The organism is Salipaludibacillus keqinensis (genome assembly GCF_003226325.1).
GTDB classification, from domain to species: Bacteria; Bacillota; Bacilli; order Bacillales; family Salisediminibacteriaceae; genus Salipaludibacillus; species Salipaludibacillus keqinensis.
Genome location: NZ_PDOD01000001.1, coordinates 922,743 through 980,413, shown reverse-complemented (window position 1 = coordinate 980,413; position 57,671 = coordinate 922,743). Strand labels below are relative to the sequence as shown.

52 protein-coding genes (1 of these 52 only partly in view) are annotated in these 57,671 nt (G+C 39.6%); 16 read left to right on the top strand and 36 right to left on the bottom strand.

Annotated elements, in window-relative coordinates:
- Nucleotides 1-1,087, bottom strand: the 5' portion of a protein-coding gene (locus tag CR194_RS05000) for a GIY-YIG nuclease family protein (protein WP_110608515.1). The gene continues 317 nt to the left of window position 1, outside the view; only the first 1,087 of its 1,404 coding nucleotides appear in the window; it begins with the start codon at nucleotides 1,085-1,087; its stop codon lies beyond the left edge, outside the window.
- Nucleotides 1,088-1,422: 335 nt separating this feature from the next.
- Between CR194_RS05000 and CR194_RS04995 the strand changes: the two genes are divergently transcribed.
- A complete protein-coding gene (locus tag CR194_RS04995) occupies nucleotides 1,423-2,943 on the top strand; it encodes an SAP domain-containing protein (protein WP_110608514.1) in 1,521 nt (506 codons plus the stop codon).
- A gap of 200 nt (nucleotides 2,944-3,143) precedes the next feature.
- Here the strand turns inward: CR194_RS04995 and CR194_RS04990 are convergent, their stop codons facing one another.
- Complete coding sequence (locus CR194_RS04990) at nucleotides 3,144-3,542, bottom strand: endonuclease NucS domain-containing protein (RefSeq protein ID WP_110608513.1); 399 nt, start codon at nucleotides 3,540-3,542, stop codon at nucleotides 3,144-3,146.
- A 219-nt stretch (nucleotides 3,543-3,761) separates the two neighbouring features.
- Between CR194_RS04990 and CR194_RS04985 the strand changes: the two genes are divergently transcribed.
- The gene (locus CR194_RS04985) at nucleotides 3,762-4,115 is read left to right on the top strand and encodes a hypothetical protein (RefSeq protein ID WP_199228120.1); all 354 of its coding nucleotides are present in this window, start codon (nucleotides 3,762-3,764) and stop codon (nucleotides 4,113-4,115) included.
- Nucleotides 4,116-4,315: 200 nt separating this feature from the next.
- Here CR194_RS04985 and CR194_RS04980 read toward each other — a convergent pair whose 3' ends face one another.
- From CR194_RS04980 to CR194_RS04970, 3 genes are all read right to left on the bottom strand, one after another.
- Entirely contained in the window at nucleotides 4,316-5,641 is a 1,326-nt protein-coding gene (locus CR194_RS04980; protein ID WP_110608512.1) for a hypothetical protein, read from the bottom strand.
- 316 nt (nucleotides 5,642-5,957) lie between these two features.
- Entirely contained in the window at nucleotides 5,958-6,941 is a 984-nt protein-coding gene (locus CR194_RS04975) for a DUF1643 domain-containing protein (RefSeq protein WP_110608511.1), read from the bottom strand.
- A 77-nt stretch (nucleotides 6,942-7,018) separates the two neighbouring features.
- Nucleotides 7,019-8,038 carry a helix-turn-helix transcriptional regulator gene (locus CR194_RS04970; RefSeq protein WP_110608510.1) on the bottom strand — a complete coding sequence of 340 codons (1,020 nt, stop codon included), beginning with the start codon at nucleotides 8,036-8,038 and terminating at the stop codon, nucleotides 7,019-7,021.
- A gap of 153 nt (nucleotides 8,039-8,191) precedes the next feature.
- On the opposite strand from CR194_RS04970, the gene CR194_RS04965 reads away from it, so the two are divergent.
- Complete coding sequence (locus CR194_RS04965; RefSeq protein WP_110608509.1) at nucleotides 8,192-8,608, top strand: hypothetical protein; 417 nt, start codon at nucleotides 8,192-8,194, stop codon at nucleotides 8,606-8,608.
- Nucleotides 8,609-8,722: 114 nt separating this feature from the next.
- On the opposite strand, the gene CR194_RS04960 is transcribed toward CR194_RS04965, so the two are convergent.
- The 3 genes from CR194_RS04960 to CR194_RS04950 all read right to left on the bottom strand — a co-directional run bounded on the left by CR194_RS04960 (nucleotide 8,723) and on the right by CR194_RS04950 (nucleotide 14,791).
- Nucleotides 8,723-10,414, bottom strand: coding sequence for a SulP family inorganic anion transporter (locus CR194_RS04960; protein ID WP_110608508.1), 1,692 nt, complete (start codon nucleotides 10,412-10,414; stop codon nucleotides 8,723-8,725).
- A gap of 279 nt (nucleotides 10,415-10,693) precedes the next feature.
- A complete protein-coding gene (locus CR194_RS04955; RefSeq protein WP_158282169.1) occupies nucleotides 10,694-12,424 on the bottom strand; it encodes a M4 family metallopeptidase in 1,731 nt (576 codons plus the stop codon).
- A 942-nt stretch (nucleotides 12,425-13,366) separates the two neighbouring features.
- Nucleotides 13,367-14,791: an amidohydrolase family protein gene (locus CR194_RS04950; RefSeq protein WP_110608506.1), complete on the bottom strand. Its 1,425-nt coding sequence runs from the start codon at nucleotides 14,789-14,791 to the stop codon at nucleotides 13,367-13,369.
- A 261-nt stretch (nucleotides 14,792-15,052) separates the two neighbouring features.
- On the opposite strand from CR194_RS04950, the gene CR194_RS04945 reads away from it, so the two are divergent.
- Entirely contained in the window at nucleotides 15,053-16,288 is a 1,236-nt protein-coding gene (locus CR194_RS04945; protein ID WP_110608505.1) for an erythromycin esterase family protein, read from the top strand.
- Between the two features lie 76 nt (nucleotides 16,289-16,364).
- Here CR194_RS04945 and CR194_RS04940 read toward each other — a convergent pair whose 3' ends face one another.
- A complete protein-coding gene (locus tag CR194_RS04940; protein ID WP_110608504.1) occupies nucleotides 16,365-16,910 on the bottom strand; it encodes a dihydrofolate reductase family protein in 546 nt (181 codons plus the stop codon).
- A gap of 177 nt (nucleotides 16,911-17,087) precedes the next feature.
- Nucleotides 17,088-17,576 (bottom strand): hypothetical protein, encoded by a 489-nt coding sequence (locus CR194_RS04935; RefSeq protein ID WP_110608503.1) that lies wholly within the window; start codon nucleotides 17,574-17,576, stop codon nucleotides 17,088-17,090.
- 165 nt (nucleotides 17,577-17,741) lie between these two features.
- Between CR194_RS04935 and CR194_RS04930 the strand changes: the two genes are divergently transcribed.
- Nucleotides 17,742-18,125, top strand: coding sequence for a hypothetical protein (locus CR194_RS04930; RefSeq protein ID WP_110608502.1), 384 nt, complete (start codon nucleotides 17,742-17,744; stop codon nucleotides 18,123-18,125).
- A gap of 128 nt (nucleotides 18,126-18,253) precedes the next feature.
- Here the strand turns inward: CR194_RS04930 and CR194_RS04925 are convergent, their stop codons facing one another.
- A complete protein-coding gene (locus CR194_RS04925; RefSeq protein ID WP_233254228.1) occupies nucleotides 18,254-18,703 on the bottom strand; it encodes a DinB family protein in 450 nt (149 codons plus the stop codon).
- A gap of 480 nt (nucleotides 18,704-19,183) precedes the next feature.
- Here CR194_RS04925 and CR194_RS04920 point away from each other — a divergent pair, with 480 nt between their 5' ends.
- Nucleotides 19,184-20,986 carry a Xaa-Pro dipeptidyl-peptidase gene (locus CR194_RS04920; RefSeq protein ID WP_199228137.1) on the top strand — a complete coding sequence of 601 codons (1,803 nt, stop codon included), beginning with the start codon at nucleotides 19,184-19,186 and terminating at the stop codon, nucleotides 20,984-20,986.
- A 506-nt stretch (nucleotides 20,987-21,492) separates the two neighbouring features.
- On the top strand, nucleotides 21,493-22,263 hold the full coding sequence (locus tag CR194_RS04915; protein WP_110608500.1) for a class I SAM-dependent methyltransferase: 771 nt from the start codon (nucleotides 21,493-21,495) through the stop codon (nucleotides 22,261-22,263).
- A 138-nt stretch (nucleotides 22,264-22,401) separates the two neighbouring features.
- On the opposite strand, the gene CR194_RS04910 is transcribed toward CR194_RS04915, so the two are convergent.
- Together CR194_RS04910 and fbp are read right to left on the bottom strand one after the other, a co-directional pair.
- On the bottom strand, nucleotides 22,402-22,851 hold the full coding sequence (locus tag CR194_RS04910) for a PNPOx family protein (RefSeq protein WP_110608499.1): 450 nt from the start codon (nucleotides 22,849-22,851) through the stop codon (nucleotides 22,402-22,404).
- 272 nt (nucleotides 22,852-23,123) lie between these two features.
- Complete coding sequence (fbp, locus tag CR194_RS04905; RefSeq protein WP_110608498.1) at nucleotides 23,124-25,052, bottom strand: fructose-1,6-bisphosphatase; 1,929 nt, start codon at nucleotides 25,050-25,052, stop codon at nucleotides 23,124-23,126.
- A 343-nt stretch (nucleotides 25,053-25,395) separates the two neighbouring features.
- Between fbp and CR194_RS04900 the strand changes: the two genes are divergently transcribed.
- The gene (locus CR194_RS04900; RefSeq protein ID WP_110608497.1) at nucleotides 25,396-25,836 is read left to right on the top strand and encodes a YaiI/YqxD family protein; all 441 of its coding nucleotides are present in this window, start codon (nucleotides 25,396-25,398) and stop codon (nucleotides 25,834-25,836) included.
- A 53-nt stretch (nucleotides 25,837-25,889) separates the two neighbouring features.
- Here the strand turns inward: CR194_RS04900 and CR194_RS04895 are convergent, their stop codons facing one another.
- The 10 genes from CR194_RS04895 to paaA all read right to left on the bottom strand — a co-directional run bounded on the left by CR194_RS04895 (nucleotide 25,890) and on the right by paaA (nucleotide 34,209).
- Entirely contained in the window at nucleotides 25,890-27,086 is a 1,197-nt protein-coding gene (locus CR194_RS04895; RefSeq protein ID WP_110608496.1) for an acetyl-CoA C-acyltransferase, read from the bottom strand.
- A 17-nt stretch (nucleotides 27,087-27,103) separates the two neighbouring features.
- Complete coding sequence (locus tag CR194_RS04890) at nucleotides 27,104-27,952, bottom strand: 3-hydroxyacyl-CoA dehydrogenase (RefSeq protein ID WP_110608495.1); 849 nt, start codon at nucleotides 27,950-27,952, stop codon at nucleotides 27,104-27,106.
- A 19-nt stretch (nucleotides 27,953-27,971) separates the two neighbouring features.
- Nucleotides 27,972-29,495, bottom strand: coding sequence for an aldehyde dehydrogenase family protein (locus CR194_RS04885; RefSeq protein ID WP_110608494.1), 1,524 nt, complete (start codon nucleotides 29,493-29,495; stop codon nucleotides 27,972-27,974).
- An 18-nt stretch (nucleotides 29,496-29,513) separates the two neighbouring features.
- On the bottom strand, nucleotides 29,514-30,296 hold the full coding sequence (locus tag CR194_RS04880; RefSeq protein WP_110608493.1) for an enoyl-CoA hydratase/isomerase family protein: 783 nt from the start codon (nucleotides 30,294-30,296) through the stop codon (nucleotides 29,514-29,516).
- A 2-nt stretch (nucleotides 30,297-30,298) separates the two neighbouring features.
- Nucleotides 30,299-31,069 (bottom strand): enoyl-CoA hydratase/isomerase family protein, encoded by a 771-nt coding sequence (locus CR194_RS04875; protein ID WP_110608492.1) that lies wholly within the window; start codon nucleotides 31,067-31,069, stop codon nucleotides 30,299-30,301.
- The gene (locus CR194_RS04870) at nucleotides 31,062-31,370 is read right to left on the bottom strand and encodes an EthD family reductase (protein ID WP_110608491.1); all 309 of its coding nucleotides are present in this window, start codon (nucleotides 31,368-31,370) and stop codon (nucleotides 31,062-31,064) included. The genes CR194_RS04875 and CR194_RS04870 overlap by 8 nt, the downstream gene beginning before the upstream one ends.
- Before the next feature lie 128 nt (nucleotides 31,371-31,498).
- A complete protein-coding gene (paaD, locus tag CR194_RS04865; protein WP_110608490.1) occupies nucleotides 31,499-32,005 on the bottom strand; it encodes a 1,2-phenylacetyl-CoA epoxidase subunit PaaD in 507 nt (168 codons plus the stop codon).
- Nucleotides 32,006-32,022: 17 nt separating this feature from the next.
- Nucleotides 32,023-32,838, bottom strand: a complete 816-nt coding sequence (gene paaC, locus CR194_RS04860) for a 1,2-phenylacetyl-CoA epoxidase subunit PaaC (protein ID WP_233254227.1) — start codon at nucleotides 32,836-32,838, stop codon at nucleotides 32,023-32,025.
- Complete coding sequence (gene paaB, locus CR194_RS04855; RefSeq protein ID WP_110608488.1) at nucleotides 32,838-33,200, bottom strand: 1,2-phenylacetyl-CoA epoxidase subunit PaaB; 363 nt, start codon at nucleotides 33,198-33,200, stop codon at nucleotides 32,838-32,840. Before paaB ends, paaC begins: the two co-directional genes overlap by 1 nt.
- Nucleotides 33,201-33,222: 22 nt before the next feature.
- A complete protein-coding gene (gene paaA, locus CR194_RS04850) occupies nucleotides 33,223-34,209 on the bottom strand; it encodes a 1,2-phenylacetyl-CoA epoxidase subunit PaaA (RefSeq protein WP_110608487.1) in 987 nt (328 codons plus the stop codon).
- A 241-nt stretch (nucleotides 34,210-34,450) separates the two neighbouring features.
- Here paaA and paaK point away from each other — a divergent pair, with 241 nt between their 5' ends.
- Nucleotides 34,451-35,788: a phenylacetate--CoA ligase PaaK gene (paaK, locus tag CR194_RS04845; RefSeq protein ID WP_110608486.1), complete on the top strand. Its 1,338-nt coding sequence runs from the start codon at nucleotides 34,451-34,453 to the stop codon at nucleotides 35,786-35,788.
- 398 nt (nucleotides 35,789-36,186) lie between these two features.
- Nucleotides 36,187-37,095, top strand: coding sequence for a phenylacetic acid degradation operon negative regulatory protein PaaX (gene paaX, locus CR194_RS04840; RefSeq protein WP_110608485.1), 909 nt, complete (start codon nucleotides 36,187-36,189; stop codon nucleotides 37,093-37,095).
- Between the two features lie 124 nt (nucleotides 37,096-37,219).
- Here paaX and CR194_RS04835 read toward each other — a convergent pair whose 3' ends face one another.
- Complete coding sequence (locus CR194_RS04835) at nucleotides 37,220-37,750, bottom strand: gamma carbonic anhydrase family protein (RefSeq protein ID WP_110608484.1); 531 nt, start codon at nucleotides 37,748-37,750, stop codon at nucleotides 37,220-37,222.
- 70 nt (nucleotides 37,751-37,820) lie between these two features.
- On the opposite strand from CR194_RS04835, the gene CR194_RS04830 reads away from it, so the two are divergent.
- The 6 genes from CR194_RS04830 (at nucleotide 37,821) to CR194_RS04805 (ending at nucleotide 44,629) form a co-directional block, all read left to right on the top strand.
- On the top strand, nucleotides 37,821-38,780 hold the full coding sequence (locus tag CR194_RS04830; RefSeq protein ID WP_110608483.1) for an NAD(P)H-dependent flavin oxidoreductase: 960 nt from the start codon (nucleotides 37,821-37,823) through the stop codon (nucleotides 38,778-38,780).
- 212 nt (nucleotides 38,781-38,992) lie between these two features.
- Nucleotides 38,993-39,772 carry an enoyl-CoA hydratase-related protein gene (locus CR194_RS04825; RefSeq protein ID WP_110608482.1) on the top strand — a complete coding sequence of 260 codons (780 nt, stop codon included), beginning with the start codon at nucleotides 38,993-38,995 and terminating at the stop codon, nucleotides 39,770-39,772.
- 368 nt (nucleotides 39,773-40,140) lie between these two features.
- Entirely contained in the window at nucleotides 40,141-41,235 is a 1,095-nt protein-coding gene (locus CR194_RS04820; protein ID WP_110608481.1) for an ABC transporter substrate-binding protein, read from the top strand.
- Nucleotides 41,236-41,519: 284 nt separating this feature from the next.
- On the top strand, nucleotides 41,520-42,530 hold the full coding sequence (locus CR194_RS04815) for an ABC transporter permease (protein WP_110608480.1): 1,011 nt from the start codon (nucleotides 41,520-41,522) through the stop codon (nucleotides 42,528-42,530).
- Nucleotides 42,517-43,311, top strand: a complete 795-nt coding sequence (locus tag CR194_RS04810) for an ABC transporter ATP-binding protein (RefSeq protein ID WP_110608479.1) — start codon at nucleotides 42,517-42,519, stop codon at nucleotides 43,309-43,311. The genes CR194_RS04815 and CR194_RS04810 overlap by 14 nt, the downstream gene beginning before the upstream one ends.
- Nucleotides 43,312-43,516: 205 nt before the next feature.
- Nucleotides 43,517-44,629 carry a M14 family zinc carboxypeptidase gene (locus tag CR194_RS04805; RefSeq protein ID WP_110608478.1) on the top strand — a complete coding sequence of 371 codons (1,113 nt, stop codon included), beginning with the start codon at nucleotides 43,517-43,519 and terminating at the stop codon, nucleotides 44,627-44,629.
- A 169-nt stretch (nucleotides 44,630-44,798) separates the two neighbouring features.
- Here the strand turns inward: CR194_RS04805 and CR194_RS04800 are convergent, their stop codons facing one another.
- The 12 genes from CR194_RS04800 to hpaB form a co-directional block, all read right to left on the bottom strand.
- Nucleotides 44,799-45,194 carry a PaaI family thioesterase gene (locus CR194_RS04800; RefSeq protein ID WP_110608982.1) on the bottom strand — a complete coding sequence of 132 codons (396 nt, stop codon included), beginning with the start codon at nucleotides 45,192-45,194 and terminating at the stop codon, nucleotides 44,799-44,801.
- An 82-nt stretch (nucleotides 45,195-45,276) separates the two neighbouring features.
- A complete protein-coding gene (gene paaI, locus CR194_RS04795) occupies nucleotides 45,277-45,684 on the bottom strand; it encodes a hydroxyphenylacetyl-CoA thioesterase PaaI (protein ID WP_233254226.1) in 408 nt (135 codons plus the stop codon).
- Nucleotides 45,685-45,714: 30 nt separating this feature from the next.
- Nucleotides 45,715-46,854, bottom strand: a complete 1,140-nt coding sequence (locus CR194_RS04790; protein WP_110608477.1) for a Leu/Phe/Val dehydrogenase — start codon at nucleotides 46,852-46,854, stop codon at nucleotides 45,715-45,717.
- Nucleotides 46,855-46,951: 97 nt separating this feature from the next.
- Nucleotides 46,952-48,376 (bottom strand): dihydrolipoyl dehydrogenase, encoded by a 1,425-nt coding sequence (lpdA, locus tag CR194_RS04785; protein ID WP_110608476.1) that lies wholly within the window; start codon nucleotides 48,374-48,376, stop codon nucleotides 46,952-46,954.
- Nucleotides 48,377-49,657, bottom strand: coding sequence for a dihydrolipoamide acetyltransferase family protein (locus CR194_RS04780; RefSeq protein WP_110608475.1), 1,281 nt, complete (start codon nucleotides 49,655-49,657; stop codon nucleotides 48,377-48,379).
- A 19-nt stretch (nucleotides 49,658-49,676) separates the two neighbouring features.
- Entirely contained in the window at nucleotides 49,677-50,663 is a 987-nt protein-coding gene (locus tag CR194_RS04775; protein ID WP_110608474.1) for an alpha-ketoacid dehydrogenase subunit beta, read from the bottom strand.
- A 1-nt stretch (nucleotide 50,664) separates the two neighbouring features.
- Entirely contained in the window at nucleotides 50,665-51,762 is a 1,098-nt protein-coding gene (pdhA, locus tag CR194_RS04770; RefSeq protein ID WP_110608473.1) for a pyruvate dehydrogenase (acetyl-transferring) E1 component subunit alpha, read from the bottom strand.
- A gap of 316 nt (nucleotides 51,763-52,078) precedes the next feature.
- A complete protein-coding gene (locus CR194_RS04765; protein ID WP_408640725.1) occupies nucleotides 52,079-52,522 on the bottom strand; it encodes an Lrp/AsnC family transcriptional regulator in 444 nt (147 codons plus the stop codon).
- 469 nt (nucleotides 52,523-52,991) lie between these two features.
- A complete protein-coding gene (gene hpaI, locus CR194_RS04760) occupies nucleotides 52,992-53,915 on the bottom strand; it encodes a 2,4-dihydroxyhept-2-ene-1,7-dioic acid aldolase (RefSeq protein WP_110608472.1) in 924 nt (307 codons plus the stop codon).
- A 274-nt stretch (nucleotides 53,916-54,189) separates the two neighbouring features.
- The gene (locus tag CR194_RS04755) at nucleotides 54,190-55,074 is read right to left on the bottom strand and encodes an FAD synthetase family protein (RefSeq protein ID WP_110608471.1); all 885 of its coding nucleotides are present in this window, start codon (nucleotides 55,072-55,074) and stop codon (nucleotides 54,190-54,192) included.
- Nucleotides 55,075-55,154: 80 nt separating this feature from the next.
- Nucleotides 55,155-56,135: a 3,4-dihydroxyphenylacetate 2,3-dioxygenase gene (hpaD, locus tag CR194_RS04750; protein ID WP_110608470.1), complete on the bottom strand. Its 981-nt coding sequence runs from the start codon at nucleotides 56,133-56,135 to the stop codon at nucleotides 55,155-55,157.
- Between the two features lie 27 nt (nucleotides 56,136-56,162).
- The gene (hpaB, locus tag CR194_RS04745) at nucleotides 56,163-57,647 is read right to left on the bottom strand and encodes a 4-hydroxyphenylacetate 3-monooxygenase, oxygenase component (RefSeq protein WP_110608469.1); all 1,485 of its coding nucleotides are present in this window, start codon (nucleotides 57,645-57,647) and stop codon (nucleotides 56,163-56,165) included.
- Nucleotides 57,648-57,671: the final 24 nt, after the last annotated feature.

Here is a 57,671-nt window from a genome sequence, read left to right as displayed (position 1 = left end):
TGCCAACTTTAAATACATTTTCCCCAAAAGAACCTAGATTAGATATCACATACACATAACCTGCTCTTCCGTTTGCCCGTTTAACAATTTCCTCTTTATCTTCTTCTAATTTAATTATTTGTTGGTTTAATTCTTCTACTCTTGCATTAAGAGCTTCTAACTTAATAGGGTCGGTTTCAGAAGACAAAAGCACCTTATTTTTTTCAATTTCTTGAAGGTACTTCTCCTCTTCTTGCTCAATTTTTTTCTTCTCTTCTAATAACTTTTTACGTTCTTCAGCCTCTTGTCTCATTTGTTCTTTTATTTGTCGTTGCTCTTCTTTCTCTAATTCCTTTTGGATATAATGCTTATATTCAATTTGAATGGCATTTTGAAATAGAGGATCTAATTCTGATAAAAATCTTGTAATGGTAGGTAAAATTTGAGCATTCCCATCTCCACAGATGGTCAAATACTTATCAATAAGAGCTTTTGCTTCTTCCAATGATTTATCCAGATTTGTGTATTTGAGTTTATGTAAGATATTTTGCAATTCTGCTTTAAGTCCAATAACCATTAAATGATAGATCGTTCTGTTAGCTTTTGTTGTATATCTAGATTCATAGGATTTTAATAGTTTTTGGATCTCTCGGTTGTTAGAAGTCATCTCTTTACGTAATAGTTTTGAGTCATTATAGTGCAAATTTAATTCAACTAAAGTATTTAGTACACCGTCTCCTAATGATTCCTCGAGGACACGAACTTCTTTTTCGATTTCTTGGAAGTTCACCGCATTTGGAAACTTCTCAACTAGTTGCTTAATCCCTAAACATTCACTTTTGAATTTTTTAGCTTGTTTTTCCATCTTAACAATTTCTTTTTGATGTCCAGCTAACAATTGTTCTGCCGTATTAACTTCTTCTCCAAGTTTATTTTTTCGAGATTCAAGTTCTGCAAGTTCTGTCTGTACAGACTGCTTCGCCTCGGTAATTGTGTCAGTAATAATTTTCTCTTTATTTTCTAGTTTTAACTCAGTATCTAAAAGTTTCGCCTCTTTTTCTTTCAATCGTTTACTGATATTAAAGAAATTTTTGATTTCATTTAGCATTTTCTAGTCCCCTTCTCCTTAAAATTACATTCCTTGTATTCATGATAAATTATTATAGTCTTTAAATTAAAATTACATTATCTAGTAAGATTGTATCATATAAAAGGTTAATTAAATTATTGGATAGTGAGATAGATAAAAGTTATTCCTTTACAAATAATATGTCTGAATTATCGATTTTTTTGAAAAGGTTCATAGTATTATAGTACAATTTATATTAGCATAGTAGATAATACTACAATAATTTCCTTTTTTGAGAGTATACTTACCTTCTTTATTACTTCCAGAACTGAACTAGAGTATTGTTTAACTTAAATTGTTGAGGAGCTGATATAGTGAAATTACAGGACATTATACCTAAAATGAGTAAAATGTATTTGAGTCGCACGTTGGACAGTTTTCTAAAGGATGTAAAAATGACAGACGAGGAAGAAATGCGGGAAGTCATCATTAAAAACATTGAAGAATTCCAAAATAAGGATCGTGTTAAAAGAAACCTGAATTTCTTAGAAGAAAAAAGAGATATCTCATTATTAAATGAAATGATACTAATGTCATTAATGGAAAATGAGGGCTACCTATTAAAAGAATCTGAGTTGTTGAAGAACGTTGAGGAATTAGAGAATCAAATTATTACTGAAAGTAAAGACGAAGAATATTTAAAAAACACCATACCTGAAGACTACTACAGAATTTACAGTTCTGTTCTTGCAACAGCATGGAAAAAAGATGAAACGTTGAATTCTCATGAAGTAAATATTCTTACAGTACTAAGGCAGGAACTTAATTTAACGAAAAGAGACCACTACTTAATTGAAAGCCATATAGGTCGCTTCCCTCAAAAAGGGAACAAATTACATAGCCATAGGCAAATTGAAAATTCTCTAAAAAACCTTCAGTCAAGAGGATTAATTTTACGATTTAAGTCTGATGAAGTTTATTATATTATACCTTCTGAAATAGCTAGAATTCTCAGGTACGAACTTGGTGGGGAGTTAAGAAATGAAACTTATGAACAATTATTAAATGATTTTTCAAAGGTTCAGTTAAAACATATTTTAAACTCATTAAATATAAACTCGAGCGGAACGAAAGAAACACTTATCCAAAGAATTTTAAAGCATAATATCTTACCTTCTATTGTTTTGGACACTTTAGCCAATAACGATTTAAAAGATTTCCTTAGAAACCTAGATGGTGCTCGAGTAAGTGGAACCAAAAATGAAAAAATTAGCAATATCATAGATTACTACGAAAACTTATCCTCTAAGGTTATCTCTGACCCCACCGATAATAGATCGTTATATTATGATTATATTGAAGATTTAGCAGCTCGTAATTATAAACCTTTAAGGGTGAATAAAGTTATTGAGAAAGACTTAGATACGGAAAAGTATTTTGAAGAGGCAACTAGATATATTTTTGAAACAAAATTGGGTCTGCCTTTAGTGGAAATGCCTGGATCAAAACATTGTGACGGAAAAATTAAATTTAACACGAAAGAGTCTCTTCTCTGGGACAATAAAAGTATCGAAGGAACTTACTCCTTCCCTAATGATCATTTCGAACAATTTTTAGGTTATATACGTGCGAATGATAATAGAGTAACTCTATTCCTAATTATCACTTCAAAAATCTCTCCTGAGTCTATATCACAAGCACAACGACTAAAAGCTTTTACCGAAACGGATACAGATATTGCCCTCATTTCTGCTGAAAACCTTAAGTTTATTGCGGAAAATTGGAAGGGTTATTCCAATAAGAAAGATCCAAAATTTAGTTTGCAAGTTTTCAATTTAACTGGTGAGCTTACTAGAAATACAATTGTTGATAGAATGAATTGGGCTATTGAATAAAAACTATGATGGTGTCACACCTTCTTTTATATTATTTTAGTAAAGTCTAAGCATTTCAAATAATGAACCCCCTCGATCAACGTGACCGAGGGGGCTCTATTAGTTTCTACTTTAGCTGAAAATTTTAAAATCAAAAGTCGTTAAAGGAACTCCAACTTTGCTTGGAGCTCCTTGTTATTATAGGTTATATCAACAATCACTCAACTCTTAACTTTTTCATTCGCACGGATCACCCTTTCAGCTGCTTCTTTCATGGAACTAGAGAAAAAGCTATAATAGATATCCTCATCCTTCACTTCAACATATTCATAGCCCCCTCTGTGAAGCCCTTGAACTAACTTGTCCGCGATCGACAAGGCTACTAGCATGAACCGTGCCGACCTATTACTGACTAACCCATTGTATAACACCAACTGACCCGCTCCGTGTAAGTCTGCATGCTTCTTGACTTCCACATACAAGTCCTTTCCATTATTATCTACAAAAAGCAAATCACATCTTTTCCCATCTAAATTGACTTCCTTCTCTTTAAACGATAATCCTGGTTCAATTAAATCCGAGTTTACGATCAGTGCATTTACTAAGTCTGCTTCTTTCATTCTTGCTCATCCCCTCTCAGTTCAAAAGCCTTTCATCTATTAAGTACACTCAAACAAGTAAAAATGGGGAGACGGATTGAAAAAAATCGGAACTGAATTTTTATCAATTCGTCAAGGACTTCGTTGGAACATTCTCAACGAATATTTACTCATTCAGTTATCAATTTGAATAACATGCATATCCATAAATTAAACTCAAAACATGTGAGGGGGATTAGCTTGGAAGCTGAGTCGAAAGAATTTGGAGTGAAGTTTATATTAGCCGTGATTAGCTACATCATTGCCGCTGTTTTTTCAGGAGTGGGGTTCCATAAATTATTTGTTTACGAAAACAGTGATAGTTTTTTTGGTGGTTCTACAAATGCTTATGTAGGGGGCGATGCTTATAACTACATAATAAATGCCAACTTAGCTACCGCCTATTTCACTTTAGCCATCCTCTTTACCATCATAGGAACGATATTTTTAATAGCGAATTATCTTGCGAAGTCGGAAAAAAGAGAAGAGTTACCTGGAGGATCTGCTGACACCATATCGGAAGCTGCCATTAATGATGGGAGAATCATTAGATAAATCATATAAGATGAAGTGGATCATCACTTCATCTTTTGTTTCACGAAGTTACTTCTTTCCTCTTCCCTCTCTATCAAAGAAGACTTTAAGTGAACAAACACGATGATCCGTGATTTCATTTTTACCATCAATTAAAAAGTGGCCTGTCCCAAGTGCTTTAAAGCACTGGGGACAGGCACCATAATATTAAACATTCCTTATTAATTGGCCTTATTCAACTTATACAAAGCTGTAATTTCACCCGTTTCATCGTATTCTACTTGTAGGTCAATCGGTGCCTTTAAATCTGCATTTTTTCTTTGTTTTAGTTGGATTAGTTGTTCATCCATATCTATGATATTTTTGGTAATTTTTTTATTAAGGTAGGTGATCTTTTCTTCCAATTTTGCTTTACGTTCAGTTACTGCACTTTCAAATCTAAATTTCCCATCAAGCTTCATTTGTTTTTCTTTTGTTATTCTATTAAACTCGTCTAAGTGATTAATCGTTTTCTTATAATCATTTTCAATATCATCGAGCCTTATTAAATTTACCTCATCAGTTCCTTCAATATAGGTTCTCATATTCAAACAAATGACCATCAATTCTATGTTTCCAAAGCAAAGGGATAGATCTTTTTCAAATGTGGTAGCTATAGTTTCAATCTCAGTTACAACACTATCTAAATCATACTTAAGTACTTCTTTAACATTTTTAATGTTGTTAATAATAGTCGGTTGTTCTATAAAAATAGATTGTAACTCTTGGTAACAAACTAGATAAATATCCTCCATTTTAGCAAAGTATGCATGGTTAATAGTTATATCTTCCTTTTGCAATTCAGGAAGTATAGTTTTTAAATATCGAACAGCACCTTGAATTCTTCCAAGTTTATCGTTTCTGTTGTATCTCAATAGTGTCTTAACCTTATTATCAATAACATTTAACCTTTGGTTTATTTTTTCTAAATGTTCTTGTGCCGAAATAATAGTCATTACTCCAAGAGCAACATTAGCTAATTGAGCGGGGTTAAGTTTTTTCATATTCTTTACCGTTATTGAGCCATGACCACGGATTTTATTTTTATGATCAACTGCCAATGCTCTTAGTTCATTTGTTGCTCCCTTTGTTTTCATCAAAGTTAATTCACCTGACTTCATTTTTTCAACAATCTCTTTACTAAATTTTATGATCACCTTCTTATCCGTTTTTACAATATCTGCAGCTGATGGAGTTAGTTTGACAAGATTATTAATATTATCCTTTATATTTCTATTCAGAGGTACTAGTTGCTGTCGTTCATATTTCTTTATTTCAAAACTATCTATACCTTTTACTTCCCAAGGTAGCTCTGAAGGGATATCAGTGAGAGCATTTACTTCCTCATGACTTTCATTATTATTTTCTCCCCTAATTGTTTTCTCTAATCTATCTTGCTTCAATGTTCTATTATAGCTATTAACTCTTGCTATAATTTTAATAGTTATTAAAACTACCATCAATGTTCCTACGAAGAAAAGAGTTATATTAATAAAATCCCCCTGCATTTACCAAAACCCCTTTTTAGTGAATTTCCGACACTTTTCTAGTTCAGAAAAATCCAATATAATACTACACCATTTTACCATAAGATAGATTCACTTTATTTTAGAAAGTGATGAATAGCTTAATATCTAACTAGCTACATCATTACCCACGAAGTAAAACCGTGTATGATTCGTTTTCTGCAACATTAAATTAATTAATTCTTTGCTAACATTGCCACAACTGTTCGTAAGCTGCATAAATCTATTTTATAAACTGTGCAAATTAAATGGTTAGGTTGAAACTTTATGTTGGAGAACAATTAAAATGAAACATCTATTACATAATCTGTTCTTTCTCATTACTTAAATAATTTAAGTATTCAATATGGTACTTTATTGCCTTAGGATACATATTTTTAGAGTCTTTATAATACCGATTGATTTGATCTTTCATCTCTTGATCTATCTGCAATTCTCCATTGTAAATATTTTTCTTTTGCAGGTTTTTTAATCTGTTATTATATTGGCCGGCTGATTTTTCTTTTATTTGTCTTTGACCTTTAATAATTTTATGTCTGATTAATAGGTAGTCTGTAAATTCCATTTCGCCTTTAATAACAAGTTCAGGTTCAGGTTCAGGTTCAGGCTTAACAATTCTTGTTCCATCGTTTGGGTAATTATTAATTTGAGCGATTATTTCTTCTCGCCATTCACTCTGTAAGTCATGAATAGGCCGGAGAGGATGATAGTAATAAGGATGATTTACATGTTTATATCCGATCGGTTGAATGTATAGCTCAACTAAATAGTCGATTGCTTGATTCGCATGTTTTTTGATTACGTTATCTGTTCCCCAACCCAAAATCACGGGTCCTTGGTTTTCCTTTAACAACTTATTTAATTCATCCCTTCTTGGAGGAGAGAAAATCGAGTGATGAAATGCTGGGAACTCTTCTGCTTCTTTTAATCGCTGCTTGAACACGTCCATTTTACCGCTCTTAAGGTCGGATATATTTAATATGGCAATATGATTCAATCCTGTTTTGTACATGACTTGTGCTATTTGTTTTTGGGTTGGATCGGACTTGGCTGATTGGAAAGGTGCCGAATCTAAATCCGGAAATGAACTAGATTTGCCTCTCGTTTCGCAACTGCCCGGGTTTGTTAGCACAAATATGGCTTCTAGTGGAGCCTTTGTGTTCCTTCTCTTGATTCTTGCTTCGCTGCGGCATACGAAGACGTGCCCATTGTCTTCGTATTGATAAAACTTCCCTATCACTTCATACGGGTTAAAGATTCCTTCGTTTTTTCCATTTGGCATTTCTTCATTCCTCCTCTATAGTGATTTAATACTTGATAACCAAAGTATAAGTCAACATGGGTCTAGGACCTTCCATATTATTGAAAGGGGTCCATGTTGACTCCCGATTCCTCAAAGTATAGAGCCCTCATTTTTTCCGCTTCTGACTGCATTTTTTCAACCAATGAGTTAGGTTTTAATACCTTTGCGTCTGATCCCCAAGTTAATACCCAACGGAGCAGGCCTTCACTGACCGTAGCTCTAGTTTTCAGCAAAAATGACGTCTCATTGTAGGCTGTCACATGAACGTTTGTGCCGAAGCGATCGATGATTACGTTGATTAGGTGGTTATCAAACACGATTTCGATAATCTCGTCTTTGCCGCTATACATATGGAATAACTTCCCTAGGTAGTCAGTAGCATCAAATGAAGGATCGCGGAAAAATGTTTCATCAGATGGACGGACGTTCTTCATTCGATCGACGCGGAAATGACGTAGGTTACCTGAACCTGGATTTTTGCCGAGAAGGTAGTAGTAATCGTTGTTCCAAATGAGTTCATACGGATTTATCGTGTATGGAGTGCCGTCGCGGCTTAGGACAAATTTCTTCGCAGTGTTGTATCGTCCATACTGAAATGTGATGGCTTTGCTGGCTGAAATGGCTTGGTGAATGTGGAAGATGTAGTATTTGATATGCTGGTTGTCGCTTTTCACGAGGTCGTCGACTTTCAAGTGATTGGTCAATTGGTCGGACTGGTGAGTGCTTGTGAGCTGGTGGAGTTTGTCGATCATGCTGCTTGTTTCGTTTTTGGTTATGAACCGGGCCGAGGTGACGGCATCGATGAGGAGTCTTAGTTCGTTTAAGTTGAACAGGCGACTGTCATAAAAATATTGCTTAGGTAGTCCGTTCGTTTCGAGGTATGTATCTACTGGAAAGTCATCTGATTGTTCTAGAAATTTCAAGTCGTCCCGTAATGCGGTGGCTCCTAAACCTTCGCCCGATGCGTCTTCTATTATTCTTTTCAATTCGCTCATCGTTAAAGGATGGTCTCCGTCTGTTTCTGTTCGTAAAACATTCATGACCATCAACAATCTTTTTCGGTTGTTCATTGGCATGGCGTTCCCCCCTTTTTCTGTTCAAGTTTAATAGATTCGCTTCAAATGGAAGAAATTCCTTTTTTAGCATGGAACCCTGGTGAAAATTCTGGTAGGTTCGTGGTTTGCTTAGATTAAACTAAAAGAAACAATCCTTGTTAGGGAGTGATTTGTATGTGGGCAGTCATCTTGATCGCGGTCAGTGTATTCGTGTGGTCCTATAGGAATGAAAAGGCGAAACGAAAAGACAATCAGGCAGAGGTTGGCGCGGAGAAAATCATGGATGGGTATTATTGGTGGAACGTCGGTGACTTGTACGATAACGAAAACTGGGTCAGAATGGGTCCGATTGATCCGGTTTATTACGTAAAGTTAACGAGCGATCAGCAACGGGAAAACTTTCGGATCTCTATTCGTTGTGAACCAGTTGAGAATCCGAACACGTATTACTCTTGCCATAGCGCGTATGAAGTGGACTGTGTGGTGCGGTTTTTAAAGGCGGAGTATGAGGTTTATGGGAACGTGGTTGTTGATGGGGAGTATCAAAGAATATTAGAGAAAACCTGTGATCGTCATGGGAATTATGGATAACTAGAGGGATGATTCTAAAGCGGAAGTTTTCCCATATAAAAACGACCTAAACGTAATGAATGATCACGTTTAGGTCGTTTATCTTATGTAGAGTAAGTTCACAAACAGCTTTTATTAAATCAAATACTCAATAGTCGGTTTTCTTTTCTCTACTATTTTTTCCAGTGAAAGGAAGGAGATCTGTTCGGCATATTTTTCTGCAATGAGGGATTTTTTTAATACGTCTCGGACAGGTCCTTTAAGGTTAACCAGCCACACATTGACATTGCCGTGATACCGAGTCATGATCCGTTCGATCATTTCTACGCCTACCGTATCGATATCGTTGACGCTGCCCATATCCAAAATGCAGTCCTTCAACCTATCAGAAGCTTCCATATCCCTCTTTAAAGCCCCTGTGATCTGATCTTCGAGACTTTCTGCGTTGGAAAAATGGATTCTCGTATCGATCCGCAGAAGCAGCATCGTGCGGGGCTTGTTAGCTTGCTCATAACGCTGAATATCTCGGTACGTCCGGGAAGGTCCGTGCCAGCCGAGCTCCACCACTTTAGGATGGGAGATCTGGTGGATTAAGATACATAGAGAAACCAATACCCCAATCAGTAGCCCCCACTGAATTCCGATTAACAGCGTAGCAGCGAACGTCAAACACCAGACCCATCCGTCTGCCGCTTTAATTTGAAAGGATTTTCTCATCGCACGGAAATCAATTAAGCCGAACACTGCGGACATAATAATCGCAGCGAGCACCGCCTGCGGAAGATAGTAAAAAAGCGGTGTGAAAAAGAACAGTGTTAATACGATCCCAAGTGCTGTGACAACCGTCGATATTTTTGACACTGCGCCGGCGTGAAAATTCACCGCACTTCTGGAGAAGCTCCCGGTAACGACATAGGATTGTAAAAAGGAGCCGATCGCATTGGCAGCACCGATCGCTTTTAATTCTTTATTGATGTTTACTCTTTCCCCGGAATCTCCTGCCAGCGTTTTAGTAATCGCCAGTGACTCCATCATTGCAATCAAGGCGATCGTCAATGCCGCTGGGAAAAGTAGTTGCACAGCGCTGAAGGAAACTTCTGGAAAGCCAAATTGCGGCAGCCCCGCCGGCACATCACCGACGATGGAGACGCCCCGTCCTTCGAGCTGCAAAGTATAGACGACAATCACGCCAAGTAAAACGGTAATCAGTGGCCACGGAAGGCGTGTGGAGATCTTTCCAGCAAATCGCAGAAAGAAAAATGCACCTACACCAATAACTGCCGTCAGAAGATGAATCTTTGTAAGGTTCCTGAAAATATCACCCAGTAAAAAAATCACCTGGTTTTGGCTCGAGAGTTCCATGCCTAACAAGCTGCCTACCTGGCTTAAGGCAATAATAATTGCCACAGCCGAGGTGAAGCCGCTAATCACATGTTTGGAAACAAACTTAATAAACGCGCCTGCATTTAATAGGCTTAAAAGCAGCTGGATCAGCCCAGCCATCAGTGTGAGCAAAATAACCAGCTCTATGTATTGCGGACTGCCCGGTTCTGCGAGAACCGACACTCCTGCAAAAACGAGGATCGAAGCCATTGCCACAGGACCAACAGCCAGGTAACGGGAGGCCCCTAGCAGTGCATAGATGAGCAACGGTATGGTAGAAGCATATAAACCCATCACCGGCGGGAGTCCAGCAAGCATCGCATAGGCCATACTTTGCGGAACGAGCATCACTAACACCGTGATACCTGCAATGATATCCCGCTGCAGCAGACGTTTGTTATATGCTTCTGGAAGAAGAAGACTTTTGGCCAATTTTGTGTTCACAGGATATCACCTCCCTTGTATAATCGTGTACGTTTAGGCTTCCTGCAAAAAGACTCGTCTACATTGGTATGCGGGCGAGATGACGCTTACGATAAACCATCTCTTTTATATTACCATGCGTGTCGAGGCAACGGAAAAGGTTCCTGTCCCCCAGCACTTTAAAGTTATACCGTGTTGGGGGTCAGGAACCACAAGTGGGAACCACAATTGTAAAAAACCGTGAAACATAAAAATCCCCGTTCCGCGAGTACGCGGAACGGGGTGAGATGCTGCCGGCTCCTACCAGAGCGGGTCGCGGAAGTTTTCATCGTAATCCCAGCCTTCATAGAGGCCGATGTCATCGAAGGCGCCGAGGAAGGCGTCATATTCTTCACTGTTTTCCCCGTAAAGATCGATCGCGGACTGAAGGATCGCTTCGCGGAATTCAGCGAACGTCGCGTCGAAGTGAAGGTAGTCGTATGAACGGTACCATACATCGGCAACTACATCGCGTCCCATGTCATATTCTTCTGACACAAGGTAAGCGGAATGCTGGAGGATTGTACAGTTGATGTGTACGCCGCCGTTATCCATGTTGCCCGGAAGGAAGTAGAATTCTTCCATATGGGAAGGATACCGTCCTTCACCATCCACACTGTAGGCCCAGAAAGATTGATTTACTGGGAAAAGACCAGGGTCTTCACTGCTCCGGAGCGCAAAGCGTCCGTCTTCAAGCCAGGCTTCACCCATAATGTCCTCACCCACATGCCAGCTGCGGTCGTCAATGATGCTTCCGAAGGTGTCTGAGAACGCTTCGTTGACCGCACCAGTTTCAAAGCGGTAGCGCAGACCACCGTTGTAGTGAGTAATCCCGTGCATCATTTCATGAGCGGTAACATCCAGTGCCGCAAGCGGGATAAACTGCTGTCCGTCCCCGTCCCCGTATGTCATCATCGCAAGCCCGTTACTCCAGAAAGCATTGTTGAATTCTGTTGCGTAGTGAACACGGGATTCAATCGCCATCCCATTGTCATCAAGGGAATTGCGTCCGTGATTTTCCTTGAAGTAATCATACACAATCCGGGAATTTTTATGGGCGTCCACGCCAGGTCCTTGGCCGACGGTTTCCCATGAACTGCTGTCCCCGTCGTAGACGACATTCTTCCAGGAGGCGTTGTCGTTTTCATACAACCACATCCGGTTGGTTGTGTTTTGCATGTTGTAAGTATAAATGCCGTCCATTTCGTCTGAGCGCTGGTCGGCTAAGTAAAATGTCTGTCCTCCGTTTTCACCTGGTCCGTGACCGAGGTTCAGGTTTTTCTGTGCACCTGTTGTACCGATTCCTTTTCCACGGGACTGATGAAGTGTGTCAGGGTCAATAGAAAGGGGGGAAATGCCTGACGTAAACTGGGACTGGAAAGCGCCGGGGTCTTCTTCTGTAACCGGCGCTGTATCAAGCATTTCTTCAAAATGACCGATCCCCGTCATCGCATCATAGCGGTCAATGATGTCACCGGAATGGGCATCCACATAAATGAACCAGTTGCCCGCAGCTCCGCTGTGAAACTCAAGATTCACACGGTAGGCAAGGAAATAATCATCCTGAAACGGATAGACAATGAGATCCGATTTTTCGAATTCAATGAAATCCGGTGCATTGACAGCGTCTTTTGCCACTTCCATTGCTGAATTTTTTGCCAGACGCGGAGTTGTGTCGAGCTTAATTTCGTCGAGCTTGCTGTCATAGTTGCCGTTAACAACGGTGACTTCATTATTCTCATTGAAATGAACGTTCAGTTCGTTTCTGTCCACTGGAACCCCGTCTTTGGTCTGCTGAAGCCGCACGTGGGTCATTCCTAGTTCGTCTTCAGTTGCTCTTACTTCTTTCAGATTCTGTTCCGGAGCATCCATTTCAAAAACGTCTTTATGCTGCTCGAGAAATCGTTTGGCATTCTGGCCATTGGCTTGCTCAAACCGCTCGGAAAGCATGCCTGCCACAAATGATGGCGGGCCTTGATTATTCTGATTCATCACTCTAAGCTCCCCGTCATTACCTAGTGTTCCAAACTCCCCGTTTTCGTCAGCGTGGGAAGCACCCCCGCCTGCCAGAAAACCCGATCCCAAGATTAGACCCGATAACATTAGCGATACTGGTTTCTTCAATACCATCCCTGCTCTCCATTTAAATTGTTCGGCTTTCGAACTATTCTAAGCGTAGGAAAAATCTGCCACTTTTGCAACAGAATATTCTGTCAATAATTCTTGCAATAAAAATGCCCCACATGGAAAGCGGGATGTTTCGACAAATAATAATGCGACCTTTGGAGGGTCGTTCATGGGAGTGTGTCTGAATATAAAGTCACAATATCTTGAATTTTCGAGACACGAAATAGTCCCGACTTTCTTATATAGAGGCTTGTCTTCTGTAGCAAAATATTTGGTAAAATTGCCGTCGTTTTATGCAGATCTCGCGTTTTCCGTCGAGCGATTAGGTCTTTTCTGTTGTATTACTGTGAGTTGAGATAGTAACCGATGCTTTCTGATTACAGTTCGTGTCGAATTCGGATAACCGGGAGTTTTTGTGCGAGGCGAAAGTATGTGATGCGGTAAATGCCAGATCATCTATTAGATAGTCCAGAAACAGACGGAAGCAAATAAAGAATAGACTTTAAACCAAACATTCATTATTCTTATTCCATAAAATTAGAGCGCCCTAAGTGGCGCTCTTCTTAAATAATCGGTCAATTTTAGCTATAAAAAACAATATAACTCCAAGAACAAGTAATATTAAGTAGTAATCAGAGCCATGTAAACTAGTGATTATACCTCCAGTCATACACATGATAATACCTAGAATTTAAGAAAATCCTGTATACTCATCATTTACCCCTCCCCATTAATAATTTTATAGGATAACCAGGGGGACGGTTCTTGCGGTTAACAGGAGTTCAACCAGAAGAACCGTCCCTGCGGTTACAACTCCCCCGCTTCCATCCGTTTGATTAATGGGCTGTTTGGATGGATATCGCCTTTCGCTTTTTCGCTAATGGAATTGGCTGCTTCCTGCGCAATGGCGATGACTTCTTTCTCGTTCACTGTTAACAATTGTTTGTCTCTCATGATGAATTGTCCATCAATCATGACGGATTCTACTTCGCTTCCTTTTGCTGAGTAAACCAGGTTCGGAACGATATTTCGAATCGGATCTGTAATAACAGGAGACAGGCTTGGCTCTTGCAGATCGACAAGTAATAAATCAGCTTTTTTCCCGGCTCTCAACGAACCTACCTCATCTGCTAGACCAATCGCTTTCGCTGACTCGATCGTCGCTAACCGAAGGGATAAATGAGCTGGAAAAACAGACGGGTCTTGGCGCTTCGCTTTATTCAAAATGGAGACAAATTTCATTTCATTGAACATATTATTACAGTTGTTCCCAGGAGCTTGGTCAGAACCTAAGGCTGCTACTCCTCCCGCTTCCAAAAACTCTAAAATGGGAGGAACGATCCCATCGATGATGCCAATACTACCGGAACAGTTAATCATCGATGCCCCTCGTTTTGCAACAAGTTGCGTCTCTTCTTTCGTTGCTTCTGTTAAATGAACAGCCAGGAGACGATCATTTAAATAACCAATATCATCTAAAAAGGCAATACTTCGTTTTCCATAACGCTTGATCATTTGATCAATTTCTCGATCTCCTTGGGCCACGTGCATATGAAGTTTCGTATCATACATTTCTGCTAACCCTTTCATTTCCTGCATCAATTCGAGGCTCATCATATCAGGTCCATGGGGTCCTAGCATACAAGTAATTCTACCGTTTTCGGCGCCATGCCAGTTTTCTATTAAACGAATATTATTTTGTAGCTTTCTTTCGCCGATTTCCGAATGGAAGGGATACAATTCTCCAACAGGCACATCGCCAATATCATTCGGAATCTCGTTGACTAGTTCTGCTACTCGTGCTCTGGCACCAACCATTACGTAGTTTTCCACAATGTCGTTCATATTCCCATCATAATCGCAAAACGTAGTCGTTCCCGCTTTAATCCCTTCGATAATATTCATCATCGACCCTTTCACGTTATCTTCAGGAGTGACATGCTTCATAAATGGCCACAGCCCCTCCTGCATCCAGTTGTGAATATCTTGGGAGACACCACGCAAGATCCCTATTCCTGTATGAATATGAGCATCAATGAGACCGGGCATGACCAATTTATTTTCCCCATTAATCACTTCTTCCGCCGAATAATCTCTCCTTATTTCGTCCGTTGTTCCTACCGCTTCAATCGTATTTCCCTTAATGGCAATGGCGCCATTTTCAATCATACCGACGCCGTTACCTTCCATCGTCATAACGAACGTATTCTGGATAATGAAATCTACTTTCATAAATGAATTCTCCTTTCTATTTGACCAGGGGTGACCATGGGGACGGTTCTCCTGGTCAGGTGGTCTCCTGAACCGCAAGAACCGTCCCTGCGGTCAGTCCTTATTTGGAAAATTATGATAAACTTAGTTTAACATAGGAAGTCTGAAGGAGTTCATCAATGAAGAAAATTGCCATTTTAGAAATTATTTTTTCGATGAACTGAGGTACGGTTCTTCTGGTTAGCCAAGAGAACCGTACCTCCGGTCACTAAGGAGGGCTTTATGAAAATAATTCTTTTGTTAATGATCGTTATTTTTCTGACAGGGTGTAGCTCAGAGACCCATGTCCATCCTATTGAGGAGGAAGGGAATCAGTATGACTTTTCCTTTGTTGATTCATACATAGAAGACAAGCAAATCATTTTCTTAGGAGAATCCACACACACTGCCAAGGAATTTACTGCTTTAAAAGCAGAATTAGTAAAATACCTTCACGAACAGCATGATTTTTCTGTGTTAGCCATGGAAAGTGGAAAAAACGAGATTGATTTTTTGAACACCAAATGGGAAGAATTTGACGATCGTTTTATGCTGGAAAACATGATTTTGGCTGCGTGGCATACTTCTGACATGGAAAATCTAGTAGCGTATATCAGAGACTCTCAACTGAAAATAAATGGATTAGATCCGCTCCCCGTGACGGGAAATGTTCGCCGAGTAGAACGAATGGAGCTTCAGCAGTTTTTGAAATCGTTGATCGAACCAATGGATGAAGGCCTTGCTGATGAATTTATCGAATTAGAGCGAGATTTTATTGATTATATGCAGATCCTGCCTTTTGAGCATGAAAACAAAGCAGATTTACAAAAAGCCCAAGAAATGAAGGGTAAATATGAGACGTTCTTGAACGAACTGGGAAACTTTGAAATTGAGGAGCATGTGATTCAATTCGTTCAAGGCAGGATTTCAGTGCTCGAGACTTTCACAGCCGAATTCCTCGCTGAATATGACATAGACCATGTCTATCAAGACTATTTTTCCAGAAGAGACTTAACGATGTTTCATGAACTTCAGGCACTATTGGAGCAGAATCCCGACGAGAAAATCATCGTGTGGGCCCATAATGGACACGTTCAGAAAAACTTCGATGCCATTGAACAAACGAATGAAGGATTAGCAATGGATTATTCACCTCCCCCACTTGTGTTAGGTACGTTAGCAAATGAAAAACTTGGTGACATCTCCTACTATGTTGGTTTTTACTTTAATCAGGGTAAGATCCTCCTCGATGGAGTTGAAAAGATTGACCCAAAAAAGAACGCAAATGAGTTAGAGTATGTCCTATCCGAATATGGACATGAGAGGCTATTCGTAGATTTGAATGAATATGACGCTGATTGGGTGAACGAAAGCATTACTGCCCATGACAATGGTCTTTGGGATTACAAAATGGTTTCTAACGAACAATATGATGCGCTCATCTTTATTGATACTGTGACCCCTTCTTCATGGCGTTAGGGAGACCACGGGGCAAACCAAGGGGACGGTTCTTCTGGTCAGGTGATCTCCTGAACCGCAAGAACCGTCCCTGTGGTTATTCCCCACCTTTTTGAACCGTATAATGCAATTCAACAAACTGATTAAATGTCTGGACTCCTTCTAGTGAGAGGTTTAGTCTGTGTTTCCCTCTATTAAAAAGGGGAATCCCCTCTCCAATGATCTTCGGTGCAACGGTCATGATTATTTCATCCACCAACTCTTTTTCTAGAAAAGAAGTAAGCAATTCTCCGCCACCGATTAACCAGATATCTTTACCTGGCTCGCTTTTTAATTGATAAATAAAACCTTCGATGTCTTGTTGAATAAATTGGACATGCTCGTTTTTTTCGACACGAGAGCGAGTAAATACATAACTTTGTTTATCTTTATAAGGGTATTCAACGATATGATCATCCTGAGAAATCCAGTCGTAAGTCCTTCTGCCCATCAACACAGTGTCGACCGTTTGATAAAAATCAGAGATTCCATTATCCCCCTCACCCTCGACCTCAAAAAGCCAATCTAATTTTTCATCATTTGTCGCAATATACCCATCTAAACTAGTAGCTATAAATAATACGATGTTTCTCTTTTTACTCATCAACAGCACCTCTTTTTATGAATGTAAATCCATTATATCCTTAAATAGAAAGGCATTTTTTTAGTTATTTTTCAAATCGATAACCTATACTCTTTTTATCTCATTATGAACTTCATTGATTGCTGCCATTCTATTACTACGCCTCTATCCATTTTAGGAATGTTAAGAATGTATTTATTAATCATACCCTCCATTAGGTTCAGGTAGTGATTGGTACTCTTCTTTTGGATCAATCATTTCATTATCTATTGAAATTCTAGTCTCTTCCCAGTTATTGAGAGCTCTTGACTCGCAGGAGGTATCCCACTTTAAGTTATACTCCTCACCATCGACCGTCATTGTGAGCTCGTATCTATTATATGGGTCCATGCAAGTTGAACCCCCTTGCTCCTCTGGTAATCCCAAAACGTCGGCATTTCTAAATTTCTCATAAATCATTTTCATCTCTTCGTTGGATAGTACCAGGTCTGTTGTTGCCGTTCCATCTTCCACTAAATCTTTTGTGTATGTGTCGTCATAAGTATTTAACTCATTTGCGGCAGTCACTCCATACTTTAAAGAAAATGCAAAGTCATCAGGTTTCTCTTCGGGTAATTCTTCACTGACCGTCGAGTTACAAGCACTGAGAACGAATAATAACATCATATAGAATCCTAGTTTTCTCATCATCTGTCCCCCATTATATATTGTTATAATCTTAGACGACTTTTAATGAGGTGGAGTTTCTTTTTAGGAATAAATTTCCTTAACCAGGGGTCAACCTTCCCTGTGGTTTGTAACAATTTTACACTTAAAAACGACTATAAAGAAAATGATTATACGAGGTGGCTTATGAAATCCTTTATTTTTATTGTAGCTTTTGTACTGATAGGGTGCAGCAGCGGGATCAATACAGAGAGTAGTGAAAAAGTTATTATTTACGAGATGAAGAGTTTTCAGGAAGTACACGAGGAATCTAAAATTGAAAGGACTGATGAACAAGTAATTGATCAATTTATTCGTGCTTTTCATTCGGCGGAAAAACAAGCAGGTATTGTAGATATGGTTGATCCTGACTACAGAGTAGATTTTGATGAAGAGAGTTATTTTCTTTGGATAGATGATAGTTTTGGAACAGTAATGGATACAGATGATACCCATACGATTTACGAGTTAACTTCACAGTCTGCCGAGAGGCTTAAAGGAGTTTTAACAGAGCAGTTTTCAGCTGATTAACCCTTTAAACGAACCAAAAAACGCTCCAATTCTGAAGCGTTTTTATTCAAGTGCTTTAAACAAGTATTTTTTAACCTTTAACTTCCACTACTCAGTTAGCTAAACACCATGACAGAAAAATATAATCCTTATTTTAGTAATTTCTCATTAATTTGTTTTTGATGGTGGGCATCGTGCTTAATAAATATTTTTATAAAACTTTCCCCTGAAAACTTCCTTTTTCCACCACCAATAGTAAACCTAACATCGCTTCCAACTCTTGAAATCTCTTCAATAAGTTCCTTTCGAGTGAGAACAAAACGATCAATTAGAGGCTCAACTGAATAGTCTTCGATAAAAGACATAGCTTCTTCATTATGTTGGTCATGGTCTGGGAACGTTGGTAAATCAGCACCTTCAGCCATGTACGGTACCATTTTATCGAGATTAAATTGATCCCAATAGTAAAGATGCCCCACAATTTGTCTTATTGACCATTTTCCTTCTTTAATAGGTTCACATAGTCTTTCTTCAGGTAATTCTTTTAATTCCAAAATATAATCAGTCATTTTTTCAAATTGATTTAATGTCTTATTCAATTTCTTTCCTCCCCACCAATTTTCCTCAATAGTTTTAAATGTTTTTGTGCGCAAAGTTCGTATTTCTCTGCTGTTTATTTTAACATAAATATCCATATGTCTCTTGTTTCATAGGAATTCATCATATGGGTATCTGCTAGATTCCTTCCTGAGTACTTACCAATGAAGCGAAGTCTTTTCTCAACCGCGAGAACCGTCCCTGTGGTTGGCCCCGTGGTTGGTGTAAGGAAGTAAAAGAGAGAAACTTCAGTTCCTTTTACCTATATTGATAAAGGATTATTCTATTCATTTATTTCACCCGCAAAAATAGACATAATATTCTGAATTAAGGTGGTATATTGTTGTTTGTGATAACTTTTTTGTTTCCATTTTCTCTATTAATCTCTAAAAGGAGGGCCGGAATTCAACGATCTTACAACTAAAAAGGAGGCTATTCATTTGAAAAAAGCATCGTTACTTAGTGGACTGAGTTTTGCATTAATGTTTTCCTTACTATCTCCTTCGATCTCAGCAGGTGGAACAAGTGACTTACCGTTAAATGGAACCATTCCTGAAACTGGAGGTGACTCCACAGCAATTGAACTTGATGAGGATGGGAAAACAGCGCCCATCTACGATACAAATGATGCCATCGTGGAAAACCTATTGGTAGAAACAACTATAGATAGTGACAATTCAGGTGAATTAGATCTTGTGTCGGTAAAAGTCATGAGACCGAATACTGAACCAGGGGTTGAAGTTCCAGTTATCTATGAAATGAGTCCTTATCGTGCTGGTTTAAGAACCCTCAATTTTTTTGATGTAGATGTCGAACTCGAGCCTGTTCCACATCCTGGAAATGGCTATGGTCGAGGAAATGGCGGTGGTAAACCTTTTACGTCTGGGCAAGTTAGTGGGGCACTAGCAAACTACTATGTGCCAAGAGGATATGCTGTAGTTTTAGGAGAGGGAATTGGTAGTGGTCGTTCAACGGGTTGTGCCACTTCTGGAGACCTCCAAGAAACGTTAGGTACAGTCGCAGTGATCGATTGGTTAAATGGAGATGCAAGAGCATTTAACTTAGACGGTGAAGAGGTGTTTGCAGATTGGTCAACAGGAAATGTCGGTATGACCGGCGCATCTTATAATGGAACATTAGCTACTGCTGCAGCAACAACAGGTGTAGAAGGCTTGAAAACAATTGTCCCTGTCGTTGCGATTAGTAATTGGTATGATTACTTCCGTGCAAACGGTGCTGTTGTCGCTCCTGGTGGCTATCAAGGGGAGGATGCTAGTGTCTTAGCTGATGCCGTCACAACACGTGCAAACAGTGCAGTCTGTGATCCTGTTCTTGAAGAAATGGTTGAGGATGAGGACCGTTCTACAGGCGATTATAATGAATTTTGGGATGATCGCAATTACTTAAATGATGTAAAAAATATTGAAGCAAGCGTTTTTATCGTTCATGGTTTAAATGATAGAAATGTAAGAACAAAGCAATTCGCACAACTATGGGATGCGATCGGTGAGCAAGATATTCCACGAAAAATGTGGTTGCACAATAGAGGACATAGTGGTGTAGGAAATCAAAACAACTGGACAGAGACGCAACACAAATGGTATGACTACTGGCTTTATGGTTTAGAGAATGACATTACTGAAGAACCTATGGTTGATGTTCAAAGAGAGGACAACTCGTGGCAGAAACAAGAGGATTGGCCACATGTAGATATGCAATCTACGAAACTCTATTTCCAACCGGAAAATGAAGGAACAGGATCACTTCATAAGTCCCCTGTTCGTAATCAACCACATAACAAACAGTCGTTGATAGATGCACCTACTACGAATCCGAATACTCTCGTGGCCAATCCAGATACGACTCATGTTAATCGACTGGCATATACGACAGATGTATTAGCTGAGCCTGTTCATATGAGTGGTTCACCTGAAATTAATATTCGAGCTAGCCTTGATCGACCTGTGTCTAACTTAACTGCTTTTCTAGTAGAATATAAAAGTGACGGATCTCAAACAGTCGTCACGCGCGGTTGGATGGATGCGCAAAATATCCACGGACCTGATCGTTCGATAAGCTTAGTCCCTAAAAGAGATTATACTTTTGAATGGGACATGCAGCCACACGATTATGTATTTCAAGAAGGTTCTCGTATAGGCGTTGTTGTGATGGCTAGTGATCGTGACCATACGATACGTCCATTAACTAAAACAGAAGTAACAATAACACCAACACGAAGCCACCTCACGCTACCAATCGTCAATGGAAAAGATGCGATAAATTAAGGGATGGGCTCCATGGCTTGGCTACACAGGCAATTAAATTATAGAGGATGAGTTGACAAATATGAAGAGGGGTTTCCGTTATGGAGGAACCCCTCTTTTCTATTAAAATATCAACACTTCATTGGATCGTTATTTCCTAATTGATAAGCTTGGTTGTTACCAATTTAACTTTTAATGATTCTTTCTGCCCCTTCTTTTACTTTACTGGTAAAAAAACGATAATATATCTTCTTCTCCAGTACCTTCTCTTCCCTACTGTTTTCCATGCTGCACTACCATTAGCGATCGTGAGTAACGTCAATGGAATCGTACTAACATAAAATGACAGGCTTTTCGGTTCTTCTGGGCATGGTGTCTCCTTGGCCGCAAGAACCGTCCCTATGGTTACCCTTGGCAGTCATTCTTTATTGTGGTTCAATGACTTTAGAAGGCGAAATGGGTTGCAGTGCTTAAGTTGAAAACTAATGAACCGGAATTTTATTCGGATATGAAATGAGGAATCACAAATGGATTTTTTACAGGAAAATCAAAAGGTTTGGGATCAAAAAGTGAAGGATGAAGATGTATGGACGCGACCTGTAAATCGTGAAGAAGTGGACAAGGCGAGAAAAGGAGATTGGAACATTGTCTTAACTCCCTCTAAATCTATTCCGAGAGACTGGTTTCCAAAAAGCTTAGCTGGAAAGAAAGTGCTCTGTTTAGCATCAGGTGGTGGACAACAAGGTCCGATTATGGCTGCAGCGGGTGCTGACGTAACTGTTTTTGATTACTCTGAATCGCAGCTTAGCCAAGATCGTCTTGTAGCCGAAAGAGACGGGCTAACGATTCATACGATTCAAGGAGACATGAGAGATTTATCGGTGATCGATGATGAAACCTTTGATGTCATTGTTCATCCTTGGTCCAATTGTTTTATTGATGATGTGTTGCCGGTATGGAAAGAAGCATACAGAGTATTGAAAAAGGGTGGGTTATTACTGTCCGGCTTCGCAAACCCAGTAACGTATATTTTTGATTTAAAGGCAATGAACGAAGAAAAATTCGTGGTCAGACACCAGCTTCCCTATTCGGACTTAACGAGCATTTCCAGTGAAGAACTGCAAGAACTCGTATTAGATGAAGGAGACGCCATTAGTTTTGGCCATACTCTAGAGGATCAAATCCAAGGGCAAATGGCTGCAGGCTTTGTCCTGGCAGGTTTCTATGAGGACGTTGGCGGCTCACCGCTGGATCAGTATATGAGTGGCTCCATGGCTACAAAGGCTATTAAACTATAGAGGGCATTTTGGCAAATATGAAGAGGGGCTCCTGTTATGGAGGGGCCCCTCTTTTCTTTGAAAATATGACGACCCAAGGGAACGGTTCTTCTGGTCAGGTGTTCACCTGAACCGCAAGAACCGTCCCCGCGGTTACCTTTATGCTTCGTTTAATAAACTGTAAATTTCAGAGTCTAGCTTTTCAGCAAGTTTTGGATCGTATGTTTTTTCGTAGGTTGTTTCGGACGTAATCTTTCCTCCATAAAAAATCACATCTTTCACAGATTCCACTTCCACTGTGATCACGCGTAGTTTCATCGTTTTTTCAATTATGTCTGAGACTGTCGCTTTCCCTTTAATAGAATAGCAACTCTCCGCTCCCGTGACACCAAGAACGATGTGTGGATTCTCCTGAATGTTTGTTGCAGAGTCAGCATTATGACCCACTGCAAATTTAATTGTTTTGCCACCTGGATGAGCGACTAACCAAGAAATGATGCTTAGTTCAGGTTCGTTTGTTTCTGCGTCTTTTGTTACGAGTGTGACGATTTTCTCTCCTTGAAGGGAGTCTACTAGTTCGTCATGAATTCTTTCTTCTACTTTAGCCATCGGAATTCTCCTTTAACAAATGAATTTCTATTTACTCGTTTCTTTCAACCAACCAAATAGATGGAAATCTTAAGTACGACGTTCACGTTACATATTATACAGTTTTCAGGGGTGGAAAATACAGGGATAACCATTGAAATGAAGTAATTCGTTCCTACTTTCTACGATCAAATGGTGAACGGGATCAGTTCTCAAACATCAATGTAATTTAATAGAAATGACACTTGATCACCGTCCCTGCAACCTTAACCACAAGAACCGTCCCTGCGGTTCTATTTTATATACCGATACTCCATTAACTTCTTTAGCATGGAGACTTCCTGTAATAAACTTTCTCCGACATTCGTTTCTAGGATTTTTTTTCTTACTAGTTCTTTATCTACCAATCTTTTTACCGATAACACGTCTGTTCCATTTTGTAGGACGTCTTCTTTGGAATGAAAAAGTTTATGGGCGACGAGTTGCATGCCGTATGAATTATATAATAACGTGTACCCGGCAATTCCTGTTGCTGATTGATAGGCCTTGGAAAAGCTTCCGTCGATGACGATCATCTTTCCATTAGCTTTCACTGGATTTTCTCCACTGATCTCTTTCACTGGCGTATGGCCGTTGATGATGTGGCCTTGATCAGGATTAAGATCAAATTCTTTTAGGATTTGACGGCACGTCTCTTCCTTTTCCCGTAGATAGTAATAGGGATTCTTTTTCTCCACATGGGCTTCCTTATCTTTAATGAAATACCTTTCAAAGGTAGTCATTTCTCTTTTTCCAAAGAGAGACGAATACTCTCCTGTCCATAAATACCAGACCATATCTGTGGCAAGATCATCGGTCTTTTCTGGATGAGCGAAAGCCTCTCGTAAATACTGTTCAAAAACATCTAATAAATCACGACCGGCTAACGTTTTATTCTCAATCGTCATTTTTTCCATCTTTCCATGTTCATCTATCGGAATACAGCCATGGATTAATAAGTTTCCGTTATATTTCAAATAGAGACTGCCTTTTTTCATAAGAAACTTCATATGTCTAGCCAACTTTTCCGAGTGCTGAACAGAAAATAATAGTTTATCGATGACTTCCCTTTCTTCCTCTAAGAGTTGATCGGGTTGTTCCTGATTGACCGTTGCAAAACATGTGTTTTCTAGTGGATACGTTTTTCCATGAATCGTAATTTGTTTTTTGTCATAATCAAGTTTTTCAAGCAATAATCTTTCGGACATATTAAAGTTGGGACGTCTCTTGATGATTGGCATTTCAAGTTTGAACTGGATCATGGCAATGGCTTGATGAATTTTTGAGATTTGGATTTTTTCATTCTCAGGTAATGCATTCGTAGAGCTCTTAGGCATAAATACAGGATTGCTATCATAATATTTTTCCGCAAGGTTGAGAAGTGGTCTGAGATTGATCCCATACACATCTTCAATAATGTCCAAGTTGTCGTACCGCGCGCAGATACGAATAATATTCGCTAAACAAACCTTTGATCCAGCAAAGGCACCGATCCATAGGACATCATGGTTTCCCCACTGGATATCTACAGAATGATAATTAATGAGCGCATCCATAATTTTATCTGGTTCCGGTCCGCGGTCATAAATGTCTCCGACGACATGAAGATGGTCGACAACCAACCTTTGTGTCGTATAAGCGAGACCGATAATGAGTTTATCCGCCTGCCCGAGGGAAATAATTTGCTGGTAAATTTTTGAGTAATATTTCTTTTTATTGGTGAATTCTTCCGTTTTATATAGTAACTCTTCAATAATATAAACAAACTGTTTTGGCAAAGCTTTACGTAATTTCGAGCGTGTATATTTGAAGGAAGCAAAGGATATGAGCTTAATCATATGCTCAATGGTTTCTCCGTACCATTCGTTTAATTCTTGGTCATTGTTAAAATGATCCTTTACTAACTGCAGCTTCTCTTCTGGATAATAAACGAGGGTGGCTAATTCATCAATTTCTTTTTCAGAAAATTCATCTTTAAAGAGGTCTTTGATTTTCTCTTTCACATTCCCCGAACCATTTCTCAAAACATGTTGAAAGGCTTGGTACTCCCCATGTAAGTCACTGACAAAATGTTCTGTCCCCTTTGGTAGATTCAGGATCGCTTCAAGCTTAATAATTTCAGTGACGACTTTTTCCTCACTATCGTATTTTTCAGCCAGTAAATCTAACAGTTTTGTATCCAAAATGATAGACTCCCCTTTCTGGATCAAGCTTTTTTATAGGTACCACCTACAACTTTCGTTATCGTCTTTTTTTCTGAAAATTGTGGTCATTCCCTCTCTATTAATTTACCACATCTGAAAGTGGAAAATGGGGGTAAATTGGAAATGGCTCTAGACTAGTGGAAAAATGCTAATCATGAGAGAGGTGATTGATCTTTAAGGTAACGTGGATTAAGACGTTGCTATGACCCATTTGTTGCTGCGCTTAGACAATCTTCTTTTCGTTTTATACAATAGTGATTGGAAGACTACAAGGAAGATAACAGCAGTTGCTTGTTTTGCAGCGAAAGTTGGGGGAATGGTTATGAAAATTTATGTAGATGCAGATGCATGTCCCGTGAAAGATCTTGCGATAGCGGTCGCAAAAGAGGCAGACATTCCAGTTGTTCTTGTGAAAAGCTATGCTCATTTTTCCATTGCTGACGAACCAGAGGGTGTGAAGACGGTTTATGTTGATACGGGAGCTGAGGCTGCTGATTATAAAATTATGCAAATGGCACAAAAAGACGACATCATCATCACGCAAGACTACGGTCTCGCTTCACTGGGGTTAGCTAAAGGTTGCCAAGTTGTTCATCATAAGGGCTTCGCTTATACGAATGAAAATATCGACCAGCTTCTCGATTCACGGTACATGAGTGCGATGGCAAGAAAGAGCGGCCAGCGTACAAAAGGACCAAAAGCTTTTACACAAGGGGAAAGAGACGCATTCGAAACGTTTTTCAGAGCGATCGTTCAGAAATGAACCGCAGGGACGGTTCTCCTGGCTGACCAAGAGAACCGTCCCTCTGGTTGCTCCTATCGTTCGACAATCATTGAAATGCCTTGGCCTACGCCAATACACATGGTAGCGAGTCCTCGTTTACTGTCTCTTTTTTTCATTTCGTGTAACAGCGTCGTTAAAATTCTTGCACCGCTAGCACCAAGTGGATGACCAAAAGCAATGGATCCGCCATTAACATTTACTAGGTTGCGATCCAAGTTGAGATCTTGGATGCACGCTAAGGCCTGGGCTGAAAATGCCTCATTAAGCTCGATTAAGTCCATATCCTCTATCGTCATCTTTGCCCGTTGTAACGCTTTTTGCGTAGCTTTGACCGGACCAATTCCCATGATTCTAGGTTCCACTCCAGCAGTTGCAGAAGTTACATAAGTTGCTAGTGGCTCCAAACCTAGCTCTTCCGCCTTTTGACGACTCATAAGCAACACGGCAGACGCACCATCATTGACCCCAGAAGCATTTCCTGCAGTTACACTTCCGCCTTTAAATAAGGGGGGAAGTTTACTCAGTTTCTCTACCGTTGTGGTTGGCCTAGGATGTTCATCTTTACTCACCTCATATGTACCGTTTTTACGGTCCTCAATAGAGATTGGAACAATTTCATCTTTGAAACGATCACTTTCCATTGCCTGTTTTGCTCTCATTTGACTTTCATAGGCAAATTCGTCTTGTTCACTTCGGGAAATATGATATTCGTCCGCTACGTTTTGAGCCGTTTCTGGCATGGAGTCCGCACCAAACTTTTCTTCTAGCAAAGGATTTGTAAACCGCCAGCCAATCGTCGTATCTTGGAGTGATTGATTGCCACGACTAAACGCTTGTTCTGGTTTCCCCATCACATAAGGCGCACGAGTCATGCTTTCCGTCCCACCTGCAATGAAAATATCCCCCTGTCCAACAGCAATAGCGCGCGCTGCATAAGTAACCGCATCCAACCCTGACCCACATAATCTGTTAATCGTGGTCCCACCTACTCCAACGGGGAGTCCTGCAAGCAAAGAGGACATGCGAGCCACGTTACGGTTATCTTCGCCTGCCCCATTGGCATTTCCGAATATGACTTCTTCAATTTCTTCTGGATCCATCTTTGGATTACGCTCAACTAAAGCACGTAACACATAAGCTCCTAGATCATCGGGACGAACGTTTTTTAACGCCCCGTTATAACGACCTATCGGGGTCCTTACTGCATCGACAATAACGACTTCATCCATGAGCATTCTCCTTTTTATTACTCGTATTTATAGACACCATGCTTCGTTTTTCTACCTAGTCTTCCAGCTTCAACAAATTTTTCTAACAAAGGTGCCGGACGATATTTTTCTCCTAGTTTTTCATGTAAGTACTTTAAGTTATTGAGCCGTGCATCTAAGCCGACAAGATCACCTAGTTCCAGCGGACCCATCGGGTAATTTAAGCCTAGTTTTACAGCCTTATCAATATCTTCAGCACTAGCCACTCCTTCTTGAAGCATGTGGAAAGCTTCATTGCCAACTAACGCACTAATTCTACTCGTTACAAACCCTGGGAACTCATTCACCTCTACAGTCTCTTTGCCCATTTTCTCTGAAACCTCTTTAATCATGGAAACTGTCGTGTCGCTTGTCTCTAACCCCTTTACTATTTCAACAAGGGGCATGATATGAACGGGATTGAAAAAGTGCATGACAGCAAATTTCTCTGCCCTTTGAGTATACGAGGCGATTTGCGTCGGGCTGATCGTGGACGTGTTCGACGCAAAGAGCGTATGTTTTGGTGCAAACTTCTCTGCCTCTTCCATGATTTTTTGCTTAAGTTCCTGTTTTTCAGGAACAGCTTCAATGAGCAGATCGGCCTTCTCCACAGATTTAGCAAGACTAGTAGACGTTTCTATGCAGCTAAAAAGATTTTCTCCTTGCTCTGGGGTTAATTTCTCTCGTTTTAATCCTTTTTGTATCGTTTGTTCCACGTATTGATAAGCATCCGTTAATTGTTCTTCAGACACATCCACTAAGATGGTTTGAAAGCCGGCAAGGGCAGAGACATATGCTATGCCTCGCCCCATTACCCCAGCCCCCACGACCGTTACATTTTGTATCATCAGCAGCCGTCCTTTCGTTTTACACTCCGAATGGATTTATTGGTTTTGGTCCATGGTAGGATAGGACGCTTTTATCTTCTGTATAGAGATCGAGTGTTTCAATACATAATTCTCTTCCGAAACCAGATTGCTTATACCCACCAAACGGTGTTCCTGGGAAGGCGGAAAATGGGCAGTTCACCATGACAATTCCAGCATCGATTTTGTGTGCAACTCGAGTAGCTGTTGCATGATTTGTTGTCCATATAGCTGCTCCTAATCCATAATCTGTATCGTTCGCACGTTTGATCACATCTCTTTCGTCAGTAAATGTTTCTACGACTACGACGGGACCGAAGATTTCTTCTTGAACTGCTTTCATGTCAGGTGTGACATTTGTGATCACAGTGGGCTCATACCAATGACCATTTTCGAATCCTTCAATAGTTCTTTCCTTCCCTCCAGTAGCGATCGTTGCTCCTGCTTCTTGCGCTGATTGAACGTATCCATCAATCGTTTCCAGTTGTTCACGGCTAATAATAGAACCTAGATGGGTTCCTTTATCAAACGGATCTCCGAGCTGAAGTTTTTCCGTTTTTTCAATAAATTGTTCCATAAATTGATCGTAGATGTCTTCATGAACAAACAATCGTGAGCGTGCTTCGCAAGATTGGCCAGTATTAAAGTAAATTCCGAAAAGCGATCCTGCAACTGCCGCTTCCATGTCAGCATCTCCAAAAATGATATTAGGTGATTTTCCACCTAATTCTAGTGTTAAACGCTTTATTGTTCCTGAAGCTTTCGCCATGATGTCTTTGCCTGTAGGAGTCGAACCGGTAAAGGCAACTTTGTTAACGCTTTCATGTTCTACCAGGTAGTCTCCTATTACTTTACCTGAACCTGGGATGGTGTTTACCACACCTTCAGGAACCCCCGCTTCATGACAAATCTCATTAAGCAAAATCGCTGTAATTGGCGTTAAGCTTGCTGGCTTCATGACGACCGAACACCCTACAGCAATGGCAGGTGCTATTTTCCATGCTGCCATCATCATTGGATAGTTCCAAGGAATAATTTGCGCACAAACCCCAACCGGTTCTTTGTTTGTGTAATTCAAGAATCCATTAGGTACATTATTAACTGTGCCACGATGGCCAACTATTGCACCTGCATAGAATTCAAAGTCCTCAATGGACTGATTTACCTGTGCTTGGGCTGCTCCGACAGATTTCCCACTATTTAATACTTCTACCTCTACTAACTCTTTGAAACGTTCACGCATGATCGCAGCGATTTTGTTCAACACTCGTGATCGTTTTCCGACCGGAGCTTTACGCCATTTTCCGTGATCAAATGCTTGACGTGCTGCTTGGACGGCTTTTTCGGCATCTTCTCTATTTGCTTTTGCCACTGTCGCCAACGCTTCCCCTTTTGCTGGGTTATCTGTTGTAAACGTTTCTTTTGAAGTGCTTTCTACTCTTTCTCCGTTAATAATCATCGCGTAATGGTCACGTTTTAGTGCACCAGTTTCTGTAATTTTCTCTGCATTCACTGTACTTTCCATTTCAAAACACTCCTTTAATTATTTCCCAGTAAAATCTGGTTTTCTTTTTTCTTTGAAAGCCTGCATTCCTTCTAGGTGATCTTGGGAACTTCCAGCAATTCGCTGGGCTTGGGCTTCATGTTCCAGCATTTGATCAAATGGTTGATGCATGCCATCCATCATATAGCGTTTTATTAACGAGAATGATTTTGTCGGTAAAGAAGCAAGTGATTCAGCAAAACGCTGAACTTCCTCTTCCCAAACGGCTTCCTCAAACACTTCTGTTACAAGGCCTAACGAGAGAGCTTGTTCTCCAGTTATTGGCTTTCCTAATACGGCCATCTCCATTGCTTTCCCATAGCCTACGATGCGCGGTAACGAATACAAGAATCCAGAATCAGGGATTAATCCAATGTTCATAAACGCACTGACAAACTTTACGTGAGGTTTTGCTAATCGAAAGTCAGCTGCCAAAGCCACACTCATCCCGGCACCTGCTGCGGTTCCGTTCACAGCAGCGATGATCGGTTTCGGTGTTTGTTTCATCGCTTTCACCATTGGATGATACCTTTCGCGAAGAAAGGTGGCGTGATTCGTATTCTCATCGACGCCAGATAGATCTTGACCCGCGCAAAAAGCTCGTCCTTCTCCGGTTAAGATAATGCTTCTGGCTGCTTCGTCTTTTGTGGCTTCCCTGAGCGCTCTCACTACTTCTTTATTCATCTGTTCTGTAAAGGCATTAAATGCTTCGGGACGATTTAACGTAATCGTCACTACGCCATGATTCAAGGTATAACGAATCGTTTCATAGTTATTTTTCATTCTTACACCCCTTTAAAGAAAGGTTTGCGTTTTTCCGTAAATGCACGCATCCCCTCTTTTTGGTCTTGGGTGGAAAAAGCTAGATAAAAGTTTTTTCGCTCAAGCTTAAGCCCTTCTGACATCGGCGCATCAACTGCCTCATTCACTGCTTCCTTAATGAGTCTAAGAGCGATTGGCGCTTGTTTGGCTAACTTTTCAGCTAGTAACATAGACTCTTCTTCTAGCATTTCAGGAGCAACAATGCGATTAATGACACCATAGTGCAGCGCATCAGTAGCACTCATTGGTTCTCCTAGCCACATCCACTCTAACGCTTTCGCTCTTCCCATCACCTTTGTTAAGTATTGCGTTCCACCTGCACCAGGCATGACGCCTAAAGTGACTTCAGGAAATCCAAATTTGGCATTCTCATCGGCGATAATCAAGTCACAGTGAAGGGCCAATTCAAACCCACCACCCAACGCAAAGCCGTTCACAACTGCTATCATCGGTTTTTTTATCAGCATCATCCGGTCCCATACAGCGAAAGGATTTGCCAATTCAAGAGACATGGACGTTTCTTCTGTCATTTCCGCGATATCAGCACCTGCTGCAAAAGCCTTTTCACTACCCTTTATCACGATCACTCTTATTTCTTCATTATGATCAAATTCTTCCATTTGCCGGACGATCTCATCTACCATACTACGATTCAACGCATTCGCTACTTCAGGTCGATCAAGCTGAATAATGCCTATCTCCCCTTGCGTTGAAACCCTAATATCTTTAGACATCGACTACTTCCTCACCAATCATCAACGTGACAAGTTTTCCAGCAAAGCTCATAACGTCCTTACCGGAAGCTTTTCCTTCATCCGTTCTCATTGCCGTTTGCAGTGATTCGTGGTCGTCATAAAACATTTCGCACATTAAGTAATATTGACTCTCCCCCATTGGAGAACCAACGATTTTTGTCACTTTCATTTCTCTTAACCCTGGAATTTCTTTTGTAAGGGGTGTATGTGTTTTGTAATAATGCTCATCAAACGCCGCTTTGTCTTCAGGCTGCTTATATAATGCAATTAGTTTTACCATAGAATAATAACCACCTTTTCATTTTTAGTTGCTACTGTTTGCTTCCAATCCGTTCACCGGCAAAACCCACGTCCTTGAGGACTTGCTAAAAATTGAACTTCCTCTTGGTAAAAATAAACCTACTCGCTTTAGTTAACTAAATATTTCACGACCGGTTTCATAGCTTCAAAGGGATTTTTACAAGTCTTGCAATACAAAATACTACGACAGGCTGTAGGCCCAAACACATTTTCCATAGAGGTAAAAGGAGATTTGCAAAAAGGACAATCTACAGACCACTCTTCCCCAGGCGTGTAATGTTCAGGTGGTGGGGAGACACCATGTTTCTTTAATTGTTCTTTTCCCTTTTCGGTAATTGCGTCGGTAGTCCACGGCTGCCGATAAGAAAATTCAACTTTACAACAATCAATCTCTGCTAATTTTTCCACCGCAACTTTGACGTCTTTCGCGATAATATCCAAAGCAGGGCAGCCAGTAAAGGTAGGAATCATCGTAATAAAAGCTCCCTTCCCACTTACTTCTACTTTGTGAACCATCCCTAAGTCGAAAACACTAACTCCTGGCAGTTCAGGGTCGTCTACATGCTTCAATACGTTGTAAATTTTCTTGTTTGTTTCTTCTATAGGCACCTTCATCCTCTCCTCTTTGAGACTTACCAGATCGCGGTCCGATCGGTATCGTATACTTCGGATAATGTTTTTAACGCTATCGTTAATTCCCCAGTATGTTCTCCAGACCTCCCGCTCCCCTGCTTTTTACCTAACTGTTGCTTAGATATCTTACCGACTGTGGTTTCTACTCTTTCTACCCATTGAGTTTCGATCACGTCTTCCCCAGCTATCAAATGAGCATCCGCCATTTGTTTCGCTTTCGGCCCCAACTCTAAAACATCTTTAAATTCTCCCCATGCCTCTACCATTCTCGCTCTCAGACGTTCTTCCGCTTCTCCACCAGCAGCCAATAATTGTTTCACCCACATTTTCCAATGAGCTAAGTGATAGGGTTGCTCCATTAATACTTTTTGAGCGGCATCAGCAAGAGGTTGATAGGAACTTCTCGTCGCAAGTTCTAATTTGACTTGTTTAAACTCTTCGTAAAAATAATGACGAACGACGGTTAAGGCCCAATCATAAAAGGGTTCATCTAAATAGTGACCATCCCCATTTTCCTTCTCCAGATAAACCGCACTTTTACGAGATTCTGGCCCCCTTTCATGGGCGAGAACATCGGCGTCTCCTTCTCCTAACTCTTCTAGCAATTGATAGAAAAAAGTAGCGTGGCCCATGGTGTTTTGAGTAATAGAAGAAAAGGCAACATCCTCCTCTATATGAGGGGCTAAACCGAGCCACTCGGACCCGCGGAAAGCTAAAATGAAATCATCATCAGCAAATTGATAAAGTAATTCTGTTAAGGCTTCTTTATACAATGGGTCTCGCTTCGCTTGTTCTGCATTTTCAAAATGAGTCATTATTTTTTGACCTCTTTCCATGACATGATTTCTTTTTCATCCAACATCCCTTGTTGTTTTTCTCTCCATTTGCTTCTTAAATACCCATATCCTTTCGTTGTTCGGTAATCTTTGTTTTCCAACCGTTGTGTCAACAATTGACGTTCTTCACTCGTTAAACCGTAAATATTCTCTCGTTTAACCACCCAAATATCAGCTACATCTTCACGACGCATGAAGTTTTCTTGAGCCATACTTAAAGCCATCTCATGATTCGGCGCCAATAAACTAAATTGATGTTGCATCGAACCTTTTTCAGTTTTCTTGCTGAAGACTTCATATTCTTGATAAAAATGTGATGTTTTTGATTCTTTAGCTCCCATTACCAAACCTCCCTATATGACTCTATGAAAATGAATGTTCTTTCGATAGCGCTTCTATGACCCAACGATTATTTTCATAAGCGATTTGTCGGAGACGTAAACGCTCCTTAGACATGGGTCCTTTGTTTGAGATGATCTGCTTGAATTCATTCCAATCTGGTTGTTGATAGATCCACTTTTTCTCTTGTTCATCGTAGTGCAATGTATCATCTGGCACCGTCAAATTGAGAGAAAATACACGTGGTAGGTACTTATCTAAAAACGCTTGTCGTAACTCTTCATTAGAACTTTTTCTAATCCGATATTTCATCGTAATCTCTTGTTTTGATGAGCCTGTAGTCGAAGCTGATCCAGGACCAAAAAACATGAGAAGAGACGGCCACCAACGATTTACGGAATCTTGAAGGATCTCTCTTTGTTCCTCTGTTCCTTCTGCTAATGCCATGATAATGGCTTCCCCATGTTGAGCATGAAACACTTCCTCAGCACATATACGGTGGAGCGCTCTCTGGTACGGACCATATGAAGCATCTAGCATGTTGGTTTGTGAAATAATTGCCGCGCCATCAACTAGCCAGCCGATCAATCCGGCATCCGCCCATGTTTTTGTTTTCATATGAAACACATTATGAAACTTCAAATCTCCGTTAAGTAAATCTTCCATTAAGTTTTCTCTTGTTTTCCCATATGGTTTCAATAAATCTTCCGTTACCCGCAATAACAATTGACCGTGTCCCATTTCGTCTTGTACTTTTGCCATAATCCCTAATTTTCTTTTTAATGTGGGGGCTTTTGGCGTCCACTCTTTTTCCGGAAGAGCACCCATCACTTCACTGATGCCATGCATGGATATAAGTTTGATCAGGGTCTTTCTATATTCTTCAGGCATCCAATCATCAGCCTCAATTAATTTTCCAGCCTCAATTCGTTCCATAAACTTTTGATACTTTTCAGGGTCTTCTTCAATACCAGAATCATTTACTCCGCCCTGCTCCACAAAATTATACATCCCTTCACTCCTTATCACGTTTATTTAACGTAAGTATACTTAAACGTAACATAATTTTCAATAACTAAATCTTTTAAATTTTCTTATAAATTATATAATTACTTATATATCAACGTTTATTAATGTTTTTATATGTTTAAAATCATGGAAAATTCGTTGACAACGCTTTCAATCGATTGTACATTTAGTGAAACGTATTAAGGTGTTTACGTATTTATTTTATAACATAGGGGGAAAAGCGATGCCTGTATTCGAAAAAGAAGAGACTTGGGAACAGTCTGAAATTCAAGAATTACAAATGAACCGTTTAAAAGAGACACTTGATCGTGTCTACCGCAATGTGCCCTTTTACAGGGAGGCTTTTGATAATTTGAATATTTCTCCCAGTGATATTGAATCCTTATCTGATTTAAAGCGGCTACCTTTTACAAAAAAACATGATTTCCGTGAGAATTATCCTTTTAACCTGTTTGCTACACCTTTGAATGAAGTAATTCGCATACACGGCTCGTCAGGAACAAGTGGAAAACCAACGATTGTAGGGTACACAAAAAATGATATTGAGAATTGGTCCGATATGGTTGCCCGGGCAATCTATATGGCTGGTGGGCGTAAAGAGGATGTTTTGCATAACGCTTATGGATACGGATTGTTTACTGGGGGGTTAGGTCTTCATCATGGTGCTGAACGGTTAGGATGTGCCACTGTTCCTGTTTCAGGAGGAAATACATCAAGACAAATCACACTCATCCAAGACTTAAAGCCTCGTATTATTTGTGCAACTCCTTCTTATGTATTAAATATTAGCGAGGCAATGAAAGAAATGGACATCGATCCTCGCACCACTTCATTAAAATACGCTATTTTAGGAGCAGAACCTTGGTCAGAGGAATTGAGACACGTGATTCAGGAGACGTTCGACATGAAAGCCATGGATATTTACGGTCTTAGTGAGGTTATGGGACCTGGCGTTGCCATAGAATGTGTTGAATCTCAAAACGGATTACACATTGCTGATGATCATTTCATCGTCGAAATCATCGATCCAGAAACACTATTACCAGTTCCCGACGGAGAAGATGGTGAATTGGTATTTACAAGCTTAACCAAGGAAGCTCTACCGGTTATCCGGTATCGAACGGGAGATATTTCTTCGATTTCTCGGGAAAAATGTGAATGCGGACGCACGACTACAAAAATGAGTCGCATTAAAGGACGTATTGACAATATGCTCATTATACGTGGAGTGAATGTTTTCCCTTCGGAAATTGAACGTTCGATTTTGCCAATACGTGAACTTGATTCGAACTATCAAATACATCTTTATAAAAAGGGCGCATTGGACCATGCTGAGTTACATGTTGAGGTGTCCGAAGCATTCTACCGTTCACTTCCGGACAAAGATTTTAATCACCTTAGTGCCCAAAAGCTTATCAAAAAAATTCAGCGTATGTTAAAGACAGATATTCTCGTTTCCATGAACGTTTCACTAAAAAAACCGCAATCCATCCCTCGTTCCGATGGAAAAGCAAAGCGTATCGTTGACCGTCGTTCAGAAAAAGTGACTAGTTCAAATTAATTTCAAGGTTCAGATTAAGCTGTCCTAATGGAACGTTATTGAGGGGCAGCTTATTTTGTGATTCTTTTTAAAAATAGCTTTTGTTATCGGTCATTATTGATTTTGAAAAATCATCGTTCCCGTTCTGCAAGCAAGTCCCGGACCTCCTCCTCTTCCTCTGCTAGTCTAGCTCTGAAGCTCAATCGGGTGATAAAACTCGAAGCTTATTCGTGACGGAATCTTCAACACTTTGGTTGTTTTTCAGATGGGTTCAATTTTCATCTAAGGGCTGAAGAGAGGAAAAAGTATGATGAAATTTAATTTTGTAGTAAAATGTACTATACATATCTTTTTCGACAGAAATATACAATCATTTTCAGTTCACAAAATTTGTTAATAGAAAAGGTTGGCGGGTGTAAATGGAAAAAACATTAAATACAAGATCCATGATCTTCACTTTGTACGGAGATTATATACGTCACTATGGAAATGTCATTTGGATTGGTAACTTAATCCGTTTACTTAAAGAGTTTGGTCACAATGAACAGTCTGTGCGAGCTGCGATCTCTCGGATGAGTAAACAAAATTGGCTTCAATCGGAGAAAAAAGGAAATAAAAGCTATTATTCGTTAACAGACCAAGGAAAATCTCGCATGGAGGAGGCTGCAAAACGAATCTATAAATTAGAGCCCTCCTCATGGGATGGCGAGTGGAGAATCTTAGTGTATAACATTCCAGAAAAGAAACGCCATATTAGAGATGAGTTAAGACAAGAGTTAGTTTGGAGCGGATTCGGCCTTCTATCGAATAGTTGTTGGATTACTCCAAACCCATTAGAAACAGAAGTAAATAACCTGATCGAAAAATATGATATCAGTTCTTACGTAAGCTTCTTTCGAGGGACTAAAGAAGATCAGGGCGATCCGAAACAACAAGTTGAAAAATGTTGGAATATCGATGAAATTAATGAGCGCTATGCCAACTTCATTGAGAAATATAGCCAGAAATATATTATTGATAAAAATAAAATTGAACAAGGGAAGATGAGTGATGGCAGTTGCTTTGTTGAGCGCACATTACTAGTACACCAATATAGAAAGTTTTTATTTATTGATCCCGGTCTTCCTAGTGAACTATTGCCTGAAAAATGGCTCGGCGACTCAGCAGCTGCGCTATTTGCTGATTATTATCGAACTCTAGCTAAACCAGCTACTCGTTTTTTTGAATTCGTCATCGAACATCAAAAGAGCGGTTTAAAAACAGATGATAGCTATAACTTTCTTGACCACCCGCTTATTAACTCGACTGTAGAATCCAGAAAAATGTAATTGGTTTACCGTTCTTTTGTAAGTTGCCAACTTTAAAATACGGACACACAAAGCAAAAAGAGAAGCTGCGCTAAAAAGCGTTGCTTCTCTTTTTATTTGGCCGTTTACGAAAACAGCCTTTTGTTTATTCTGAAATTAATTCTACTAATTCTTTCTGTTTAAATTCCTGTCCTTTTTTAACATAGGTATTGATTGTTTCTTCAATCATATAATAATCTTTGTCACCCAATGATCTAACCACTTTCCCTGGAGATCCTAATACAAGAGAATGTGGTGGAATGACTTTCCCTGAGGGGACAAGAGCGTTCGCACCAATGATCGAATACTCACCAATTTCTGCCCCATCTAGGACGGTGGCCCCCATTCCAATGAGCACACCTTTTCTTAATGTGCAGCCATGAATGATCGCACTATGACCAATGGATACTTCGTCTTCAAGGATTAATGGAAATTTCTCATATAGATGACAAACAGTGTTATCTTGGATATTACATCTTTTACCTACTTTAATTTTCCCTTCGTCACCTCTTAGCACGACGTTAAACCATAGACTCGATTCAGCACCGATCTCTACATCCCCTATTACTTTCACTCCGCCTGCCAAAAAAACGCTTTCATCAATGACAGGGGTATGGTCTTTATAACGATAAATCATTTGTTCCCCTCCTATTTTCTTCATGTTATACTTTTTAATATAACACATTTTTCACGGGAGGCGATTAAAAATGAATGAACTAGTTAAAATTTTGAATATTGAGCTTCCTTTCATTCAAGGAGGGATGGGGAATGTAAGTCACGCATCATTAGCTATTGCCGTATCAGAGGCAGGTGGGCTAGGTACGATAGGTGCGGGAACCTTGCCTCCTAAAGTGATCAAAGAAATGATTGCTGAAATACGTGCTAAAACTAATAAACCTTACGCAGTAAATGTTCCACTCTCTGTACAACCACACCTTGAAGAAGTCATCTCTCTTCTCATTGAATATCAGGTCCCTGTTGTTTCTTTGTCGGCTGGAAACCCTGCCCCTTTCATCCAACCTTTGAAAGAAGCCAAAAGTAAAGTGATGTGTGTTGTAGCTAATCACAAACAGGCTTTAAAGGCTGAAGCAGCAGGGGCTGACATCATTATAGCTGAAGGTTATGAAGCAGCTGGAATAAATTCGACTGAAGAACTGACTACGTTTACGTTAATTCCTAAAATTACTTCTGTAGTTAACATCCCCGTTGTCGCAGCAGGAGGGATCGGCAACGGAAAAGGGTTCTTAGCTGCTTTGGCTTTAGGAGCTCAAGGCGTACAACTAGGTACAAGGTTAATTGCTACCCAAGAGGCTAACGTCCATGAAAATTACAAGGCCGCTCTTTGCGATGCGGAATTTAACGATACCGTGATTGTTGGGAGGCCTTATCAAAAAATAAGGCGCATTTTGAAAACGCCTTATGCAGACAAGCTGATTGAGTTAGAAAAGCAAGAGATGAACAAAGCAACCCACCTCAAAAAAACAGATGAAACTCATCATATCCTAGGAGCGATCGAAGGAAAATTAGATCAAGGACACATTAATGCTGGACAAATATCTAGTTTGATCGAAGACATTCCTACAGTTAGTGAACTTTTTAACCGTATGATTCAAGAATCAACAAGCACTTTTAAAGGTATTTCTTCTTTTCTCCCTATGAATAAATAACATCAAATAGACGTCGTGTGTTGAATCATCTTTTAATCTCGTACATGAGTAAGCCTTAAATAGTCAGAAAAATCTGTAATAATGATCACACAACATTTAAATACACTCCGTTAAAATACCGTTATACAATTTTAATACATTTTTTTCGATTCAGCATCCCCTACTTAAGCTCATCTTATAAAGGTAATTTAACTATTGAAGGAGGAATTCCATTGACGAATATCATTGTTGAGACAACTGACTCCCTTGCTACAGTAACAATAAACCGACCTGACCAATTAAATTGCTTTGACTTTGAGACACTTGTTCAATTAGAATCTGCTGTTGAAAAACTACAACTGAATCGACATATTCGGTGCGTTATTTTTACCGGGGCTGGTGATAAAGCCTTTAGTGCTGGAGCAGATTTAAAAGAAAGAAAATCATTAAATGAGAATGAAGTACGAAGGAACGTAAGTAAGATTCGGCGAGTGTTCACTATGATTGAAGAAATGCCACAGCCAACGATCGCTGCCATTAATGGCTATGCTCTAGGTGGAGGATTCGAATTAGCTCTTGCTTGCGATTTTCGTTATGCTGTCGCGAAAGCAAAAATGGGCTTAACAGAAGTGAGTTGGGCCATTATTCCTGGCGCGGGCGGAACACAACGGCTCACACGATTAATCGGACCAGCTCGAGCAAAAGAACTCATTCTCACTGCTCGTGTAATCGAAGCAAGCCTTGCAGAATCTTGGGGTATGATTACTAAAGTCGTTAGTGATGATTCTAACTTACTTGAGGAAACACAAGCTCTATCAAATGAAATCATGGTAAACGGTCCTTTAGCTGTCACGCAAGCTAAATTTGCGATACAACAGGGAAACAATGTAGATATTCATACCGGTTTGGCTATTGAAGCTAAATCTTATGAAGTGATCATTCCAACTGAAGATCGTTTGGAAGCATTAAATGCTTTTCATGAGAAGCGCCGCCCTAGGTTCCAAGGTAAATAACCGGTAAAAAAGTAGTCCTGTTCATTACCTTGGACTATTTTTATTACCGCTACATCTGTTTCTTTCTTAGTTGATAACTGTGCTAATCTACTCTTCTATCGCTTCTATTTCAATTTGTCAATTTATTTTAAAGATTATTTCCAATTAGGAAAAAAACACTTAAATATCTGTCCTTAAGTTTATATACTTTTTTTGTCAGAAAATTTAAAATTATGAATAAACAAACTCGAACTTAAAGTAGTTTTGTAGTGAATCTCCACATATTCACTCTTTTAACTTTATGTTACAAAATAGTTTGTATTTACATATATGATTTCATATATTATTATAAGTTAGAATATTCAAATAACTTTTAGGGGGAAATTTGTATGAAAAAGAAATGGGACATGCGTATTGGGATCACCGTGTTAAGTATTTTCTTGTTATCGGCATGTGGTGCAGAAGAAGAGAATGCTGGAGCGAATGCAAATGAAGAAGGAAATAATAACAATTCTGAAGCTGAAGTTGAGGAAGAAAACAACCATTCATCTAACGATAATGATGAGGCGAACAACTCTGAAGAAGCAGAATTGCTCCAAATCGGAGCGACTCAAATCGTTGAACATCCCTCTTTGGATGCTGCTTATGAAGGATTTAAAGATGGTTTAGCAGACAATGGTTTTGCTGAAGGAGAGCAAGTCACATATGACCTTCAAAGTGCTCAAGGAGATCAAAACAATACATCAACAATTGCCAATAACTTTGTGGCAGATGGTGTCGACTTAATTTTTGCAAACTCGACTCCAAGCGCTCAAGGGGCATTACAAGCAACCGATGATATTCCGATTTTCTTCACGTCAGTCACTGACGCAGTCGGAGCGGGATTAATTGAGTCGCTCGACCAACCAGGAGATAACATTACTGGCGTTGTTGACCTCCACCCCGATTCAATTGAAATGACAATTGGTTTTATTGAAGATTACTTCCCTGACTCGACTGTCGGGTTAATCTATAACTCTGGCGAACAAAATTCAGTTGCACAAATTGAGGCAGTTGAAGCGGCCATTGAAGGCACCAACCTCGACGCCGCAACTCGCAGTGTCTCGACATCAGCAGAAGTTCAACAAGCGGCTGAGACTCTTATTGATGAAGCGGATGTGTTCTATATTATTACAGATAACACTGTTGTATCAGCTCTAGAAACCGTTGTATCTACTGCCAATGAATATGATATTCCTTTGGTTGTCGGCGAGCCTGATTCCCTTGAAAGAGGTGGATTTGCAACATTCGGTATTGACTATTATTCGATCGGATACCGTACAGGTGAAATGGCAGCTGAAGTGCTTAGTGGCGAAAAAACAACAGCTGATATTCCTTCTGAGTACCCAGCTGACATGCAACTATTTATCAATCAAGATGCAGCCGAAGCTCAATCGATTGAATGGCATGAGGATTGGGATGAACTAGCAGAACTGTTCGAGTAAAGTGGGCGTATGGTCGTATTCCTGGTAGGAATGGACTTTAACGTAACAGAAAACTAGCTTACGTTTCAAAAAGGAATCCTTTATTTAATCAGTGCACGTGCACACGTTACTGCACGTGCCTCCTCTTACATATATACTCTGTTAGTTTCAATAGAGATGAGTGAGTGAATCACCTCCATCCTCTGGCTCGATCAACTTTCAATTCAATCGATTGCCTATGAGTCAATTCAACTTTAACAAAGTCTAAATATCATATTTTTCATATTGGAAAGGCAGTGAATAGGATGTTTATATCAACATTTGGAGCCGTTGAATCTGGGATTATCTATGCGTTAATGGCACTTGGGGTTTACCTATCCTTTCGTGTGCTGGATTTTCCTGACTTAACGGTTGACGGAAGTTTTGTCACAGGAGCAGCAGTGGCCGCTTTGATGATCATTTCAGGATATCCACCGATCGTTGCCACGTTAGTAGCGATTCTCGCTGGATTTGCCGCAGGATGTGTGACTGGGATTTTACATACGAAGGGAAAAGTGAACCCTTTACTTTCAGGGATTTTAATGATGATTGCCTTGTATTCGATTAACCTCCGAATCATGGGGCGATCGAATCTTCCCTTATTAAACGAAACGACCTTGTTTACCCAAGTCCGTTCATTTTGGGAAGGCATTGGGATAGACAATTTCTTAAATGGAATCCTTGCATCGCTTGGGATGGAGTTCTTTCCTCGCACCTGGGGGATTCTCTTTATCGGACTAATCATTGTCATCATTGTCAAAGGATTGACCGATTATTTTCTAAAAACAGAGTTAGGGCTAGCGGTCAGGGCAACTGGCGATAACAAAAAAATGATCCGAAGCTTTTCTGCAAACACAGACGGGCTCTACATCTTGGGTCTTGGTTTATCAAATGCTCTTGTTGCATTTTCAGGTGGATTGGTTGCGCAATTAGGTGGATTTGCTGATGTCGGTATGGGGATTGGAATGATTATTATTGGTCTTGCCTCAGTCATCATCGGTGAAGCCCTGTTCGGAACGAAAACCATTGCAAGAGTCACTCTTGCCGTGATTGGTGGAGCAATTGTTTACCGAATCGTTGTAACGTTAGCTCTTCGCGTAGACTTTTTAGACACGGGAGATATGAAACTCATAACGGCTATCATTGTTATCGCTGCTCTCGTTACTCCACAGATCCTTGATGCACGAAAAGAAAAGCTAAGACGAAAGAAAAAAAGAGTGGCCTTATCAAAGATACAAACGCCTACTCATGGAGGGAATAGTAATGTTACATCTTAATCAAATAAACCTCACGTTTAATGAAGGAACTCTCGATGAAAAAAATGCCTTAGTAAATATTAATCTTTCCTTAGCACATGGTGAGTTTTTAACAATCATTGGTAGTAATGGTGCTGGCAAATCAACGATGATGAATGTCGTATCAGGCAGTTTACTTCCTGACGTTGGGGATGTCATCATTGACGATAAAACGGTGACCTATCTTCCTGAGTATAAAAGATCAAAAATGATTGGACGTGTTTTTCAGGATCCTAATGCTGGTACAGCGCCATCGATGACGATCGAAGAAAATTTGGCAATGGCTTATGCCAGAAATAAACAACGAACCTTTAAAATCGGCGTGACAAAAAAACGAAGAGTCATGTTTCGTGAATACTTAGAGACGTTAAACCTGGGGCTTGAAGATCGTCTTTCAGCCAAAGTCGGTCTATTATCTGGTGGCGAACGTCAAGCTCTTTCGTTATTAATGGCGACATTTACAGAACCTAAATTGTTATTACTCGATGAGCATACGGCAGCACTTGACCCTTCAAGAGCGGAGCTTATTACAACATTAACCGCTGACATTGTAAAAAAATTCAACCTGACGACACTCATGGTCACCCATAACATGCAGCAAGCACTCGATCTTGGCAGCCGCCTGATTATGATGGATAAGGGACAAATCATTTTGGACATCGCCGGTGAAGACAAACAAAATTTAACGATCGAAAAACTACTACACGAATTCCAACGGATTCGTGGAGAAAAAATGACCGACGACAAAACTGTTTTAGGGTAAAAGTCCGTTTTACTATTGAATAGATGTCCGTCAAACAACAAAGGATTCCATTTGTAAGATAATGACTTTCCACCTTCCCTCTGAAAATGCCGTGTGATCCTTGTTGTTCACTTTTACTTACAATTTTTTTACCCGAACTCAAAGGAGGTACAATGGTCGCTTGCTTCGGGTTTTGAAATACAATTCTATGAGGAGGGTATATTCTATGAGAAAGACGGTTATTTCACTATTGAGTCTCTTTATGTTGCTTTCTGTTTTTGCATCTTCTGCTTTTGCGGTACAAAATCATCCATCTACTAAAGGGGAAACGAATCTATCAAGTATTCAAACGTATGATGGGATGATAAAAGAATTAGAATCCCTTGAAAAGAGGAGTAAAGGTAAGCTAGAAGTTTTCACTCTAGCTGATAAAGGCTATGAATACAATCAAAGTGAACAAGGGCGTGATCTGTACGTAGCTAAAATAGGAAACGGTCCTAAAAAAGTATGGGTTCAAAGCAGAATACACGGTGATGAACCTTACGGAACGGAAGCAACTATTCAGCTTCTTCAAATGTATACTAGTAACCAGTCTGCACAATACCGTGAAGTATTAGATGAACTAACCCTCTATTTTGCTCCAATGTATAATCCTGATGGAAGTGAAATGAATATTCGCCAAACAGTGTTACAGGATGGTAGTGAAAAAAGAGTTGACTTAAACCGGGACTGGGCTGAAGGAGCATTTGAAGCAGTAGAGTCTAAAGCATGGTACAGCTTCTGGGCAGATATCCAACCTGATTATGGTTTGGACATTCACCATCAAGGTTTAAAAACAGATTCAGAAACCGGTCAAGCCATAACGATGTCATTGGGAATTTCCTTAGCACCTGGTGGACCAACTCTTCCATACCTTGAAGATGGTCTATACGAGGATATTACTCGTCAAATGCAGGTCCATGTATATGACGCTTTAAAAGGTTATGGATTTACGAACATTGACCGTTATACTGTTGGTGGTAACTTAGAAATTGATATCCGCGGCGGTGTTGTATCTGCCATGATGCTCGGTCTTAACTATGAAGGATTAAATGAAGATAATCATAGTCACCCTGCCATCTTCTTTGAAACTTCTGGTAATACTAGAGAAGGTAACTTAGGACAGCGTGGTCGTGGTCATAACATTCGTCAGAATACACTAGGTATTCAAGAGCTGTTACATGGATTAGCGACTGAAGAAGTCTATGACGCTGATCCTGAACGTTGGGATGAAATCCCCCATCCTGAAATTATCGGCTATTTTACTGATCATTCAGGAATTGTACCTGTCGGTTATTAACCACGAAAGCTTATAGAGGATCATTTTTAAAAAAGCTACAAACCTACTGAAGTACGTTAAAAGAGTCTGAGCCCAATTTAGGCCCAGACTCTTTTTTTAAAGAAATCTACTTGCTACTTCGGCGCTGAGAAATAGTGAGCGTCTCAAAGATCAGCGAGACTAAAGAGCTCTATTTTGCTGTTAGTATTATTACCGAGGAAGTGACACTTGCTACCTTTTTATCATTTTGCATGAGATCGGCAACAACATACGCAATCGTTTTTCCTATCCTTTCCACTCTGGCATCAATGTCTACTTTCCCTACTACTACGGGTCGGTGAAATGTTGTGCTTAAATTAATTGAACCAAAAGATTGATCTTCATTTAATAAAGATGAAACCGCATAAGCCATCGTAATATCTGCAGCAGACGAAACGAAACCGCCCATTACGATCCCTAATCCGTTTATAAATCTATCATCTGTTTCCCAGCTAGCAACGGCTTTCCCGTCACTAGCTGTCTTAATTTGAATGTTGAGAGTCTTATCACAATTAGGTGGTTCTATTTGTTGTGAGACCACATCCATTAAGTTGACCACATTATTCCTTTCTCCCACTAAAAACACCCCCAATGTAAAATAAGAAAATAAAAGAATCCTCTTCTAAATTTTAAGTATTCAGAAAATCATCTCGTTTCCTAAAGACCATTCCTTCAGCTAAAGCGATTAAGTCATTGTTTTCGTTATAAATTTCCATTCGATAGGACCCCACTTTATTAGACTTGAAATCTTCTTTCGCTATCGCTGTTAATCTATCACCTACTGCTCCCGCTTTTAAGTAATATATCGTCACATTGATTCCGACAGCCGTTTGCCCATAAGAGTTACTTGCGCATGCAAAAGCTACATCGGCTAGTGAAAAGATCGCTCCTCCATTGGCCGCTCCATGGAAGTTAACCATATCATCCTTTATGTTCATTGTTACTTTCGCATATCCATAGTCTAATTCCTCTATTGAGATTCCTAACCACTTAGCATATGAATCTTTCTCGAAGTGATTCTTCAGATCATTCAGCACGTTCGACACCTCCTATTTAATCGCTCGTTTTTATTGCTGAATTTTCCATTTAGGCCTCGTTCGAGGTGAGAAAAAATTATTTTGCTGAGATCGATCCTTAATACGCTCCTCACACATTCGGTCTGCCGCTTGCGTTGTTGTTATATTATCGAGATTTGCTATTTGAAAAATTTCAAGAATCGATTCATAGATAGCATTTGTCTTCGTTATCACTCGTTCAGCATTACTTCCATACAATTCATCAGCTACTTGAATTAATCCTCCCGCGTTAACAATATAGTCAGGGGCGTACCAGATCCCTTTTTCATGAAGCATTTTACCATGCACATCATCCTCTAACTGGTTGTTGGCTGCTCCAGCAATAGCCTTCACTTTCAGCTTAGATATAGTGTCAAAATTAAGAATACCTCCTTGTGCACACGGTACAAAAACATCTGCATCAGTAAGAAAGATCTCATCACCTTCTACTGCTGTGATTGTCCCTTCTAAGTTTTCAGCTAATTTTTTTAGACGATCAATCGTGGAGGATTGTAATTCAGAAACATAAAGTTCACTCCCTTCCTCCAATAATTGGAGAGCGACTTTGAATCCTACCTTACCAAGTCCCTGTACAGCATACTTCCTTGCACTGAAAGCTTCATCCCCATAAATAAAATAATTTATGGCTTTTAAGCTATTCAAAACCCCTTGAGAAGTAGGAACCGACGAGTCACCACTTCCCCCATATTCCTTAGGAACCCCAACTAGGAAACTCGTTTCCTTAAGGGAATGAACAAAATCTAACATCGTTGTACCCATATCTGTACCCGTGTAAAAACGACCATTTAGGGACTCAACAAATTGACCAAAAGCACGGAACATGTTTGAAGACTTATCCTTATTAGGATCTCCAATAATAACCGCTTTCCCTCCGCCGAAATCAACATCAGCCGCTGCACATTTTTGAGTCATCCCTTTTGATAGTCGGAGAACATCCTTAAGAGCTTCTTCTGTAGATTCATAAGGATACATCCGACATCCCCCAAGAGCAGGGCCTAGAGTCGTATCATGAATAGCGATGATGGCTTGCAGACCAGAACTTGGTTCGTTACAAAATATGACTTGCTCATGGTCTGACATGTCTTGAAATATACTCTTTGTTAAAGATGATTTTTCACGTAATCTATCCATTTATAAATCCCCTTCTCTAGTTACTATTTCAACGCTAACGCTAGTCATCCTCTCATTAAATAACTACATAAATAATGCAACCAATTATGAACTACGCCTATCGATTAACTGAGTGGATGGCATGGCCTAAAGCCGCTTCTGCTGCTTCTAACCAAGCTTCTGTTAATGTAGGATGGGGATGGATCGTTAAAGCTAAATCTTCGACGCGAGCTCCTAATTCTAACGCAAGAGTCCCTTCACTTATTAAATTGGAAGCGTCACTACCTACGACATGAAATCCTAATAAAACATGCGTATCTGCATCTACAATCACTTCTGCAAAACCCGCTGGCTTCTTGGAAATCAATGCTAAGCCATTTGCACTGAACGGAAATTTTCCTTTTTTAATTTGATAACCTTTTTGTTTTGCCTCTTCTTCGGTCATACCTACCCCTGCAATTTGTGGATCCGTAAAAATAACATAAGGGATCAGAGAAGTATCCATTGCACTTGGTAATCCACTTATAACTTCTGCGGCAATCTTTCCTTCTTTAGATGCTTTATGTGCTAAAGCTGGACCTGCCGTCACGTCGCCAATAGCAAATATATTATCTTGTCTTGTGCGACAGTGTTCATCTACCTCTATATGACCGCTATCCTCAACGATGATGCCTAGCTGGTTTAACCCTAGATCTTCCGTATTAGGTTTTCTTCCCACTGTAATTAATACTTTCCTACTTTGAATTTTTTGTTCTCCGTCTTTAGTACTTACATTTAATTCGACTTCATCATTTGATACTGTTAGCTTCGATACCTCTGCTGAAGTGACGATATTCATACCTATTTTCTTGGCTCTCATCATCACTTCTTTACTAAGTGTTTTGGCTGTTGCAGGTAAAATGCTATCAGACAGTTCTATTATTGTGACTACCGTCCCTAGTTTAGCAAGGGCCATCCCAATTTCTACTCCAATGTATCCACCTCCAACAATTGTGAGTGAAGAAGGTAAATCTTCTAACGCTAATATTGAAGTAGAATCTAAAATATTCGGATGAGGATTTCCAACAAAACTTGGCACAATCGGTCTAGATCCTGTTGCAATAATCGCGTTCTCAAATTTATAAATTTCAAAGTCTCCGCCAGTTTCTACACCAATGCGGTTATTTGAAAGAAAATTCGCCTCACCTTTTACAATTGTAATCCCTTTGTGTTGGTCACATAATTGATGGACCCCTTTGCTTAATTTAGATGTAATGCTTTCTTTCCATTCTTGCCATACTTTAAGATCAGTCTTTGGCCGTTCGCCTGACATATCTACTCCCATATCTTGTAATGAATGGAGTTCATCTACTTTCTCAGCTGTGTGTATGAGCGCTTTAGATGGGATGCACCCTCTATTTAGACATACGCCACCTAATTTATCTTTCTCAATAAGCACGACCGTTTTACCTAGTTGCCCCAGTCTTATTGCTGCAGAGTAACCGCCAGGACCACCACCAATGATGACAACATCTACTTCCACTGCTACTTCTCCTACAACCATTTACTTCATCTCCATAAATAATAACTTAGGATTTTCTATTAATTCTTTCATTTTATTAGTAAAGCGTACAGCTGTTGCTCCATCATTCAGACGGTGATCAAATGATAATGAGACATTCAACATTTGTCTGATCACACTTTCATTATTCCTTACAACATTTTGCTGCTTCATTTTATGCATCGCTAAAATACCGACCTCTGGATGATTGATAATAGGCGTCGCTTGTAGGCTTCCTAATGGACCAACATTACTAATGGTAAAAGTACTTCCTTTGATCTCTTCTAATTTCAACTCACCATTTTTTGCTTTGTGTGAAAGATTGGTTATCTCTTTTGCAATGTCTACTAGACTCTTTTTATCGGCATCTTTAATAACTGGTACGATCAATCCTTCCTTTGTATCCGTTGCTAACCCAATATGGTAATACTCTTTAAGAATGATCTCATTCGTCTCATCATCAATCGATGCATTGAATGTTTCAAAGTCTTTTAAAGCGGTTACAACAGCTTTAATAAAGAAAGGTAATAACGTCACTTTGATATTTTGGTTCTGATAGTAATATTTGAGTTCATCTTTTATCATTATCATTTCATCCATTTCAATTTCTTCTACATGGGTGACATGTGGAATGATTTGCACAGATTTTTTCATATGATCGGCTATTTTTTTGCGAATGCCATTAAAAGGGATTCTTTTTTCTCTATTCAACTCGCTATTTTCACTTGTCTCAGGAGTAGATCGATTCTTTGGCTTAGGTTCATGTGATTCTTCTTTTTCTTTCTTTTCAGTATGATGATCAGAAGGCGATTCTTTAGAATAACTTTGCAGATCGCTTTCTAAAATTCTTCCTGCGGGACCTGTACCTTGCAAATCGTCAATTCTTATGTTCATCTCTCTAGCTAACTGTCTTACATATGGAGTGGCTAACCCTTTTATTTTGCCAGACGATCCCCTATTTATAGATGATTGGCCCCGATCTCCAGTCTCTTGCCTAGAGATGGTTTCATTCTCATCAGAACTTCTCGATGCTGCTTCCGAAGATGTTGATCCGTCCTCAATTTTAAATAAGGTGGAACCAACTTCCGCTACTTCACCTTCTAAATAAAGTATTTTCTTTATTTGTCCACTAACTGGGGAAGTCAGTTCAGCATTCACTTTATCTGTCTGAACCTCCAATACTGGTTCATCTTGCTTGACCACGTCTCCTTCTTTTACAAACCATTTCAAAATTTCACCTTCATGCATTCCTTCTCCCACATCGGGCAATTTAAAATCTATCATATATCTTTCTCCTTTATACTTAGAAAGTTATTGTTTCGTTAATTCCTTGCTCTATACGTAACGCGTTAGGTAAATACTGATCTTCCAATGTGAATGACGGGACGGGAATATCAAACCCTGCTACACGTTTTACAGGTGCCTTTAAATAAATGAGAGCGTTTTCATTTATGATTGCAGTGATTTCGCCACCTAAGCCTCCTGTTTTATGAGCTTCGTGCACGACCATGGCTCTTCCGGTCTTTTTTACGGAATGAATGATCGTCTCCTCATCTAAAGGAGAAATACTTCTTAAATCAATCACTTCACATTTCCACCCTTTTGATTTTTCCAACTTATCAGCAGCTTTCATAGCTTCTCTAACCATGCCTCCCCATGCGATAATTGAAAGATCTTCCCCTTCTTTTACAACATTCGCTTTACCAATGGGTATTCTATACATCTCTTGAGGAACTTCTTCTTTAAAGGCACGATAAAGCTTTGTATCTTCCAAGAAAATAACTGGATCTGGATCCTCAATTGCTGAAATGAGGAGCCCTTTTGCATCATGAGGCGTACTGGGAGCTACCACCTTAAGTCCAGGAGTCTGAACAAAAAAAGATTCAACACTTTCTGAGTGTAATTCAGGTCCTCTTATTCCTGCTCCATATGGCGTTCTAATAACGAATGGAACGGAAAATTGACCTCTTGTTCGGTACCGCATTCTTGCTGCATGAGAGACTAATTGTTCAAAACCTGGATATATAAAGGCTAAAAATTGAATTTCAACAATGGGGATCTTTCCATTTAACGCTAACCCTATAGATGAGCCGATAATTCCAGATTCAGCAAGGGGCGTATCAACAACTCTATCTCCTCCATACTTCTCAAATAACCCTTCTGTAGCGCGAAAAACACCGCCATTTTTACCAATGTCTTCTCCTAATAGCATGACTTCTTCTTTCGTTTCTAACACTTGATCTAATGTTTGATTTATCGCTTGTAACATCGTTAATTTTTCTTGTGTCATATTATCTCTCCTCGCCTAACAAATGAAGAAACTCTTCTTCTTGTTTTTTTATTGTAGCGGTGTTGACTGCATAGACATGTTCAAACATCTGCTTGGTTGTAGCTTTCGGATAATTCTCTGCAATACTTAATGCTTCATCAATTTCTTTTTTTATTTCTCTCTTCATCTCATCTTCTGTTTCCTTATCTAATAAATGATTCTTCCTTAAATATTTCTCTAATCTAGGAATAGGATCTTGAGTCGTCGGCCAGTCTTTCTCTATTTTTTCCTGATTTCTGTATTTTTTCGAATCGTCTGCTGTCGTATGTGAACCATACCGTGTTGTCACAGCTTCAATTAATGTCGGACCCCCACCGTTACGAGCTCTGTCGACAGCTTCTTTTACCGTTAGATAAACGGCGAAGATATCATTACCATCAATCCGAACACCTTTCATATCATAAGCGTGAGCTCGTTGTTTAATTGTTTTAGAAGCGGATTGTTTTTCAAATGGCACACTAATGGCGAATTGGTTATTTTGGCAAAAGAATACCGTTGGCGTTTGGAAAACACCTGAAAAATTCAATGCTTCATGGAAATCACCTTCTGAAGTAGCCCCATCGCCGAAATATACTATGCTTACGTTCTCTTCCCCTTTTAATTTATCTGCCCAAGCCGTCCCAACAGCATGGAGTAGTTGAGTTGCGATGGGAACGGATGGAGGGAGTATTTTTTTACCTTCAGGACAGATCGACCCATCAATGTGCCCCATCCAATATAAAAAAATCGTGCTCCATTTTTGCCCATGGGTATGAGTTGCTGCATGATCACGGTAAGTTGGAAACATCCAATCTGAAAATTCAAGGGCTATACTGCTACCGACTTGAGAGGCTTCTTGTCCTTTAAAAGAGGCGTAAGTTCCAAGTCTACCTTGTCGTTGTAATTTCATTGCTTTTTCATCAAATTCACGACAGCTGACCATTTTCTTATACATCTCTAACATAAGGTGAGAATCCATATTTTGTGGCAAATTTATTAAACTATCTCCCTCAATGGACAACACTTGATATAATTCGTCTGATTCAACGTGCAAAGATTCTATTTCTTTACTATTTATCATGAGTAAATACCCCTTCCACAGGTGATTTTCCAATTTTTATTTATATAATAATTCTAAATTTTCCAATAAATAATGTATATAATATTAAGAATGCATATCTCCGTCTTTTTTTCTCTTTCGGAAAAAAAATCAGCAAATTATTTACAGATTGAAACTACATTGGTTTTATTGTCATTATTCTTTTTTTTATTTTCAATTCACTTACATAGCACCACGAATACATGAAAAAGCCTGACATAAGTATTTAAATACATACTAGGCCAGGCAAATTTCAGTATTTATCATAACGTTTTATCGTGGACTTTCTATCCTGCCCTTACCCTACAATAGGTACGACAACTTTAGATAAGGTGGGTGATTTCACAACGATCGAAGTATTGACGATTCCGTAATTGACTAATTCATCAATGAGTTTCTCTAAATGATTCATATCTTTTACTGCTGCCTTTAACATATAACTAATGGATCCGGTAATGCGATGGCATTCTAGAATATCTGGATTTTCTGCAGAGAACTTTTCAAATGTTAAATAAGGAACTTTCATATCGCTCATTTGGATAAACGTAATGATATGTCTTCCAACTTTAGGATAAGATACTCTAGCGCTAATACCTTCAATTACGCCAGCTTCTTGAAGACGGTTTAATCTCTCTCTTACACTTGGACGACTTAGATTTAATTTTTTCGACAATTCACTTAACGTAATTCTTCCATCTTCTTGTAATATGTTTAAGAGTTGAGCATCTGAATGATCTATCATAGAAACCTCCTTTTTAAGAAAAAGCAAAAGTACCTCACCGGCAAATTCCCTCTTCACTAAAGCTTTGCTCTTAAGGGGGGCTGTCTATTAAAAAACACCTTGCCTAAAGAGCTATGTACTTGGATGTAATGTACTTCAAGACAACTCTTTCAATATACTAAAATAGCGACCTATGTTCTTATACATTTCATTCTAAAAACCCTTCTGTCCTTCAACCTGCGCTCTTCATATTAACCATTTTTACCTCGTAGACATTGGATTAGGCTTACATCACTAACCAATATTTCACTTATATTCAATAGTTCTACAAACCTTTCTATTGTCCTGCAAGTTTTAGTATCAGATCATTTTCACTTTAAAAATAAGCAGTCAAGGAATAGTTTTGACTGCTTACTAATGTGAAGAAATTTAGTTAGTTGAGGAGGAAAGACAGACGTGTTTTATTGTAACTTCCTTTACTTATTTTAAATTATATTTCATATGAAGCCTCGATATTATACTGTTTCAATGTTTGACGAATTTCATCTTGAAGTGCTTTAGATGGAAGGTCCATGGGCAAACGCAATGTAGGATTGATTTTACCCATCATGCCTAAAGCAGCTTTAGATGGAGCTGGATTGGTGTCCTTAAAGAGAACGTCATTCAAATTCATTAGTTCAAAGTGTAAATCTTGTACTTTCTTTATATCTCCTTTCTCCCAGGCATTGTGCATATCGGCCACTTTCTTAGGCTCTACGTTTGCTGTCGCACTGATAGATCCCGCGCCACCAATCGCAAGCATCGGATAACAAAGTAGTTCAATTCCAGAATACAAGAGGAAATCTCTACCGCAGTTCAGCAATACTCTGTTTACGTGTTCAAAATTTTTGTTGGCCTCTTTCACGCCTACAATGTTAGGACAATCTTTTACTAAACGGGCCATTGTGGACACTTCCATGTTTAGGGCAGTCCGGCCAGGTATATTGTAGATTATGATAGGTATATCTACAGAATCAGCAACTGTTTTAAAGTGTTTGTACAATCCGTGCTGATTTGGTTTGTTGTAATAAGGAACAATAACCATCGCAGCATCTGCACCCATTTCTTGGGCTTTTTTAGTCAAATACACTGTTTCATCATGGTTTACAGAACCGGTTCCTGGAGCGAATGGGACCCTGCCATTGATAGTTTCCATGGCGTTTTCCATTACTTGAACTCTTTCTTCCACTGTAAGAGAACTCGGCTCTCCTGATGTTCCAGTTACAGAGATTCCATGAGTGCCATTTTCTAATTGAAATTCAATTAATTCCGATTGTTTTTCAAAATCAATCTCATAATTTTCCTTAAAGGGAGTAATCACTGGACAAATAGAACCTCTTAGTTTTTGTTTGATTTCTTCATAACCTTTGCTCATGCAGACTTCCTCCTCTTATTTATTGATTCTATTAAAGGATGATTAAAATTTTTGAACATGTTGTTAGCTTTCCGAGGGCATCCTCCCCGGGAAAAAGGACATGTCGCTTCTAGGTTTTTCAACAAAATAACAATCGAATAGTTCCTAAAATAATCCATACTATCCATCTACCTAATATTATATATAAGATAATATATGATTCAATAGGTAATTATTAAATTAACAGAATAATAAAACATTTTTATTAGTCGATCCTCAACGTAGAAATATATATTTATTGAGGTAACATACTCAATTCTATCTCATCCAAATGAGCTTGGGCATGAAAGACATCCATATCAAAATCGGCAATAAAATTTTCCCAATGTAACTGTGCTGGTGAGCTCTCCTTACAAAGATCTCCATAAAGAGTTGTAATGCGAAGCTGTCCGGGAAGATCATTTGATGTCACTTCACATACTCCCTTAGTCACCATGTCTCCTATTATCATCGCCACTTCATAACTTCCCGAACATGGAATAAAATAATTGGAATCGATGTGAAGGGTATATTCATTTCTATTTCTTTTCAAAATCCCCTCAACTTCATACTGTTTGCCAAGATAAGTTGGTACATCTTCCACTCTTCCAGAGGAGATAAGTTTACGAAGCAATGTAGAACTCACTTTATGCTCACATTTTTCCTGCTTCTCTACAGTTGTGACGCAAAATTGACCTTTTGCATCGAATTGGAGTTGGGTCATATTTCCTTTGCCCTTAAATCCATACTTATAGTCAAATCCAGCTACAACGTGTTTACATTTCAAGCCGTATAGATACTCCTTAACAAACTGATCGTGGGGAATTTGAGCAACCTGTATATTAAAGTCCACGACATAGAGTATATCTACACCAATCTTCTTAAAGATTTTTTCTTTTATAGCCATTGGAGTCATATATTTCGTAACTTGCTCTCCTTTTTTAATCACCGCAGTTGGATGAGGAGAAAACGTCATGACAGCAAGTTTCAAATTTTTTTGGTTAGCAATCCTTTTAGCCGTCTTGATAATTTCTTGGTGGCCTAAATGAACTCCATCAAAAAAACCTAAAGCCATGACGCACGATTCACTGTTTTCTTGTATGAAATTAGAAAGTGGGTAAACAACTTTTATCGTTTTCATTCCTCCCCCTCCTCTTTAACAACATGTCTTATTTACAATAATTAGATATCATTGGTTCTCTCCAATCTTTTTAGAACAGATTAAATGATTGTGTTAGGTCTTCGTTTTTTCAATGTTGGTTCTGAAATTTTTAGTTTTTCACCTGTTTGAATATCTAGTACTTCAGAAGCCTCTTCAAACCAGCAGTCCGGCGCAACATGTCCCCAAAACGTTTGACGCATTGGATCATCGAGTTCCCAACGTATGGGTTCAAAGTCAGTATCACTTGTTAAATAATCACCATTGTACAATTCAATGCGGTGGCCATCTGGATCTCTCAAGTAAAGAAAAAACGCATTGGAGAGTCCATGACGTCCAGGTCCCCGTTCGATGGAAGAGCCTAGTCCCATAGAAGCGAGCACATCACAGCAATCGATCAAGGTCATTGGATCTTTGAGCCAAAAACCGATATGGTGAAGACGCGGCCCTTCGCCATTCATATAGGCTACGTCATGAACACTAGGTTTACGGTGTAGCCAAGCAGCCCAGATTTTATCTTCTTCCCCGGCTGTGTATTCTGAACAAGAGAATCCTAATTCATCAATATAGTAGTTGTACGCCTTTTCTACGTCTTGAACCATACAGTTAAAGTGATCGATTCGTTGTACTTTAGCCCCTTTGTGGAGATGGAATTTCTGCAGCATCCGCTCTGCTTTATCCATTTCCGCATAATACTCTACAGGCATCCCTGAAAGATCTTGGGTGCGTAATGTACGTCCAATTGCTTTTTGTGTACCTTTTTCCATCCACTTAAATACTCGGCCTTGTTTTTCAAAGAGGGCTGATAATTCGTCTAAGTCGTTCTCAGATCTTACTTTGTAGCAAATGACTTCGACAGCGGGTTCGGCTTTTTTCTTTAACCACAGACAATGATGGTTGTGATCTTCAATGGCGCGGTAAAAAATATTCTCTTCATCAGATTCCGTTTCGATGAAGCCCAGAGCATCATAAAACTCTCTTGACTTATCTAAATCAGTCACATGTAAAACGGCACGACTAGTCCGAATAATATCAAAATTCATCGTTTTATCCTCCTTAGATTCAGAGCCTTATAGACTGGAAATGCTTGGTTTAGTTGGTTTCTTTGATTTCACTTGATTTAAGAAGTCTTGCACGTACTTTTTAGAAGGTTCTTTATCGTATTGCTCGTAATATGTCATCCCCATTTTAATTGGGTCTCCGAAGAAATAGTATTCATAGTGCAATTGACGGCTTCCAAAAGCACTCATCGTAACATCCCATGCGAGTCGGAACAATTTCACTCGATCATGCCCTTCAAGGTTTTTCGATTGAAGCGCTTTGTTAACTATTGGACCGAGCTCTTCATCTGAAAAATCTGCTTCTGACGGAATCCCCATCAAACCAGATGCCCCTAAAATTCTTAAGATTTCAACAACACGAGGATAAACCCTCGGGTACCAGTTTCTAGCCGCATTAAGCGCTTCGAAGTCCGGAGTCATCGTCCCCCACTTATCAAGCTTTGCATTTTGCTCTGCGCGGTATAGGTGAGATTTCATCGTTTCTAAGATTAGCATGACTTCCGTTGCTTTATCCTGAACGTGCTGGAATTTATCGATTCCAATCGATTCCATAAGATTCAAGATAATACCTAACATGAACTCGGTTTTAACCACATTTTTAGCTACCACTTGATGAGACATGTGGACAACGGCATTTGTCTCAAGGAATGTCCGATTACAAATAGATGAATTTCCACAAACAAACACTTTCTCCCAAGGAACAAAGACATTGTCAAAGTAGACAATCGCGTCTCCCTCTTCAAACCGACTGCTCATAGGGTGATCCCACTCGCTCTTGCCATAGTCGAAAGATTCACGACTGATGTACTTCAGACCAGGTGTATTATTTGGCACAACGAAAGCAAGAGAATAGATATCGTCTAGTTCGCCAGCCTTTTTAACTGTTGAAGGGAATACAAGGATTTCATCTGTAATTCCCCCTTGTGTAGCTAACAGACGGGCCCCTTCAACAATAATTCCATCAGCATTCTTTTCAACAAGGTGAAGAGATACATTGGCATCTTTTTGTTCATGTTGAGCTTTTTCACGATTCACTTGTGGATGAATCAACGTATGTGTCAAGCTAATATCATTTTCACGGGCATATTCATAATAGTTTTTTGCATTTTCCGCAAACATAGGATCATCTTCTCCAAAAAGGTCGCTGGCACACCCCATCGCCATCACTTCGGAGTTCAAATAGTCCGGTGACCGTCCCAACATTCCACCCGACGTGCGGGACCAAATCTGAATAGCTTCTCTTCTTTTCACAAGATCTTCAATCGTTTCTGGGCGAAGAAATGTCATCCCTACTTTATTGCCAGTAGTAGGTGAAGTATAGAGCATTTTTTCTGGTTGTTCATATTGCAGATCATACAGATTTGCCATGGAATGAATGACATTTTTGAAACTTGGATGGGTACACGGGTCTTCCACTCGTTCTCCATCAATGTAGATATTATTTTTCGCTTTACGAATTCTTTCTTTGTACTCTGCTCCTGTTTTTGCTGGCATAATAAATTCCCCCCATTAAATTTT

Excerpts from the sequence above, each read along its gene's own strand:
- CR194_RS04990 (WP_110608513.1), bottom strand. The coding sequence starts at position 3,542 with ATGAAAGAAGCAGACTTAGTAAATGCACTGATCGTAAACTCGGATTTA.
- CR194_RS04980 (WP_110608512.1), bottom strand. The coding sequence starts at position 5,641 with ATGCAGGGGGATTTTATTAATATAACTCTTTTCTTCGTAGGAACATTG.
- CR194_RS04975 (WP_110608511.1), bottom strand. The coding sequence starts at position 6,941 with ATGCCAAATGGAAAAAACGAAGGAATCTTTAACCCGTATGAAGTGATA.
- CR194_RS04970 (WP_110608510.1), bottom strand. The coding sequence starts at position 8,038 with ATGCCAATGAACAACCGAAAAAGATTGTTGATGGTCATGAATGTTTTA.
- CR194_RS04965 (WP_110608509.1), top strand. The coding sequence starts at position 8,192 with ATGTGGGCAGTCATCTTGATCGCGGTCAGTGTATTCGTGTGGTCCTAT.
- CR194_RS04955 (WP_158282169.1), bottom strand. The coding sequence starts at position 12,424 with ATGAATCAGAATAATCAAGGCCCGCCATCATTTGTGGCAGGCATGCTT.
- CR194_RS04950 (WP_110608506.1), bottom strand. The coding sequence starts at position 14,791 with ATGAAAGTAGATTTCATTATCCAGAATACGTTCGTTATGACGATGGAA.
- CR194_RS04945 (WP_110608505.1), top strand. The coding sequence starts at position 15,053 with ATGAAAATAATTCTTTTGTTAATGATCGTTATTTTTCTGACAGGGTGT.
- CR194_RS04940 (WP_110608504.1), bottom strand. The coding sequence starts at position 16,910 with ATGAGTAAAAAGAGAAACATCGTATTATTTATAGCTACTAGTTTAGAT.
- CR194_RS04935 (WP_110608503.1), bottom strand. The coding sequence starts at position 17,576 with ATGAGAAAACTAGGATTCTATATGATGTTATTATTCGTTCTCAGTGCT.
- CR194_RS04930 (WP_110608502.1), top strand. The coding sequence starts at position 17,742 with ATGAAATCCTTTATTTTTATTGTAGCTTTTGTACTGATAGGGTGCAGC.
- CR194_RS04920 (WP_199228137.1), top strand. The coding sequence starts at position 19,184 with ATGTTTTCCTTACTATCTCCTTCGATCTCAGCAGGTGGAACAAGTGAC.
- CR194_RS04915 (WP_110608500.1), top strand. The coding sequence starts at position 21,493 with ATGGATTTTTTACAGGAAAATCAAAAGGTTTGGGATCAAAAAGTGAAG.
- CR194_RS04910 (WP_110608499.1), bottom strand. The coding sequence starts at position 22,851 with ATGGCTAAAGTAGAAGAAAGAATTCATGACGAACTAGTAGACTCCCTT.
- CR194_RS04900 (WP_110608497.1), top strand. The coding sequence starts at position 25,396 with ATGAAAATTTATGTAGATGCAGATGCATGTCCCGTGAAAGATCTTGCG.
- CR194_RS04895 (WP_110608496.1), bottom strand. The coding sequence starts at position 27,086 with ATGGATGAAGTCGTTATTGTCGATGCAGTAAGGACCCCGATAGGTCGT.
- CR194_RS04890 (WP_110608495.1), bottom strand. The coding sequence starts at position 27,952 with ATGATACAAAATGTAACGGTCGTGGGGGCTGGGGTAATGGGGCGAGGC.
- CR194_RS04885 (WP_110608494.1), bottom strand. The coding sequence starts at position 29,495 with ATGGAAAGTACAGTGAATGCAGAGAAAATTACAGAAACTGGTGCACTA.
- CR194_RS04880 (WP_110608493.1), bottom strand. The coding sequence starts at position 30,296 with ATGAAAAATAACTATGAAACGATTCGTTATACCTTGAATCATGGCGTA.
- CR194_RS04875 (WP_110608492.1), bottom strand. The coding sequence starts at position 31,069 with ATGTCTAAAGATATTAGGGTTTCAACGCAAGGGGAGATAGGCATTATT.
- CR194_RS04870 (WP_110608491.1), bottom strand. The coding sequence starts at position 31,370 with ATGGTAAAACTAATTGCATTATATAAGCAGCCTGAAGACAAAGCGGCG.
- paaD (WP_110608490.1), bottom strand. The coding sequence starts at position 32,005 with ATGAAGGTGCCTATAGAAGAAACAAACAAGAAAATTTACAACGTATTG.
- paaC (WP_233254227.1), bottom strand. The coding sequence starts at position 32,838 with ATGACTCATTTTGAAAATGCAGAACAAGCGAAGCGAGACCCATTGTAT.
- paaB (WP_110608488.1), bottom strand. The coding sequence starts at position 33,200 with ATGGGAGCTAAAGAATCAAAAACATCACATTTTTATCAAGAATATGAA.
- paaA (WP_110608487.1), bottom strand. The coding sequence starts at position 34,209 with ATGTATAATTTTGTGGAGCAGGGCGGAGTAAATGATTCTGGTATTGAA.
- paaK (WP_110608486.1), top strand. The coding sequence starts at position 34,451 with ATGCCTGTATTCGAAAAAGAAGAGACTTGGGAACAGTCTGAAATTCAA.
- paaX (WP_110608485.1), top strand. The coding sequence starts at position 36,187 with ATGGAAAAAACATTAAATACAAGATCCATGATCTTCACTTTGTACGGA.
- CR194_RS04835 (WP_110608484.1), bottom strand. The coding sequence starts at position 37,750 with ATGATTTATCGTTATAAAGACCATACCCCTGTCATTGATGAAAGCGTT.
- CR194_RS04830 (WP_110608483.1), top strand. The coding sequence starts at position 37,821 with ATGAATGAACTAGTTAAAATTTTGAATATTGAGCTTCCTTTCATTCAA.
- CR194_RS04820 (WP_110608481.1), top strand. The coding sequence starts at position 40,141 with ATGAAAAAGAAATGGGACATGCGTATTGGGATCACCGTGTTAAGTATT.
- CR194_RS04815 (WP_110608480.1), top strand. The coding sequence starts at position 41,520 with ATGTTTATATCAACATTTGGAGCCGTTGAATCTGGGATTATCTATGCG.
- CR194_RS04810 (WP_110608479.1), top strand. The coding sequence starts at position 42,517 with ATGTTACATCTTAATCAAATAAACCTCACGTTTAATGAAGGAACTCTC.
- CR194_RS04805 (WP_110608478.1), top strand. The coding sequence starts at position 43,517 with ATGAGAAAGACGGTTATTTCACTATTGAGTCTCTTTATGTTGCTTTCT.
- CR194_RS04800 (WP_110608982.1), bottom strand. The coding sequence starts at position 45,194 with ATGGATGTGGTCTCACAACAAATAGAACCACCTAATTGTGATAAGACT.
- CR194_RS04790 (WP_110608477.1), bottom strand. The coding sequence starts at position 46,854 with ATGGATAGATTACGTGAAAAATCATCTTTAACAAAGAGTATATTTCAA.
- lpdA (WP_110608476.1), bottom strand. The coding sequence starts at position 48,376 with ATGGTTGTAGGAGAAGTAGCAGTGGAAGTAGATGTTGTCATCATTGGT.
- CR194_RS04780 (WP_110608475.1), bottom strand. The coding sequence starts at position 49,657 with ATGATAGATTTTAAATTGCCCGATGTGGGAGAAGGAATGCATGAAGGT.
- CR194_RS04775 (WP_110608474.1), bottom strand. The coding sequence starts at position 50,663 with ATGACACAAGAAAAATTAACGATGTTACAAGCGATAAATCAAACATTA.
- pdhA (WP_110608473.1), bottom strand. The coding sequence starts at position 51,762 with ATGATAAATAGTAAAGAAATAGAATCTTTGCACGTTGAATCAGACGAA.
- CR194_RS04765 (WP_408640725.1), bottom strand. The coding sequence starts at position 52,522 with ATGATAGATCATTCAGATGCTCAACTCTTAAACATATTACAAGAAGAT.
- hpaI (WP_110608472.1), bottom strand. The coding sequence starts at position 53,915 with ATGAGCAAAGGTTATGAAGAAATCAAACAAAAACTAAGAGGTTCTATT.
- CR194_RS04755 (WP_110608471.1), bottom strand. The coding sequence starts at position 55,074 with ATGAAAACGATAAAAGTTGTTTACCCACTTTCTAATTTCATACAAGAA.
- hpaD (WP_110608470.1), bottom strand. The coding sequence starts at position 56,135 with ATGAATTTTGATATTATTCGGACTAGTCGTGCCGTTTTACATGTGACT.
- hpaB (WP_110608469.1), bottom strand. The coding sequence starts at position 57,647 with ATGCCAGCAAAAACAGGAGCAGAGTACAAAGAAAGAATTCGTAAAGCG.